Here is a 57671-nt window from a genome sequence, read left to right on the forward strand (position 1 = left end):
ACCCGCTGAGCAGCCGCTACGACGAGTCCGACGCGCTGGTCGTCTTCGCCGACGTGTTCGTGCCGTGGGAGCGGGTCTTCGTCTACCGGGACGTCGACGGCGTGCACCGCCAGTTCTTCGCCACGGGAGCCCACATCCTGGGCAACTCGCAGGCGCAGATCAGGTTCGCGGCGAAGCTGCGCTTCCTCGCCGGCATCGCGCGCAAGGTCGCGCAGACGACCCGTGCCGACCTCACCCCTGGGGCGCAGGAGAAGCTCGGGGAGCTCGCCGCGATCGTGTCCCTCGTGGAGTCGGCGGTGCTCGCCGCCGAGTACGGGGCGGAACCCGACGACGCCGGCATGTGGCGACCCCAGCCGCGCTCACTCTATGGCGCGATGGCCATGCAGGCCGAGCTGTACCCGCGGGTGCTCGGCATCCTGCGCGACCTCACCGGCGGCGGAGCACTGCAGCTGCCGTCGTCGGTCGCCGAGCTGCGCAACCCCGTTACACGCCCCGACATCGACCGGTACGTCCAGTCGCCGGGCGTCCCCGCCGAGGAGCGCGTGAAGCTGTTCAAGCTCGCCTGGGATGCGGTCGGCAGCGAGTTCGGCGGGCGCCATCACCAGTACGAGATGTTCTACGCGGGCGCGCCACAGGTCGTGAAGGGGTACGCCTACCGCAACTTCGGGTACGGCGAGCCGCTGGCCGAGGTGGAGGCGTTCCTGGCCTCCTACGGCGTCGACGACGCCTGGTGAGTGAAGAGGCCGCCGGCTAGGTCCGGATTTCCTTGCAGAGCAGGTTGCTGAACGCGGAGGCGATCAGCGTGCCGGTCGAGCTCCACAGCCGGCTCTGGCCGGATACGAGCCCATCCTTGGCGATGTCGGCCATGCCGTCAACGAGCAGCCATTCGGAGTCGGGCTGGGCCTGGTGGAACTGTACGGACAGGTCGATGGTCGGCGCGAAATAGGTGACCTCGTATGGACGCCCCTTGCTTCCAGCCGCCCACGTGTTGAGGTCGAGGAGGATGACCGCGCGGGCCGCGTCGACGAAGGCGTCCTCGAAGGTCGCTTGAGGGAGGAAGCGCCACCAGGCGGACCATCGCGCCTCGGCGGCCGCGGGGTCGGACGCGCCGGGGTGTTGCCATTCGAACGGCTTCCATTCGATGTTCCGGAAGATCGGCCACGGTGGTTCCGTTTCCGCGCCCACCAGATCGATGATCGAGAGCAGTTCCTCCGGACCAGGCAGGTCCGGCCGCCGCACGTGGTCGTGGACGACTCCGGTCAGGTCGGCGGCCACCATCCAGACCAGGCTTTCGCAGATGGGACGACCCTCCTGGGACATCGACACCCGGATGGACTCCGCCCTCTGGGTGGCCCGGAGCGTGGTGACGTTGATCTCCACAGGGCCGTGGCGGGCGGTGGACAGGAAGTGTGTGGACATCGACGCCAGGCGTGGCTGCGTACTGTGGGCCTGGACCGCACGTAGCCCGAGGGCTGCGACATAGCCGCCGTTAGGTCCCCAGAAATCCCATTCGCCAGAGAGATCGGCTTGGTATCGGCCATCGGTCCCTTTGACGACGGTGTCATCGGCGAGGTTTCCCAACTCTGCTGTCCTTTCCCGTAGCAGTTACCTGGAGTCGGTGGGGGCACGTGACCCTCGAACCCCGGCCGTGAGCCGTCAGGAGAAGAAGGTCTTGCGTTGCTCGTGTTTGTAGAAGATCCCGGACAGCACGAAGCAGGCGGCGGCCATGCCGAACAGGACGGCTATCGGGCCGAGCACATCGCCCACACTGCCGCCCTCGGCGATGGCGACGGTAAAGCCCTTGAAGGACCAGTAGACGGGGGAGATCCGTGCGATCGCCTGCACCCAACCGGGGAAGGTGTCGATCGGCGACAACGCGCCCGCGCCACCGACCAGGAGGAGCGCCCCGACGCTCACCAACATGTTGAGCTGGGCGATGGTGGTGCAGACCACCGCGAGCAGCAGGCCGATGCCGAGTTCGACGGCGACCAGGGCGAGCGCGACCAGGGCGACTCCCAGGACGCTCCCGCGGATCCGCAGCCCGTACGCCGCCCAGCTCAGGGGGAACAGCAGGACGTACTGCGCCAGGAACGCCACTGCCAGCGGCGTGAGCTTGCCCACGATGACGGCGAACGGCCGGGTTCCGCTTACCCTTAGGCGGTCCCAGGTCATCCAGCCGTGGTCGCGGAAGAACGCCAGGCCGATGGCCGAGAGGCCGAAGAAGCCGAACAGCGCTGCGATGCCAGGAACCGCCCGCGCCGGGCCGCCGACGATGCCTTTGGCGAAGAATGCCAGGAGCAGGCCGGGAATGATGATGAGAATGACCACCACCCATGGCTGGGTTCCCATCAGGCGCGCTTCATGGCGCGCGATCGTTAGCGCTCGCGATTTCATGATCTCCTCAACGGCTGTCTGTTAACTTCCCGAGGTGTCATGGATGCGCCGCCGTACGGCAAGGCTGCTCCACCATGGCGCAAACCCTGGTTGGAAGACAACGGCGGAACCGTGGCGCGCGAGTGAGGAATGCCCTCAGTCAGGCACGCCGCGCGAGTCGGGTTCCGCCTCGGCGAGGCTGGCGGCGATGTCGGTGATCCGGCTGGCTCGGTAGAGTGATCGCAACGGCAGCCGCAGGCCGAGATCTTTCCTGATACGCCCGATCAGCCTGCCGGCCAGCAGTGAGTGCCCACCGAGGGCGAAGAAATCGTCCGCGGGGCCCACCGGGTCGACTCCGAGCAGTTCGGCGACGACGGTGCACAGATACCACTCATGCTCTGACAGCGCCCGGGGGCCGGAGGCGGTGTGCCGTGGCGGCTCCGGGAGAGCGTTGCGATCGACCTTTCCGTTGGGCGTGAGGGGAACCGCCGATATCTCGACGATCGCGGCAGGCGCCAGGTAGTCGGGCACCTTGCGCGCCAGATACTCCCGCAGCTGCTCCGGATCGCAGCCATCGGTGACGACGTAGGCCACCAGATGCTTGCCCAGGTGCTCGTCGTCTCTGGCGATCACCACCGCCTGCCGTACCCCCGGATGCCGGCCGAGGACCGACTCGACCTCGCCCGGCTCGACCCGGAAGCCCCGGATCTTGACCTGGTCGTCCGCGCGCCCGTGGAACACGTACTGCCCGTCCTCGGCCACGGAGGCCAGGTCGCCCGTGCGGTACAGCCGTTCATCGGGCTCGAACGGGCTGGCGATGAACCGCTGAGCCGTGAGTTCGGGCCGTCTGAGGTAGCCTCGTGCGACTCCCGGGCCGCCGATGTAGATCTCGCCGATCTCCCCGGCGCCGACCGGTTGGAGAGCCTCGTTGAGCAGGTGGACGACAGTGTCGGTGAACGGCCGGCCGATCGGTACCCCGGCTCCGCTGTACGGCTCGCTGATGGTCGCGCCGACGGTGGTCTCGGTCGGGCCGTATCCGTTGAGCAGCCGACGGCCACGAGCCCACCTTTTCGCGATCGCCTCGGTGCAGGAGTCGCCGGTGGTGACGATCGTCGCGCCGCTCAGTACGTCGTCGTCGAGGGCCGCGAGCACCGCGGGCGGGAGGGTGGCGTGCGTTATCCGGCCATCGCGGAGCAGGTCGTGCAGCCGAGAGTCGGGAACGGACCGGTCGTCCTGCGCCGGTGCGAGCACCAGCGTCGCTCCGGAGAACAAGGCGGCAGAGAAGTCCCAGAACGCCGCGTCGAAGCTGATCGAGGCCCACTGGAGGACCCTGCTGCCCGGGCCGGCCTGCAGCGTGCGGCGCTGAGTGTCGGCCAGAGCCGCCACGCCTTGCCCGGTGACGACCACGCCCTTCGGGGTCCCGGTGGATCCGGAGGTGTAGATCACGTACATCGCGTGGGCCGGGTCCGCGGAAGTGGTTCGTTCGGCGTCGGTGACGTCGCCGGCGCCGAGCCCGGCGATGGCCGCCGCGGTCTCCGGCTGGTCGAGTTCGAGGCAGACGATCTCGCCGGCTGCGTCTTTGAGCAGCCGGCCGGCCGACGCGGTGGTGATGGCCAGCGCGGGCCTCGCATCACGGATCATGAAGGCGAGGCGTTCGCGCGGATAGGTCAGGTCGAGGGGCAGGTATGCGGCGCCGGACTTGAGCACCGCCAGCAAGGCGACGACCAGGTCCAGGGAGCGCGGCAGCGCGATGGCGACGAGGTCTTCAGCGCCGACGCCTGAGGCGACCAGTCGCCGGGTGAGCCTGTTCGCCCGCGCGTTGAGCTCGGCGTAGGTCAGAGAGATGCCGGCGTCTTCGACGGCGGCATGCGCCGCATGAAGATGGACGCACTGCTCGAACAGGGCCGCGGCGGTCGTCGGTGCGCACCTTCGCGGCGGGCGCGCTGTCACGGCTCGGCCTGGCTGCGGCTTCGCATCTCGCCGGCGATGCTGAGCCAGGCGGCGGCGAAGGAGCAGGCGAGGTCGGCGATGAGGCTCGAACAGTGATCCGGGGTGTTGCCGGCCAGGAACTCCCGCCCCCGTTCCGCCTGCTGGCACTGCGAACTCAGCCAGCGCAGCATGACACGCCCCTTGTCGGTCAGGCGGATCGCGGGATCCTTGCTCAGCTTCTGCAGGATCTCGCCGCGGCAGTCGAACGATTGCAGGCTCCTGATCCGCTCCTGGAGTTTGTGCTCGGGCGCGAGCCGCTCGTTGGGGTTGCCGGGGCGGCGGCGGGTGGGGACGGGGTCATCCCCCCGTCGAAGCCGATCGCGGACGTCCCGCACCGTGCTCGGTGAGATGCCGGCCTTTCGCGCGATCTCCCTCGACGAGGACTCCGGATACAGGGTGATCAGCTCGCTGGCGTACCGGCGGCCGTCGACCGTGTTGAGCGGGCGGACCCGCCCGTCCCTGCCGACTCGCTCGCGTACCTGGCCCGGTGCGCCGGGCGTGTCGCGGCGGATGGCTCCCACGGTTTTCGCCGAGAGCCCCGCCACCTCCGCGATGGCGCGATCGGACCAACGCGGGTAGAGCCGTACTATGCGCGCTGCCGCCGCCTTCCGATCCGCGAGCGAGAGCGGCAGGCCGTGCTGGACGTTCGCTTTGACCGCCATCACGAACGCGTCGGCGTCATCGCAGTCGTGGAGGATGGCCTCGATCGTGTCGTCACCGCGTAGGATCGCGGCCTTGAGGCGGTGCATACCGTCGATGACACGCATTGTCGTGCGATGAACGAGAATCGGCGGTAGGTCCTCCACCTCGGCAAGCGAGTAGATATGCTCCACGTCCTCGCCGTGAAGCCGTGGAGAGTCTGCCTGCAGCACACTCTCGATCGGAAGGCTTACGTATTGGCCGGATGGCGGCGTCGGCAGGTGGGCTGTAACGAGTACAGCGTTGGCGCAGTCTTGCCTGTTGGGATCGGCCACCCTCTCCCCCTATTCAAGACAGGTCGTGTTCGAAGGCCTGGTGTGCGATCCGGGTCAGCGCCACAGAGGTGCCACCCCCCGTGGCAACAATCACCCAATTCGGCGAGCATCCCACAAAAGTCGGATTCGTCAAGATATTGGCAACGAATGGCATATAGGCCAAGGGAGATAGACGCCCGAAGGTAGAAAAGTAAACGATTCCGTCCACCCGAAAGTAGCTGGACTGGTGTGACAACACGGCCGTGAGCAGGGAAAACGAGATTGCAGAGACGATCATCCGAGATTGGTTACGTCGATATCCGCCGCTTGTCAAGGGCGATTTACTACGCGATTCTGTTTGGAAGATGAGCCCGAATTGGTGAAGGAATCAATCTTTTACCAGGTGACATTGTCGGCGCTGGGCAAGATCCCTTTCCGGATGCCAGGAGCCGTCGCACGGGACCCCACCGCGGCCACCGATCGCCGGCGCGAGGCAGATCGGGGGTTCTGGAGGGGGAAAGTTCCGGCCCTCGACTGGCCGGGCACAATCGAACAGGCTGGGGCGGCATGGAGGTGCCCTACCGGACAGCGAAATCTCCGCGGTTGTGTCCTTTCGACCCGGATCATCCATCAGCTGTAGCGGACCCTTACCCGGGGTATCAGTTGTTGCGGGAACAGGCCCCCGTATGCCACCTCCCGGATCGTGATCTGTGGCTCGTGGCAAGACATGCCGAGGTCGTCGAGGTGCTGAGCGATCCGGACCGCTTCTCGTCGCTGCTGGGCATGGGCGCGGTGCCCCGCGCGCACCTTCCCCGATCGGTGGAGTATCGGATCGGGGCGCCGGGGGTTCGGGTGCTGATAGCGACGGACCCGCCCCAGCACACGAGGCTGCGGCGCGCGGTGCTCGCACCCTTTTCCCGCTCGGCGGTCGCCAAGTTGACCCCGAAGATCGAGGAGATCGCGAAGGGGTTGGTGGCCGGGCTTCTGGCGCATGCCGAGCACGGGTCGGCCGATATCTATCGCGACCTCGCCGCCCCATTGCCCGTGCTCGTCCTCGCGGAACTGCTCGGCGTGTCCACCGAGGTGCGCGAGGAGTTCATGGAGTGGGCGGCGGTCATCACGGATGATCTCGACACGATCGGCTCCACCGAGTTCCGCTTGGGCCGCGGCTACGACATGTTCCGCTATTTCTACCGGGAGATCCGCCGCCGCAAGCAGAAGCCGAGTGACGACCTGCTCAGCGTCGTGGCCGCGACCGACGCGGCCGGGCTGTCCGACCACGAAGTGCTGGCGTTCTGCGCCTTCCTGCTGGTCGCCGGGGTGGAAACGACGGCCAACCTGTTCACCAACATCATCGACAACCTGTTCCGCTGCCCCGAGGTGCTGGAGCGCCTCTGGGCCGCACCCGAATTCGCCGAGGCGGTGGTGGAGGAGTCATTGCGCTACGACACCTCCGTGCAGGGGCTGTGGCGCGCAACCGTGGCCGAGGACCGGCTGGGCGGGGTCGCCCTACCCGCCGGTGCGAGGCTCCTGGTGCTCTTCGGCTCCGCCAACCGGGACGAGGACGTCTTCTCCGAAGCGGCCACGTTCGATCCCGAGCGCACGCCGAACCCGCACCTCGCCTTCGGTTACGGCCACCACCGCTGCCTGGGCGCCGGGCTGGCCAAGGCGGAGCTGGTCGTCGCCCTCCAGACGCTGGTCAAGGCGACCGGAGGCATCTTGCCCAAGGGGCTGCCCGTGCGCAGGAACAGCCTGGTCCTGCGCGGCTTCACCGCCCAGCCGGTGACAGTATGGCCGAGGTGAGGCAGCTCCCCGCCTCGGTGGCACAGCGCCTGCTGTGGGTGCTGGAGCGGTTCCGGGGCGAGGAGGGGGCCGCGAACTGCCCGATCGTGCTCCGCCTGCGTGGGCGGCTCGACGAAGAGCGCCTCAGCGAGGGCTTGTCGGCGTTGACCGCGCGGCATGAGAGCCTGCGGACGACCTTCACCGGAAGGGGCGCCCGGCTGACCCAGCTCGTGCACGAGCCGCAACCGGTACGGTTGCATCACCGGGATGTCGTCTCCGGCGACCCCGACAGCGGCCTGCGTGAGGCGATCACCGACGAAGTTCGCCTTCCGGTGGACGCCGAACGATGGCCCACGCGCATCACGCTCTTCAGGCTCGCCGACGACGACCATTGCCTGTGCATCAACCTCCATCACGCGGTGACGGACGGCAGCTCGTGCGGGCTCATCGTCCGCGACCTGCAGTCACTCACCGGCGCCGGTCCACCGCTCCCCCGGGTGCGCTGGCAGTACGCCCAATTCTGCCGGTGGCAGGAGGAGTGGCTGGCTGGTCCCGGCATGCGCGAGGACCGGGCGTACTGGACGAGCCACCTCGCCGGTGCCCGGGTCCCGCGGGTTCCGGTACGGGAGGCGGCACCCGGGTCATGGGTCAGCGCCAGCGTCACCGACACGATCGACGCGGCCACGGTCTCCATCCTGGAACGTATCGCCCGCGGCCACCGGACAACCCTCGCGTCGGCCATGCTCGCCATCTACTACCTGGTCCTGCGCGAGCTCACGGCCGATGACGACCTGGTGGTCGCCTCGTTCCTGGCCAACCGGACCCGCGCCGAACTACGAGACACCGTCGGGCTGCTGGCGAACATGGCTGTGCTGCGCACGCGGATCGGCGGCCAGGACGACTTCGGCGAGGTGCTGCGCCGTACCCACGCCACGGCGATGGGCGCTTTCGTGCACCAACGACTCCCCTACCAGCTGCTGCGGGGCGACACATTCGCCGAGCCCGGCCGAAGACCCGACGACGTCATGTTCCAGATGGTCCCAGAGCTGCCCGGGAACCTGCGCGTGGCCGGGGCCGAGGCCGAGATCGTCGTCATCGACCAGCTCGCCAGCCGATTCGAGTGCGAGTTCCAGATATATCCGCAGAACGGCAGGCATCGGGTGGTGCTCTGCTACAACCGCGCCCGGCTCGACGACGACGTGGCGAAACGGCTCGTCGGCGACTACATCGCAACGGCCAAGACGGTCACGTCGAGGTGATGCCCAAATGGGGATAGTCCTCAGTTGACCGGGCGAGTAGAGGCCGGTTGTTGCCGTGACCTGCATCGGTGTGTGATCGCCTGTACGCGACGTTCATGCCTTCCCGCCCAAGGAAGGGACACGACCTCATGAGCACGACCAAGCCAGCCGCCGGCCGGGCCGATCAGAACCACGTTCTCGGGCCGGCCGACATGCGGGAGGCCGTGGCCGGACTGCTGGGGATGCACGCGGGAGATCTCGACGATCACCAGAACCTGCTCTCGCTCGGCATGGAGTCCATAGCCGTCATGCGGGTGGCGAACCTCTTCCGCCGAGCGGGAGTGCGGGTGACGTTCGAGGACCTGGTAGAGGAGCCGACCCTCGCGCGTTGGCTCACGCTGCTGGCCGACTCCGATCATCGGCTCGCGAGCTCAGGTCCGCCGGCCCGGCGGACACCCGTCGATGAGAACGACGAGCATGCCCTTGCCCCGATGCAGCAGGCGTACTGGATCGGTGGCCAGGACGGGCAGCCGTTGGGTGGCGTGAGCGCGCACTTCTACGCGGAGTTCGACGGCCGCGACGTCGAACCGGATCGGCTGGAGGCGGCCGTGCGCGCGCTGCTTGCCCGCCACGGCATGCTCCGCGCCCGATTCACTCCCAACGGTCGCCAGCAGGTGATGGCGACGAGCCCGTGGCCGGGACTGACGGTGCGCGACCTACGGGGCGTGGCCGGTGAGGACGAGTTGACCAGGCTGCGGACGGAGCTGTCCCATCGCCGGTTCGACATCGAGCACGGCGACGTCTTCGACGTCCAGCTGTCGCTGGTGGGCGGGAGCCGTACCCGGCTGCACGTCAGCATCTCGATGCTGGTGGCCGACGCGCAGAGCTACCAGCTCCTGCTGTCGGACCTCGCCGCGCTGTACCGGGACCCCGGTGCCGGGTTGAGACCACCGGGCTACTCGTTCGCGCAGTATCTCGCCGACCAGCGGGAGCTGGAGGACGCCGAAGCCGCCGAGGCGGCCAGGAACCATTGGCGAGGCAGGCTGGCGGAGTTGCCCGGCCCGCCGCAGCTCCCGCTCGCCGAGGGCGCCGGGCTGCAGGAACACCGAGGTGTCACGCGCTACTACCAGCGGCTGTCGGCGGCCGACGTCGCGCGCATCTCCGCCCTGGCCCAGGCCGAGGCCCTGACGTTGCCGGTGGTGTTCTGCACCGTCTACGCCGAGGTGCTGGCCCGATGGAGTGCCGAGCCCAGATTCCTGCTGAACCTGCCCACCTTCGGGCGGCGCGACGTGCACGACGACGTCTCTCTGATCGTCGGCGACTTCACCAATGTCACGCTGCTCAGCGTCGACGCCGGCCAACCGGCGACCTTCGCGGAACGTGCCCGCGACCTGCAGGTCCAGCTGCGCTCCGACCTCACCCATGCCGAGTATTCGGGCGTCGAGGTGCTGCGCGACCTGGCACGCGTATCCCGCAGCAGCTGGTTGCGCGCCCCGGTGGTGTTCACCAGCGTCATCGGCATGGGCGACCTGTTCGGCCCGGAGGTGTGCGAGTGCTTCGGCACGCCGGTGTGGACGTCGTCGGAGACGCCGCAGGTGTGGCTGGATCAGCAGTTGATCGAGAGCGGCGACGGCGGGTTGCTGATCAACTGGGACGTCACGAACGGCGTGTTCCCCGCCGGTCTGGTCGATGCGCTGACCAGCGCGTACGAGGGGGCGTTGACCTCGCTCACCGACGCGGCGTCCTGGCACGAGCCCCTCGCGGTCCCGCTGCCACCAAGCCAGGCGGCGGTGCGCACGCGCGTGAACGCAACAGGCGCCCCCCTTCGGCTGGGCCGATTGCACCAGCGCTTCTTCGACAGAGCCTCCCTGCACCCGGACAGAACCGCACTGGTGTGGGGCGAGTCAGACGAGCTCAGCTACGGCGAGCTGGCAGACCGGGCCCGGCGGATCGCCGGCGGCCTCCACGCGGTGGGAATCTCGCCCGGCGACACGGTCGCGGTGACGACCGCGAAAGGACCGTGGCAGATCGCCGCCGTCCTGGGAGTCCTCGCCGCCGGGGCGGCGTACGTCCCGATCGGGATCGACCAGCCGACCGCGAGGCGGGAACGGATGTACCGGACCGCCGGGGTCGGCGGTGTCGTCTGCACCGGCGACGAGATCGTACGGCTGGGCTGGCCAGGCGAGTTGCCGGTCTTCGACGTCCACCAGCTGGCGCGGTACCAACCGGTATCCGTCGACGGCGTCCTGCCCGCCGACAACGGGCCGGCCTACGTGATCTTCACGTCGGGGTCCACAGGCGAGCCGAAAGGCGTGGAGATCACCCACCGGGCGGCGATGAACACCGTCATGGCGGTCAACGACCATTTCGGCATCGGCGAGCGTGACAGGGTGCTCGCCCTGTCCGCCCTCGACTTCGACCTGTCGGTCTACGACATCTTCGGGCTGCTGTCGGCCGGCGGTGCCGTGGTCCTGGTGGACGAGCTGGACCGGAAGGAGGCACGCAGCTGGGGGCGGCTCGTGCGGCAGCACGGGGTCACGGTGTGGAATTCCGTCCCTGCCCTGCTGGACATGCTCCTGGTCGGCGGAGGGCTGTCGGACCCGGACGACGTGCCGCAGGTCATCCTCGTATCCGGGGACTGGGTGAGTGTCGATCTTCCCGGGCGGGTCCGGAGGCTGCGCCCGAATGCCCGCTTCGCGGCCCTCGGCGGCGCCACCGAGGCTGCGATCTGGTCGAACCTGCTCGAGGTGGAAGACGCCCGGCCGGAATGGAGCGCGGTGCCCTACGGCTATCCGTTGCCTGCACAGCGGTTCCGCGTCACCGACGGGCACGGCAGGGACCGGCCGGACTGGGTACCCGGCGAGCTGTGGATCGGTGGTTCCGGACTGGCCACGGGCTACCGCAACGCGCCCGAGGCGACCGCGTCGGCGTTCGTCCACGACGGCGGTGACCGGTGGTATCGCACGGGGGACCTCGCCCGCTACCTGCCCGACGGGATGGTGGAATTCCTCGGGCGCTCCGACGACCAGGTGAAGATCGGCGGGCATCGGATCGAGCTCGGGGAGATCGAAGCGGCTCTGGCTCGCCTGCCGTACGTCGAACGAGCGGTCGCCCTCGCGGTCGGCTCGCCGCACCGCAGAATCGCCGCGGCGCTGGTCGGCACGGATGCGCCCGACGCGAAGCGAGCACTCGCCGACGAACTTCCCGCGCACATGATTCCGGATGAGATCATCACGCTTCCCGAGATCCCGCTCACCGGCACCGGCAAGGTGGACCGGCGGCGGCTGGCCGAGTTGCTGGAACGGGCGCACACCACCGATGCGCAGCCGGAGCCGCCGGAAGGCCCGACCGAACGCGCACTCGCCGCGATCTGGGCCGATGTCCTGGAGGTGTCAGAGATCGGACGCCGCGACACCTTCTTCGGCCTCGGTGGCGACAGTCTGCAGGCGACCAGAATGCAGGAATCGGTCCGCACCCGGCTCGGAGTGGCGGTGACGCTCCGGCAGCTGCTCTCCGCCCCCACCGTCGCCGAGCTGGCCGTCGTGGTCGACGCCGAGCGGAAATTGGCCGGCGAGTTCGAAGAGGGCGGGATCTGACCGTGGGATCAGTCGCCATCGTGACCGGTGCCGGGAGCGGCCTCGGCCGCTGTCTCGCCGTCAGCCTCGCCGCCGACAAGATCTCGCTGGTTCTCGTCGGCCGGCGTGCGCACCAGCTCGACACCGCACGCGCGGAATGCGTCGAGGCCGGCGCCTCCCCCGATGACGTCCTCGCGGTCACCGCGGACCTGTCCCATCCCGACTCCGCGGCCCGCGTGGTCGCCGTGGCACGAGACCGCTTGGGCGGCGTCGACATGCTTGTCAACAATGCGGCGGTGGCCACCTTCGGCCGGCTGGAGTCGATCCCCGTCGAGACCTTCACACAGCTGTTCCAGCTGAACGTGCTGGGCCCCGCCGCGCTGATCCGGCAGGCGGCGCCGTTGTTGCGCCTGAGCCGTGGCAGCGTCGTCAACGTGGGTTCCATCGGCGGGCTGCTGGCCGTACCTGACCGATCGTTCTACGGCGCCACGAAGGCGGCCCTGCATCACCTCACCCGGTCTCTCGCACGGGAGCTGGCACCCGAGATCCGGGTCAACGCCGTGCTCCCCGGAGCCGTCGACACCGAGATGTACGACCACCTCGGCCTGGACGAGGACGCGACCAGGAGATTGAGAGAGGACATGATCCGCACCACCCCGCTCGGAAGGATGGGCCGGCCGGAGGACGTGGTTCCCTGGATCCGGATGATGCTCGGCCCGGCCGCATCGTGGATGACCGGCACGCTGCTGGTGGTGGACGGGGGCCGGTCGTGCTGATCAGCGAGCGTAGCCGGAGCATTCCGCTCTCCTGCCTCCACGAAATCCACCGGCTCGTCGGCGCGCATCCACGGCCGGTCATCGCCCTGCACGTGGGCGAGCCGTACATCCGCATGCCGCAGGAGGCGGTCGAGGGATACTGCAGGGCGATCCGCGACGGCCACACCGCCTACACGGGCGCGCGCGGGCTGGAAGCGCTGCACGAGGCACTCGCCGATCGGCTGGCCGACAACGGCCGGCCGCCGGCGGACCGCATCTTCGTCACCCCCGGCTCCTGCCAGGCGATCAGCGCGATCATGCAGTCGATCGCCGTGGACGGCGGGCAGGTGGTGTTGCCGGAGTTGCACTGGCCGATGCACTACCAGCAGGTGACGATGACCGGCATGGCGACGCGTTTCGCCCCCTTCGGCGATGGCCGTTCCGTCGCCGACGTGCTGGAGGCCTGTGCGAGCGAGCGCACCGTCGCGGTCCTGGTGAACTCGCCGGGCAACCCGAGCGGGCGGGTCTGGTCCGCCCAGGAGCTTCACGAACTCCATGACTGGGCGGTACGCCGGCGGGTGATGGTGATCAGCGACGAGGCCTACGAGGACTTCGTCTACGACGGCGAGCCCTGCCGAATCGCCGACCTCGACCTGGAGCTGCCGCCAGAAGACCGAGTGGTCTTCTCGGTGCACACCTTCTCCAAGGGCTACTCCATGACCGGCTGCCGCCTCGGCTACGCCAGCGCCCCGAACGACGATCGCGCCGCGCTCCTCACCCGGGTCCAGGAGGCGACCCTGGTGGCTCCGAGCACGCCGGTGCAGTACGCGGGGCTGGCGGCGCTCGGCGCGCCGGCCCACCTGGCCGCACATCGCGAGTACGTGCGGCAGACCAGGGACTCGGTCGTGAACCGGCTCGGCGACAAACTCCTCTACATGGCTCCGGCGGGTGGCTGGTACGTCCTGCTCGACCTGAGTGCCTATACCGACGACACGTATCAGTTCTGCAAGCAGGCGCTTTCCGACATCGACGTCGGCATCGCTCCCGGCCGGGGGTTCCTCCCTGCCGGGAATCCGGTGGCGGATCGCCTGGTGCGGATCACTCTGTGCGCGGAACGCGAGTCCACTCTCGAGGGCGTGCGCAGGCTCGCGGCGTACCTCGGGATGTGAAGCGGCGATCACGTTGGAGACGCCGGCTCCGAGACGGGGCCGCTATCGAAGGGAGCGGCGAAGGTGAGACCTGAGATGCCGTTACCGGGTGTGGTCGGATATCCCCCGGAGTTCGCCGAGCGCTACCGGGCCGAGGGCTATTGGCGGGGCGAGGTTCTGGGAGACCTGCTGCGCCCCTGGAACCAGAGCGACCGCATCGGCGTCGTCGACCCGCAGGGCACGCGTTGGTCCTATGCGGAGCTCGACCGTCAGGCCGACAGGTTCGCGGCCGGGCTGGCGGGGCTCGGCATCAGGCGCGGCGACCGGATCGTCGTCCAGCTGCCGAACATCGCCGCCTTCGTCACCGTCAGCGTCGGCTGCTACAGGCTGGGCGCCATTCCTGTGTACGGCCTGCCCGGCCACCGGCGCAGGGAGATCTGCTACCTGGCCGAGCACTCCGAGGCGGTCGGCTACGTCGTGGCCGACGAGTATCAGGGCTTCTCCTATACGGGGCTCGCGCGCGAGGTCCAGAAGGAGGTCTCATCGGTACGGCACGTCATCGTGGTCGGTGAGCCGGCCGAGTTCCTCGGCTTCGACGACGTGCTGGCGGAGCCGGTGTCCCTGCCGGGGCCCGAGCCCTCGGCCGTCGCGTTCTTCCTGTTGTCAGGTGGCACCACCGGGCTGCCCAAGCTGATTCCGCGTACCCACGACGATTACGCCTACCAGCTGCACGCCACCGCGGCGGCGACCGGGACGGATGAGCGGGGCTGCTATCTGGCCTCGCTGCCCGTCGCTCACAACGCGGCGCTCGGCTGCCCCGGCCTGCTCGGCACGCTGGCCGTCGGCGGCAAGGTCGTGCTGCCGCGCAACCCCAGCCCCGACGTGGTCTTCGACCTGCTGGAGACCGAGCGGGTGACGCTCACGACCTTGATGCCGCCGATGGTCCAGGTGTGGCGGGAGGCCAGGGAGTTCTTCGACGTCGACATGTCCGGGCTGCTCATCCAGGTCGGCAGCGCGCACCTGTCGCCGGATCTGGCGGGCAGCATCATGACCGAGATGGGGGCGAGGCTGACCCACTGGTTCGGGATGGCGGAGGGGCTGCTCACCTATACCCGCCTCGACGACCCGGACGACGTCGTCATCGAGACGCAGGGCCGCTCGCTGGCGGCGGCCGACGAGATCAAGGTGGTCGATGACACCGATGCCGAGGTCGCGCGGGGCGAGATAGGCGAGCTGCTCACGCGAGGGCCGTACACCATCCGGGGCTATTACCGGGCCGACGACGTCAACGCCAGGGCGTTCACCGCCGACGGCTTCCTGCGCACCGGTGACCTGGTACGGATCACCTCGGACGGAAACATGGTCGTCGAAGGACGGTTGAAGGACGTCATCAACAAGGGCGGCGAGAAGATCGTCTCGGCGGAGCTGGAGGACGTGCTCGGCCTTCACCCCGCCTTCCGTCAGGTGGCGGTGGTCGGGGTGCCGCACGAGCTGATGGGAGAGGTTCCGTGTGTCTTCGCCGTGGGAGAGGGGCGGCCGCCGACGCTGTCGGAGGTTCGCGCGTTCCTGACCTCTCACGGTGTCGCCACGTACAAACTGCCGGACAGGGTGGAGATGGTGGCCGCGCTGCCGCGTACGACCGTCGGGAAGATCGACAAGCAGCGGTTGCGTGCGGATTTCGTCGCTCGGGCAGGCGACTCGGGGTGAAGAGCGGCGGTCAGGTCGCCGGAACGGCCTCGACCAGCGGGAACATCGGCGTCGGGATCACCCTGGAGATGCGGAACCCGGCGCCGCCGAGCAACGCATGGAGCTCCTCCTCGGTGCGGGCGCAGCCACCGCCCATCGTCAGCAGAATCAGGTCGTAGGCCTTGCCGACCTCGTCGCTGTCGCCGGGGAATGACACCGGCTCGTGGATCAGCAGCCTGCTGTCCTCGCGCATGGCCTCGCGCACCCGGCTGAGCAGCAGGTGGGCACGATCGTCCGCCCAGGACCACAACACGCGCTTGAGCAGGTAGGCGTCGGCGCCTGACGGCACGTCGTCGTCGAAGAAGCTGCCGCCGACGACGGTGCAACGGTCGGTCAACCCGGCTTCACGCAGCAGGCCATGCGCGTTGGCCACGACATGCGGCTGGTCGAACAGGGTCCCGCGCATGTGGCGCAGCCGGCTCAGCAGGCCGATCAGGAACATCCCGTTGCCACCGCCGACGTCGACCACCGAGTTCAGCCCGGCCCACGAGTCGTAGGCGGACAACACGGTGCGCACCTCTACTCGGGTCCCGGCCGCCTGAGAGCCGTCGAACCGCTTGCTTTCCTCGGGGTGCTCGACCATGTATTCCCAGTAGCCCATCCCGTGGACGTACTCGAATGACGAGCGCCCGGTGCGCAGGGTGTAGTCGAACCGCGCCCAGGCCTGCAGGTCGCCGACGAGCAGCGGGTAGGCCTCGCGCAACGAGACGGGATGATCACTGCGCAGCGGCTGGGCCAGCGGGGTCAGGCCGAAGACACCCGGTTCGGTTTCGGTGAAGATGCCCTTGCCCGCCAACGCGCGAAGGACGCGCAGCAGCGCCTGAGGTTCGGCGTTGCTGCGCTTGGCCAGGTCGGGAATCGGCAGCGGCCCGTCGACGAGGTGATCGGCCACACCTAGCGTGCAGATGGCCCGAATCGCGAAGGGCACCACGTAGTCGGCCAGCTCGGCCAGCCGCTGTACCGATGCGATGTCTATGTGGGGCCGACCAGCCGTGCTGACGTCGTCAGGCATTTCGATCTCCTCCGCTGCCGGTGGAAAGGATCCTGATATGGAATCCCGGCGTATCGCAAGCCGTACACAGAAGCCGCCTCGCGCGCGTATTCCACCGCTGTTGTGGTCAGAGAAGGCGCCGCGATACCCATAAAGCGGCGAAAACCATGCGGAAGAGCTTCTTTCCCCGACGACTGAGGGTGAGCTCATGACCAGAATGTGGTGGGACTTCCGCCCATACCTTCGCGGCCTCGTGATCGACGCCCTGGGGATCAGCAGGCCGCCGAAGAACCCGGCGCCGCCGGACAAGGGCCCGTCCATCGTCGTCCTACCGTTCGAGAGCGCGGGCGCCGACGACGAATACCTCACTGACGGCGTCACCCAGGACCTGATGAACAACCTCGCGCGAAGCAGCAACGCCGTGTTCGTCATCTCCGCCGACACCGCCTTCTCCTTGAAGGGCACCAAGACCGACCCCACCCAGCTCGGCACCGAACTTGGCGTCCGGTACATCCTGCGCGGCTCGGTGGAGCGCACCGGGGATCAGCTTGGGATCAACGCGGAGCTCATCGAGGCCCGCCCCGGCGCCACCCTCTGGTCGGCATCGTTCGAGTGCGGGCTCATGGACATGCACGCGGTCCAGGTCGAGATCGTCGAGAGGATCCTCCAGGCCGTCGGCTTCGAGCTCGAGTCAGCCGAACTGGACCGGCTGACCAGGCCGCCGAAGAGCATCCGCTCCGTCGAGGCGGTGTGGCGGGGTTACTACCACATGCGTCAGCTGCACCACAAAGACCTCCTCGCCGCACGCGCTCTCTTTCAGGGCGCCATCGACGAGGATCCGGAACTCGCCAGCGCCTACGGCCTGCTCGCGGGGACCTACACCCAGGAGCACACCCAAGGCTGGAGCCTCGACCCGGCCCATCTCGACCACGCGTGGGCGCTCGCCTCCAGGTGCGTCGAGCTCGACCCCGACTCCGGGGTCGGCCACGGCATCCTCGGCGTCGTCGAGCTCGTGAGGGGCAACTGGCGAGAGGCGGTCAAGCACGAGGACCGCTCCATCACCGCGGACCCGTGCATCACCTGGCCGCACGCGATGCGCGGCGTCGCGCTCACCATGGGACACCAGCGTCTCGAGGCCAGCCGCTCCATCCGCCGGGCGCTGCGCCTCGACCCCTTCCCGCCACACGGGTTGCTGATGGCGCTCGCCTACATCAACTTGGGCGCCGGCCGGCAGGCCGAGGCGATGGAGCTGCTGGAGAAGGTCCGGAGGGAGAACGACGACAACATCCTCGTCCGGATCGGCCTGGCCGCCTACCACCAGCGCGAAGGGGACAAGGAGTACGCCCGCGAGCTGACCCAGCAGATTCTGCGGATCAACCCGGCCATCACGGCCGAGATCGCGAAAGAGCTCATCCCCTCGCTCGAACGGATCCATCCGGAAAGCGAGGTCGCCCGCTACGTCGACGACCTCGCGGCCGCGGGCCTGCCGCGCGACGCCGACAAGGCGGGTGACCTACGATGACCGTCGAATACAACCCGTTCGACCCCGCGTTCGCGGCCGACCCCTATCCGTTCTTCAAGGAGCTGCGGGAGTCGGACCCGTGCCATCAGATCATGGCCGCAGACGGCGTGTGGCTCCTCACGCGGTACGACGACATCGACGCCATCCTCCATGACAGGGACCGGTTCAGCGTCGACCACCGCAACCTCAAGAGGGGCCCGGAGCAGGACCTCGCGTACGAGGCCATCTCCGTCATCCTCTTCCGGGATCCCCCTGAGCACACGAAATGGCGCAGGCACCTGTCCCAAGGGCTGACCCCCGCGTCCATCGCGGCCTACCAGCCCCGCCTCATCCAGCTCATCGACGAGCACCTCGACATGCTCGAAGACAAGGGAGAGGCGGACTTCCTCGCCGACGTCGCGATCCCGATCCCGTTCCAGGCCATCTCCGAACTCCTCGGGATGCCGCCGGAGGACCGGGCCCAGGTCCACGCCTGGACCTCTGACATCGTCAACCTCACAGAACCGGTGGCGAGCCCGGAGGTCACCCGCGCGATCGTCCGCTCCAGAGACGAGATGCGCGATTACCTTCAAGACGTGTGCGCCCGCAAACGGGCCCACCCGGGTGACGACGTCCTGTCGAAGCTGCTCGCAGCCCCCGACGGCTTCACTGAAGACGAGCTCATCAGTCACGTGATCCTGCTCCACGTCTCCGCCCCGGAGCCGACCGCCAGCCACCTCACGTACGGAGTCCTGGCCCTGGCGCGCCACCCCGCCCAGGCCGCCGAGCTGCGCGACGACCCCTCCCTCGCCCGCAACGCCGTCGAGGAACTGCTGCGCTACGAGGCACCACTCCAGCTCACCGGACGCTACCCGCTGCAGGACATCGAACTGCACGGCCGGACCATCGAGGCAGGCACGGCCATCGTCATGTCCCTCGCGTCTGCGAACCACGACCCGGACAAGTGGGGACCGACCGCCGACGATCTCGATCTGCGCCGGGATCACGCCAACGAGCACCTGTCGTTCGCCCGTGGCATCCACGCGTGCGTCGGCGCCGCGCTCGCCCGCCTCCACGGCCAGCTGACCTTCAGCCGGATGCTCCTCCGCTTCCCACGCCTCGAGCTCGTCGAGGAGCCGACGTGGAACAGCCTGCTGAACCGCCGCGGCCCGACGCAGTTGAGGATCTCCGTCCGCTGATCCCGTCGGGAAGCGAGCGACCCCAGTACGTCCCGGAAGTCACCGAAAGGCAGGCCAGCCCATGAGCTCCGCTCCAGACTTCGACCCGCTCAGCCCGGCCATGCTGGAAGACCCCTACCCCGTGTACGCGGATCTCCAGGAGAGGCATCCGATCTTCTGGGACGAGAAGGTGGGCGCCTGGGTCGTCACCCGCTACGACGACTGCCGAGAGATCCTCATGGACTCCGAACTGTTCGTCCGCGACCCACGCCGGGTCAGCGAGGTCTCCTCCGAGTCCGGGGAGAGCATCCAGGTCATCGACGTCAAAGCGCAGGCCGAGCTGCGGCGGCTCGTCATCGGTTCCATTCACGCCCAGGACCTCGAGCAGATCGGGCGCAGGGTCCGCGCGAGCATCGACCACATCTTCGAGGGCGTCGTGTCACGGCCGTCGTTCGACTGGATGATGGAGGTGAGCGCGCGGCTCGCCGGCACGATCACGGCCGACTTCCTCGGCGTGACAGAACCCGACCCCCAGGTCTTCAAAACGATCGTCGAGGGCATGGCCCGCAAGTTCGACGCGGACCTCGCCGAGCATGACCCGGAGGCGGAACTCCGGGTCCGAGAGGCGTTCGGCACCCTCATCGACGGGTGGCTCGGCTCGCCGGAAACCCATGGCACGATGCTGACCCTCAAGAACCAAGCCGAGGCGCTGGGCGTCCCTCTGCCGGTCACCAAGAACCTCATCGGCCTCCTCTTCATCGGCAGCTTCGGGACGATCTTCGCCTCCTCCGGCAGCTTCGCCTTCCTGGTCATGCAACGACCCGACCTCTTCGAACAGCTCCGCGACCCCGCCCTGCTGGGCACCGGGATCGAAGAGTTCCTGCGGTTCGACGGACCGACGCAGGCCACGAGCCGGATCGTGCGGCGCACGACCGAGATCCGCGGCGTCACCATCAAGCAGGGTGACCCGATTCTCCTCGTTCTCGCCGCAGCCAACCGCGATCCGGCCCAGTTCCCACGGCCTCAGGAGCTCCTGCTCGACCGCACCCCGAACAAGCACCTCGGCTTCGGGTGGGGGCCCCACTCCTGCCTGGGGTCGCTGTTCGGACAGCTCGCCCTCAGGGAGTTGACCGGCGCCCTGCACGACGCACCGGGACCGCTGCGGCTGACCGGTACCCCGTTCCGGCTCCCGACGGGCACCGTGCGCAGCTTCGCCTCGCTCCCGGTCACGTTCCAGCCGTAACGCCCGTCGACGAACGCCCTCGAGACCTCTTCTCGACCCTCCACAACCCAGCGGGGTGCTGGTGCCGTAGACCTCATCGCCGGTCACCCCGCCATTGACCCCTGTCTTAGCGCTCGCTCAATCATCGAGCCCCGCCGTTCAGGCACTACGCGTTCGATCTTCGTTTGTCCTCACACGATGATCACGCGGTGGCCGTACTCATTCCGGCCCAGAGCAGGATCGCGGTCTACGAGCGTTCCGTGAGCAACTCCCCGCCGTCGCACCGGGACGATGACCCTGACGCCCCCGTGCGTGACCTCGCCGTCCGGCAGGCACTCCCATCGCCCAGCAGCTCATCCACGAACGCTGCGCCGGGCTCTCCTTCAGGCGCGACAGTGCTCCGCGCGAGCGCCTCTGGTATCCCGATCATTCGGGCACATTACGCACCAACCTGCCACGAGGCCCGAGCTCCAGCCGGCCACTACCGCCGCAAGGCAGACCGCTGGCCGCTTCGGCCGTCTACCTCTTCCTCTATCCATCCATGGAGTGACTCCTGGGGAGTGCGGTGTTGGCCTGGACGCTACACCCACGCTTGCAAGAGTTCAATGAAAGTTTTCGCTCGATCGAGCCAGTCTGTGCCGAAGGCAGGCCGCCTCGCACGCTTGCGCGCATGGGCGCGCGGAGGATAGCCGCCCTCGCCCAAGTAAACAAGAGTTGACATTGATCTTCGTGAAGCACTCAATAGGCCACACAGATCAACATCTTCCAACGTAGCGCTCCGGCTTCCTCGTCGAAGGGAATCGATTTCAGATGCGCCGTCTCACCCATGCGCTCCTAGCCTTACTGGCTTCGGCCCTTGCCGTATCCGCCCTCCCCGGATTACCTGCCGAAGCGGCAGGGCCGTACGTTGTCGAGGCCGAGAGCATGGCGCTGTCCAACTTCACGACAGCCAGCGTGGAGCACACCTTCAACGGCGCGCCGGTCGAGACCGTGAATTACATCCAGGGCGTTTCCGGCCAGTCGAGCACCGCTACCAAGGCATTCAGCGGCGCCGCCGGCACCTACGACCTCATCACGCGCTACAACGGCAAAATCGCGGGCGGAGTCACTTACACACTCGCGGTGAATTCCACCACTGTGGATTCGTGGGCCACGGCGCAGCGAAACGGTCGCGACTACACCGATCCCGCGGACATCGACACCCATACGTCGAGCAAGGTCACGCTCAACAACGGTGACACCATCAAACTGACGGCCGCGTCCGTCAACGAGACACCGCGTGTCGACAAGATCACGATCCAGGAGTACGTGGGTCCGCCGGCCAGCACACTGAGCATCGATTCACCGAACGCGGCACTGAACGCGGGCTTCACCTGGGGCAAGGACCGGGCTTTGGGCATGACGTTCTACCCTGGGAACCCGATAATGGGGCACGAACCGGAGTGGTGGCGGCTGAAGGATCCCACGCACACCACGGTGATGCCCGGTTACTGGGGCGCCTATCTGAACCGGGAGTCCTTCTACAACAGGGACATCGCCCATCAGTCGGACGGCGCGCACGCGCTCGGCCTGGACAACGAGACCTTCGCCATGCTGAAGACGTTCGCCGGCGATGCCGACGATCCGGGCCAGAACGGCTGGCCGCTTTGGGCGCACAGCTCCTACGGGAGCATGTACTACATCGACGGAACGGGATTCAGGGAACTGCCGTCACCGTTCAACGTGATGACCAAGGCCTACAAGCAGTACCAGTGGACGGGAAACCAGAACTGGATCAACGATCCGACCCTCTCGGCGTACTACGACTCGACCATGGGTTCGTTTCTGACCAACCACAAGGTGACGTGGAACGACGCGAATCCCGCCAGCGAGCAGCCGGTCGCGAAGATGCAGCCTGGCGAATACACGGCGACATTCTTCGAGTTCCCGAACGAGAATCTCGTCTCCGCCGCCGATGCGCTGGGCTACCAGTACCAGTCGATGATCGCGTATTCGGCGATCCTGAAGGAAAAGGGCGACAACGCCAACAGCGCGAAGTGGGCCGCCCGCGCCCAGCGGGTACGCGACCACTTCGAGACGAACTGGTGGGACTCGGCTACCAACCGCTACATCCGCGGCAAGGACGCCGACGGCAAGGGTTACAGCAGTTGGGGGCATGAGGCCAGCTTCCTGATGATGTTGACGGGGCTGGGCGACCAGGGCGCCAGGACAAGCGACTACCTGGACTTCATCGCCGCCAACGACGACGACCTGAATGTCGAGGCGACCTCCTATCTGCCGGAGATGTACTACCAGTACAACCGGCCTTCAGAGGGTTGGGCGTGGCTCAAGAAGCTCATGGCCGAGAAGAATGGATATCCGGAAATTTCGTTCACGGTCGTCAGCAGCACTATCGAAGGCATGATGGGGGTGCAACCGGACGCCCCGCACAACAAGGTGGCCACCATCCCGCGGTTGACCTCTGAGGTGCCGTGGGTGGAAATCAACCACCTCAAGGTCGGCGGCAACGACCTCAAGCTCAAGCACACCGGCACGACGTCCTCCACGCTGACCAACAACTCCGGCTCCACCATCACCTGGGAAGCCCAGTTCTACGGAACCCTCTCCACGATCAGCGTGAACGGCACCCCACAGACGCCGCAGACCAAGTCGCTGTACGGCCGGACGGTTTCGTACGTGGCGGTGCCGGTGACCGCCGGCGCGTCGGTCACCGCGACCGCCGGAAGCGCAGGGGGTGACACCACGGCCCCCACCGCGCCGACCCACCTCGCGGCGAGCAAGGTGACCTCGAACAGCGTGGATCTGAGCTGGACGGCGTCGACTGACAACGTCGGCGTGACCGGCTACACCATCTACCGCGGCACCACGCTGATCGGTTCGTCGACGGGCACGAGCTTCACGGCGACCGGCCTTTCCGCCTCGACGCCGTACACGTTCACGGTGAAGGCGAAGGACGCGGCCGACAACAACTCGGCGGCCAGCGACGCGGTCAACGTCACCACCGCCATCAGCGGAAACGGGCAGACAGCCGATCTGAGCGATCTCACCTGGGTCAATGCCGTGAGCGACTTCGGCACCGTTCAGAAGAACAGAAGCGTCGGGTCAAACCCCATCAAGCTGGCCGGGACCGCCTACACCAAGGGCATCGGCACGCATGCCAACAGCACCCTCACCTACACCTTGAACGGCGGGTATGCGAAGTTCCAGTCGGATGTCGGCGTGGACGACGAGATCTCCGCGGGCGCGACGGTCAGGTTCCAGGTCTGGGGCGACGGCGTCAAGCTGTACGAGAGCCCGTCGACGCTGACGGCGTCGAGCCCGACCCAGTCCATCGACGTGAGTATCGCCGGGGTGACCTCGCTGGTGCTGAAGGTGACGGATGCGGGAGACGGGATCAACAGCGACCACGCCGACTGGGCGAACGCCCGACTTGTCAGTGCGGACACCCAAGCGCCGACGGCGCCGACCCACCTGGCATCGAGCAACGTCACGTCGAGCAGTGCCCAGCTGAGCTGGACGGCGGCGACCGACAACGTCGGGGTGACGGGCTACGACATCTACCGCGGGACCGCGCTGGCCGGCTCGTCCACGAGCACGAGCTTCACAGCGACCGGGCTGTCGGCTGCGACGCCGTACACCTTCACGGTGAAGGCGAAGGACGCCGCCGGAAACGTGTCGGGTGCCAGCAATGCGGTCACGTTCACCACCTCCTCCAGCGGCGCTGCGGCGTTCCTCAGCGATCTGAACTGGACCGGTACTCCCACCATCGGGTGGGGCACCCTGCACAAGGACCGGAGCGTCGATGGGCACACCATCACCCTGAACGGGACCACGTACGCCAAGGGGCTGGGCACGCATGCGACCAGCAGCATCACCTACTCCCTGAACGGTGCCTATTCCCGGTTCCAATCGGATGTCGGGGTCGATGACGAGGTCGGCGCGAATGCGACGGTCACGTTCGAGGTCTGGGGCGACGGCGTCAAGCTGTATGAGAGTCCATCGGCGATGACTCCATCCAGTGCGGCCGCCTCCATCGACGTCAGTGTGGCCGGGGTGACCTCGCTCGTGCTGAAGGTGACGGATGCGGGAGATGGGATCAACAGCGACCACGCGGACTGGGCTGGAGCAAAGCTGACGTCATAATGCGCCGGACCGGCGGGGAGCCCTTCCAGAGCGCCCCGCCGGAGGCGAAAGGCGATGGCCTAGCTGCGCGGCCTCTTCATGCGGAGGGTGAGGATCTGGAACGGGCGCAGGGTCAAGGACACCTGCCCGCCGGCCGGCTGAAGGGCACCCGTGTTCTCGCGCGGGTCGAGTTCGCGTTCCAGCAGATCGGTCACGGCCACCGAGTCCAGCGGGAAGCCGGTGGTCAGAAGCGTTTCTGCCCTTCCTCCGTGGGCTTCGTAGAGGCGTACGACGATGTCGCCGGACCGGTCGTCGGCGAGCTTGACCGTGTCGATGACGACGGCGTCGTTGTCGGAGGCGACCAGCGGCGGGACCTCCGCCGAGCCAGGAACGGAGCGTTCGGGCAGGTTGAATCCGTAGCCCTCGCGCACGGCGTCGGCGATGTCGGCGCCGATGACGAATCCGTACCGCAGGCGGTGCTGCCCCTGGTCGGCGTCCGGGTCGGGGAAGCGGGGTGCTCGGAGCAGCGAGAGCCGGACGGTGGTGGTGGTGCCGCCGTCGGCACGGACGTCGCGGGTGACGTCGTGTCCGTAGGTCGAGTCGTTGACCACGGCTGCGCCCCAATCTCGTTCGCCGAGATGCAGGAAGCGGTGGGCGCAGATCTCGAACTTGGCGGCATCCCAGCTGGTGTTGGTGTGCGTGGGACGCTGAACGTGCCCGAAAGGGATCTCCGCGCTGGAGTGGTCGGCCCGTACGTCGAGCGGGAAGGCGGCCTTGAGGAGCTTCTCCGTCTCACGCCAGTCGATCTTGGTGTCGATGTCCAGGCGCCGGGACCCCTCGGTCAGAGTGATCAGCTGTTCGATGCGGGAGTCGCCGACGGTCCGCACGATCCGCAGGCCGCCTTCCTCCACGCTGAGCGAGTCGGCGTCGACGAGGTTGTGCACGGTGTTGCGGTAGAAGGCGTCGATGTCCCAGGCGTCGTACTCGTTGGGGAAGTCCTGATGCAGTTGGAGGAGGTTGGCGGCGGCACCGGGGGCCAGGGCTTCACGGCCGGCCGCGATGTCGTATGCCGAGGTCACCAGGCCCTGGCCGTCGATCAGGACGCGTACCAGTCCGTTGTCCAGCACGAAGCCGTCTCTGCACGGGGTCGGGTCGACCGGCCGGCCTGGTGGCCGTGTCCGGAGCGAGGCTCCGAGGGCGGGGATGCCGTCGCGGGTGAACGGGGAGGCGTTGAAGACCACGGTCTGGTCGCCTTCCCCGGCCAGGGCACGCTGGGCGGCCTCCACGATCCCGCGTAGCTCGGCGGTGACGGCGACGTAGGTCTGCTCTGCTTCCCGGTGCACCCAGGCGATGGAGGAGCCGGGCAGGATGTCGTGGAACTGGTGCAGCAGGACCGTCTTCCACAGCCGGTCGAGAGCCTGGTACGGGTAGTCGAACCCGGTGCGGACGGCGGCGGTCGCCGACCACAGTTCCGCTTCGCGGAGCAGGTGCTCGCTGCGCCGGTTGCCCTGCTTGGTCCGTAGCTGGCTGGTGAGCGTGCCGCGGTGGAACTCCAGGTAGAGCTCCCCCAACCACACCGGTGCATCGGGGTACTCCGCTTGCGCCCGGGTGAAGAAGTCCGCGGGGCTCTCGATGACGACCTTGGCTGAGCCCTCCAGGTCCGCGAGGCGCGCCGCGCGGGCCAGCATCTCGCGGGTGGGGCCGCCGCCGCCGTCTCCGTAGCCGAACGGGAGCAGCGAGCTGTTCGCCGTGCCCTTGTCCTGGAAGTTGGCGACGGCGTGGGCGACCTCGGCGCCGGACAGCTCGCTGTTGTAGGTGTCGACCGGCGGGAAGTGGCTGAAGATCCGGGTGCCGTCGATGCCCTCCCACCAGAAGGTGTGGTGCGGGAACTTGTTGGTGGTGTTCCAGGAGATCTTCTGGGTGAGGAACCAGCGGATGCCGGCGAGCTTCATCAGCTGCGGCATCGCCGCGTTGTAGCCGAAGGTGTCGGGCAGCCACATCTCCTCGGTCTCGACTCCGAACTCCTCCAGGTAGAACCGCTTGCCGTGGACCAGTTGCCGAGCGAGGGCCTCACCGCTGGGGATGTTGGTGTCGGGTTCCACCCACAGGCTGCCGACGGGGAGGAACTGCCCGCTCTTCGCCTTCTCCTGGACTCGGCCGTACACCTCGGGGCGGTGCTCCTTGAGCCAGGCCAGCTGCTGGGCCTGGGACATGGCGAAGCGGAAGCCGGGGTGGTCGTCCATGAGCTGGGTGACGTTGGACAGCGTCCTGGCGACCTTGCGCACGGTCTCGCGCATCGGCCACAGCCAGGCGGTGTCGATGTGGGCGTGTCCGACGGCGGACATGCGGTGGGCGCTGGCGACCGCGGGGGCGGCCAAAGCCGGGCGCAGTACCTCGCGGGCGGTGGCGGCGCTGCCGGTGATGTTCTGCAGGTCGACGGTGTCCAGGGCTTGTTCGATGGTGTGCATGAGCTGCCAGCGGCGCGGGTCGGCCTCGGGCAGTTCGTGCATGAGTTCCCCGAGGACGTCCAGGTCCTGGGCGAGCTCCCACACCTGGGCGTCGAAGACCGCCAGGTCCAGGCGGAGCAGCTGGTACAGAGGGTCGCTCTCGGAGCCGACTCCGGTCAGCCAGGAGGGCTGGTCCCCGGTCCGGGTCGGGATGTGGTCGTCGCACAAGACCGGGTTGGCGGCGGCCTCGACGTAGTAGGTGAAGTCCTCGCCGCCGACCGCGGGATCGGCGACCGGGATCCAGGCGTTGCGGGGGTTGAGGGCCTTCACCACGCTGCCGTCCGACCGGTACACCAGGCCCTCGGTGGAGAAGCCCGCGCCGGTGACGTTGAAGCCGAGGTCGATGACCGCCTCGACCCGCAGGCCGGCCCACTCGTCCGGCACAGTGCCGCTGATCCTGAACCAGCTGGTCGACCAAGGCGGCCCCCACCGGTGGCCGAGCGTCACCGGCTCGTACGGCGCGGCCAGGCCGTCAGCCACGGGGACCGGCTCACCCGGAACGTTCCAGATCGCGACCTCGATCGGGACGGAACGGGCATGAACCGCGGGCCGGATCCGCTGGTTCAGCACCCGGTCGAGCCGCTGCTCGGTGAGGCGGTATTTGCTGTGCATGGGTACCTCGGTATTCGGTGTCGCGGATGTCAGTCTTCCCTGGCTCCCAGATCGGGTGTGTCCCGCAGTTCCACCGTGCGGGTGGTCGAGGCGTGCAACTCGAGCACGGTGATCTCGTTCCGACCGGCCTTCAGGACCGGTGCGGGCACGTACAGCGTGGTCTGCGGGCCGCGGGACCAGTACCGGCCGAGCGCGAAGCCGTTGATCCAGACGTGGCCCTTGGTCCAGCCGTCCAAGGCGAGGAAGCCGTCGGCCGGCTGCTCGATGTCCACGTGTCCACGGTGGAAGGCCGGGCCCACCGGGGGCGACGCGGGGTCGAACGCGGTGAAGGACACCGCAGGCGGATTGTCCATCGGCAGCGCGCGGCTGGACCAGCCGGCGAGCGTCAGTCCGTTGACGGTGACCTCGCCGAGCAGTCCCTTGCGGTCGTGGATGCCCTGGCCGTAGTTGACCCTGCCCTGGTTCTCCACCAGCACGGCGAGGTGTGCCCCGCGCCGGGGGGCATGGAAGGCGAGGCTGTGCTCATGGTTCTCGCGTTCCAGGACGCCGACCGGCTGGCCGTCGACGAAGACCTGGGCGCGATCGCGCACCTTGGCGACATGGAGTACGGCCGGCCCGGCTTCCGGGAGCACCGTCTCGTACAGGACGAATCCGAAGGACTGGCCGAGCTGTTCCATGGCCAGCGGGCGATCGGCGGACACTGCCCGGCCAAGCAGCAGGGCCTGGTCCAGGAGGTTCGCACATGCGGTGAGTTCGACGACGGCCGGGGCGAGCTTCGGCGCGGGATCGGGTACCGGCTCGTCGGGGACGGGCGCGTAACGGGCGATGACCTCACGGAAGGCGGCGTACTTGGCGGTGGGGTCGCCGGCCTCGTCCAGCAGCGCATCGTAGTCGTACGACGTGGCGGTGGCGCGGTACGTCCCCTTGTCGTTGGCGCCGTTGGTGAAGCCGAAGTTGGTACCGCCGTGGAACATGTAGATGTTGACCGAGGCTCCGGCCGCGAGCAGCCGGTCGAGGTCGGCCGCGGAGTCGGCCGCGCTGCGGGTGACATGGATGCCGCCCCAGCGGTCGAACCAGCCGATCCAGAACTCGCTGCACATCAGCGGCCCCGATGGCTGGTGCTCGCGCAGTGCGGCGAGCCCGGCCTCCACCCCGCTGCCGAAATTCACGGTGCGCAGGACGCCGTCGAGGCCGCCGCGCGCCAGGTCGGCGGGTTGGTCGCAGGTGAACAGCGGCACGTCGACACCGTGCCGGAGCAACAGCTCGGCCAGGTCCGCGAGGTAGTCGGAGTCGTCGCCGTAGGCTCCGTACTCGTTCTCCAACTGGACGGCGAGGATCGGGCCCCCGCGACTGGCGAGGTAGGGCAGGACGGCCGTCAGCAGGGCGCCTAGGTACTCGTCCACCGCCTTCAGGTAGCGGGGGTCGCGGCTGCGCAGTTCGATGTCCTCGTCGGCGAGCAGCCAGGAGGGCAGGCCGCCGCCGTCCCACTCGGCGCAGATGTAGGGGCCGGGACGGAGCAGCACGTGAAGGCCCTCGGCGGCGGCCAGGTCGAGGAAGCGGGGCAGGTCGAGACCTGCGTCCAGGCGGAACTCACCCGGGCTGGGCGAGTGCAGATTCCATGGGACGTAGGTCTCGACCGTGTTCAGTCCCATCAGCCGCGCCTTGCGGAGCCGGTCGGCCCACTGCTCCGGATGGACCCGGAAGTAGTGCAGCCCGCCGGAGATGATCCGCAGCGGTCGATCGTCGAAGCGGAAGCCGCTTGCGGCAATCTCGAGTCGTGGCATGAACGTGGTGCTCCTAGATGATGGGACTGATGGGGATGGGTCAGCTCAGCGAACGGCAGAGCAGTGCGTCGGGGACGGCCTTCTTCCCGTCACTCCAGCCGCCCTGCCACAGGTTCCAGGTGTAGGCGACGCCTGCGAGGTACTCGTTGTCGGCGCACTGGCCCTTGTAGTCCTGGGGGGCCCAGTCGTTCTCGATCGCGCCACCGGTTGCCGGGCGGTTGTCACCGCGGTCGAACCAGGCAACCCGATTGGCGACCGGCAGGGGCTTGGCGGAGGGCGCGCACAGCAGACCGGCCATCGCGGTGCCGTTGACGCTGAACCCGACAGCGAAGTGGTTGTCAGGACACTCGAACTTGTCGTACCCCGAGGCCCAGTCGCCGTGAGTGACATAGCGGGCATCGCTGACGGTCACCCAGCCGCCGGTCCCCTTGGCGGGCTGGTTCGCGTCGGTGCACAGGCCGCGGTGCTTGAGCCGGCTGAGGCCGGCCAGGCGTTCGGTGTCGGGGCAGTTTCCCTTGCGGTTGCCGGGGCTCCAGTCCGAGTTGGCCAGCATGGTCCTGGAGACATTCTGGTCGCCGTAGTCGGTGTTGAGCATGTTCCAATGGTTGACCTGTGCGACCGGACCGGTGGCGCCCGCGGCGTTGATCAGCTTGTTCCAGTCGTTGGTGCGCCAGTCGCCGGGGTCGCTGAGACTCTGCCTCCTGCCCGTGGGGTCGTAGGAGATCAGGGCCCAGTTGTCGTTCGGCACGCCCGCGGTGTTGGACCAGCCGACCAGGGGCCAGATGGCGAAGTCGGTGTCGTGCTCGGCCAGGATGTCGGTGAAGTTGCCGAACCAGGTCTTCTCCTTGCTGTCGTCCGACCCACGGCCGGCGGCGCCGAACTCGCTGATCCAGACGGGGGCGGTGAAGTGCTGGCCGGACTGGGTGACATACAGGGCCTCGTCGCTCACCAGTTGCTTGAGCTGGTCGAGCGGGAAATCCTCATACGGCCAGTCGTTGGTGTGCCCCGCTCCGCTGTCGGCACCCGTGTAGTTCGGGCCTGTGTAGCCGTAGAAGTGCGCGGAGTACACCAGTTTGCCGGATTCGATCAGGGTGTGGGACAGAGTCCGGACCGGCGTCAGCATCGGCCTGCCGTAGTTCAGCCCGTTCAACGGGATGCCGTACCAGTTGATGCCTTCCATGATGATCAGCATGTCGGGGTCGGCTTGGAGGATCTTGTTGCCGGCGTCTTCGAAGGCCTTGTACGCGTCGTGCTCGTCGCCCCAGCCCCAGTTGGGGTCGTCCCAGGTGTCGCGGCGGATCTCGTTGCGCAGGTCGGCGCCGGCCACTCGCTTGTTCGCCTTGTAGCGGTTCACCAGGAACAGCCAGTCGTCCTGCCACTGCTGGGTGGACTGGCCGCTGTTCCAGCGCTCGTTGCCGTCCAGACCGCAGCAGAAGCGGTAGGTGGTGGTGTGGTTGTTGAGGATGACGGCGAACCCGTCGGCGGTCAGGGCCGCCACCACGGCGTCGAACACCTGCAGCGGCGTCTTGCCGCGCAACTGCGGGTTGGCGGCGACCGCCGACTCCGGTACCACCGTCGTGTCGTGGATCAAAGCGTTGGCGAACGGCAGGCGGATGCTGTTCAGCCCGAGGCCGTGGAAGTCGGCGAGGAGCTGCGCCATCGGCACGCGGTCCAGGCCCAGCGGGAGATTGTGCGACACCTGGCGTGCCTGGTTGTTCGCAGGGTCGTTGAGGTCGCCGCTGCCTTCCCAGGTGCCCTGGGCTCCGGCCCAGTTGCCGGCCTTCAGCTTGAAGCGGTTGCCGTTGGCGTCGACGATGTAGCGTCCGCGCGTACTCAGCGGCCCCGTCCAGGATGCGGCGAGCTGGTCCCCGGTGAGTACTTTGGTGCTTGTCGTGTCGGTGGCGGCCGCCGAGCCGGGAATCGTGCAGGTCAGCAGGGCTGCGGTGGCCAGCACGACGGGCAACGCCCGGGCGATGGATCCTCTGATGGCAGACATGGGCCTGGTTGATCTCATGGTGCTGCCCTCCAAGGTGTGGCGTGGTGGGGGGTGATCCGACGGGCCGCTCAGCCCTTGAGGCCGCTGGTGGCGATGCCTTCGACGATGTGGCGCTGGGCGACCAGGAACATGACCACCAGCGGTGTGATGGTCACGACGGCTCCGGCGAACAGGCCGGGCAGGTTGATGGTCTGCGAGGTGAGGAACGTGGACAGGGCGATCTGGGCCGTCCACGCGGACGGGTCCTGGCCGATGACCAGCGGCCACAGGAAGGAGTTCCAGCTGTCGATGAAGGCGAGCGCGCCGAGCGAGGCGAGCATCGCACTGGAAGACGGCAGCGCGATCCGGCGGTAGAGGCCGAGCCAGCCGAGCCCGTCCAGCCGTCCGGCTTCCTCGATCTCGCGCGGGAACTGCAGGTAGAAGTTGCGGAACAGCAGGACGGCGAAGGGGTTGAACAGCCCGGGTGCGATGATTCCCCACAGAGTGTTGACCCCGCCGAGCGAGCCCACGACGACGAAGGTGGGCACGAACGTCACCGAGCCGGGGATCATCAGCGTGGCCACCACCAGCGTCAGCATGATGCCGCGCCCGGGGACCGGGATCCGCGCGAGGGCGAATCCAGCGGCCGAGGCGAGGAGCGTAGAGGCCGGGGCGGTGATCGCCGCGATCAGCAGCGAGTTGGCCAGGGCCTGGCCCATGTGCAGGGTGGGGTCGCTGAAGAGGGAGGTGAAGTTCTCCCAGTGCATCGTCGACGGCCACCAGGTCCAGCGCGGCGCCGTCAGGCTCTGGGAGTCCATCAGAGCGTTGCGCAGCATCACGTAGAAGGGGGTCAGGAACACCAGCGTCAGCAGGCCGGCCAGCGCGCCCTGCCCGGAGCGGCGCAAAGTCTGCGGCAGATGTCGCATGGTCCTCATGGCGCTCACCCCTCGCCCTTGCCGAAGCCGGTGATCCGGCCCTGGAGAAGGGTCACGGCGACGATGAGGGCGGTGAGCACGAAGGCCCCGGCCGATCCGAGGCCGTAATTCTGGGCGCCCATCGCTGTGTCATAGAGATAGACCAGCGGGGTCTTCACGGGAGCGGTGCCCGACCCGGAGAGGCCGCTGCTGAACAGGTTGTAGAACTCATCGAATGCCTGGAAGGCGGCGATGAACTGCAGCAACAGCACGGCCACCGAGGTGTTGCGCAGCATCGGCAGGGTGATCCGGCGCAGCAGGCTCAGTCCGGTCGCGCCGTCCAGAGCGGCGGCCTCGTAGGTCGCCTTCGGGATAGCCTGCAGGCCGGCCAGGAAGAGCACCATGTAGAAGCCGACCTGGAGCCACAGCCGGAGGGTCACCACGACGACCCAGTACAGCGGTGGCGAGGTGGTCTGCAGCCAGGGGACGGCCTCCATCCCGAACCAGCCGCCGATCATGTTGGCGATGCCCCCCGGCAGCCCGTTGAACAGACACATCTTCCACAGCAGCGAGGCCGCGACGTACGAGACGGCGGCGGGGATCAGGAACGCGGTCCGCACTACGGCCCGGCCACGCCGGACCCGGTACACCAGCAGAGCGAGGCCGAGCGAGGCGGCGAAGGTGACCGGCACGATGAACACCGTGAACAGCAGGATCTGGACCAGCGAGCCGCGGAAGGCGGCGTCGGAGAGCAGTTCCCGGTAGTTGTCCAACCCGACCCAGTGGCCGAGCGCGATGGTGCCGTGGGCGTCACTGAGGCTGAGCAGAAAGCTCCAGCCGATGGCGACGTACTTGAAGACGCCGAGGCCGATCAGCATCGGGGCGACGAGCAGGGCGAACGCCCCCCACGCACGTCGGTCGGCCCTGCGGGTCGGGGCGGGGGGCCCCCGCGGGGGGGGGGGGGGGCCCCCCCCCCGGGGGGGGGGGGGGGGGGGGGGGGGGCGCGCCCCGCCCGGGGCCCCCCCCCCCCCCCCCCGACTCGCTCGGAGCGCACGGTGGTGTCCGAGGTGGTGTTCATCAGGACCGCTGCTTGTCCACCGCGGCCTGGGCCTGCTTGGCCGCATCCGCCAGGAGCTGGGCGGGGTCGCCCTTCCCTGCGGCGATCTTCGTGGCGGCGGCGGCGAACGGGGTGCTGACCGCGCTGTCCCAGGTGTTCGGGTTGTGCTTTCCGTACTTGGCAGCCAGCTCGACGGTCTCCTTGGCGGCGCCCTGGGTGAGCTTGTCGGCCGTCGCGGCGACGGACTTGCGCGGCGGGACGTGGAAGCCGTAGCTCTCGGACCAGTCCTTCTGCAGCTGGGTCTGTTCGACCCAGAGCCACTTGACGAACTTCTTGGCCGCCTCCAGGTTCTTGCCCTTGGCGTTGACGCAACTGGTCCAGCCACCGACACGCACGACCGGGGCGCCGCCGGACTTGAAGGCGGGCCAGGGCAGGACGCCGAAGTCGTCGCCGAGCGCGGTCGAGATCGCGGGCATCGCCCACAGGCCGCACCACTGCATCGGAACGACGCCCTGGGCGAAGGCGGCGGGGTCCCACCAGTCAGTGGTGAAGCCGAGCAGCAGGGAGCGGTCGTCATGCAGGCGCTTGAGGCCGGTCACCGCCTCGACGGCCTGCGGGGAGGCGAAGGCCACCTTGCCGTCGGTGACCAGGTCGCCGCCGTTGGAGAACACAGCCAGTGAGGGGCTGTCCCCGATGCCGTCGCTGCCGACGTACAGGCCCTTGTTGTCCTTGGTGGTCAGCGCCTTGGCGGCGGCGACGAGCGCATCGAAGCTGTCCGGCGGGGTGATCCCGGCCTTGGCGAGGACGCTCTTGCGGTAGTAGAGCATCATGACGTCGTCGATGGACTTGATGCCGTAGAGCTTGCCGTCGATGGTCACCAGGTCGAGATCGCCCTCGTTGAAGTCGGACTTGGCGCTGCCGTACAGATCGTCCAGCGCCGCGATCTGACCGCGCCTGGCGAGTCCCTCGTTGAAGTCGCCGATCTCGAAGACGTCCGGGGCGGCATCGGTGAGCAGCGTCGCGTTGAGCTTGCTGGCGTAGTCACCGGGAACCCAGGTGACCTTGACCGCGATGTCCGGGTTGGCCTTGGTGAACTCGGTGGCGTAACGGGTGAGGGCCTGCTGGGTGCCGGCCTCTCCGTAGGCGTGGGACCAGAGGTTCAGGGTGGTCTTCGCCCCGGACGAGGAACCGCCGCCGGTCGGGCTGGTCGTGCAGCCGATCGCTGCTCCGGCGACGAACAGGAGGGATCCGCCGAGGAATCCTCTGCGGCTAAGCTGGGCTCTCTGTGCGCTCATTTCGCGTCCTTGGGGGTGGGATGTGGGGGTACGGGGTGTTGTCCGGCATGGCCGGCGTCCGACGTTCACGGCTGGCAGGCGGTGACGGGCGCCGGTCACGCCGGAGGCGCGGGCCGGTGATCGGGATCCCGGCTGTGCGGGATCGGGGTGGTGACGATTCCTCAGGGGAAGAGCGCCTGGATGCCGGCGACGGCGGCGCTGCGGGCCCACTCCTCCCAGGCGAGGGGACGCAGGACCAGCGGGCATTTCGCGGCCGCTTTGAAGCAGTGCGCGGTGTAGGCCTCCATGATGTGCGCTCCGAAGAGGTCGTAGGTGTCGAGTCCTTCGCCGGTGACGACGGCACGCTCGGGACCCATGAGGCTCACCAGACTGGCGATGCCGACACCGATGGCGTGGCCGGCCCGGGCGAAGGCGCCCTGCGCGGCGGGGTCTCCAGCGCGGGCGAGCCGGACCGCGCCGTCGAAGTCGAGGTCCGAGCTGCCGGTGGCGCGGCGGACGGTACCGAGTATCGCGTCGCTGGAGGCGATCGCCTCGACGCAGCCGACCGTGCCGCAGTGGCAGCGGGGGCCGGACGGGTCGACGCTGATGTGGCCCATCTCGCCGGCGACGCCGTACGCGCCCATGACCAGTTCACCGTTGACGACGATTCCGGAGCCGATGCCCGCGCCGATGGTGACCAGCACGAAGTATTCGGTGCCGATGCCCTCGCCGAACCAGTGCTCGGTGACGGTCAGGGCCTTGACGTCGTTCTCGATCGTGACGGTCAGGCCGGTCGCCTCGGCCACGATCTCGGCCAGCGGCACGTCGCGCCAGCCGGGGAGCACCGAGTAGCGGACGCGTCCACGGGTCCGGTCGACGTCGCCGGAGACCGCGATGCCCAGGTGCCGGGTACGGGCCCGGTACTCGGGCTTGGTGTCCAGGAGTTCGGCGACCAGGTCGGCAAGCAGGTCGCACACCGCCGCCGGGCTGCGGTCGCCCAGTGGGCGGCTCGCGGTGGTGCGCATCTGGGCCCGCAGGTCGCAGACCGTGCCGTAGAGGGTGTCGGCACTGATCTTCACACCCACGAAGAACTCCCGATCCGAGGTGACGGAGAGCGGGTTCACCGGGCGGCCGGCCCCAGGAGCAGTGCGCTCCGGGGGGAGTTCGTGCAGGTAGCCGTCGTCGATGAGCGGCCGGGCGGCCTTGGTCACAGCCGTCGAGGACAGGCCTGTACGGCGGGCCAACTCGACCCGGCTGAGCGGGCTCTCGGCCAGCAGCAGGGCGAGGATGGCGGTTTCCGCCGGTGCGGAGACCAGCGGCCTCGAGCGGTTCGGTAGCACGGCGCCAACCTAAGCGGAAATTAATAACTTCGTCCAGTATTGATTTCCCAACCCGGCGGATCTACGCTCTGGCCACCCCTTCCTGTCCGGACACGTTCGCCACTCGACCAACCCCTTCACCCTCGGAAGCGACGGCATCTTTGTGCACAACCAAGCGACCGAGACAGTGACGATCGACATCGTCGTGGCGTTCGGCGAAACCTCGACCGGCAGGCCGCTGGCGTCCGTATCCGACGGCGGCGTCGTCCTGGCCGACGCTGAGGCCACCGCCGGGTCGTTCCAGCAGGCATTCGACGCCGTCCACGCAGGGTGGGAGAAGCGTTGGCAGGACGCCTTCACCCCCGGCAACACCCACTACTCGGGATCGCTGCCGGTCCTGACCACTGACGACGACGCCGTCAGCCGGCTGTACTACATGAGCGTCCTGTCGGTCCTGTGCAGCGAGCGCACCAATCTCGGCGCTGACTTCAACGACGTTCTGGGTCGGGCGCCGGGTGGCTACAACGGCTTCGACCGCGTCTACGTCACCGGTGCCCCCGAGTGGGCGAACACACTCACCTACTTCTGGGACACCTCCTACTGCTCGGTCGTCCTGGCTCTGCTCGATCCCACCGTGCTGAGAGCCCAGGCCATGTACTGGCTCACCCAGGGGATCCACGACGGATACGCCGTGGACTGCGTCCAGGGCGGACTGGTCGGCCCGTGGTACAGCGCCAACGACCTCACTGTCTTCACGACGATCCTCAACTACGTCAACTACAGCGGCGACCGCTCCGCGCTGGACGCCGCGATCATCGCCGACGGAGAGACCAGTACTGTCCTGCACCAGCTGAAGGCCATCGCCACATACTGGCGGAAGCTTGTACGGACGGGGCAGTCCCTGGCCGACTACGGAGCGGACCACAACCTTCTGGAAGTCCTGCCGAACTACATCAACCAGGTGCCGTCGTTCAACGCGGCCAACGTGTGGATGTTGCGGCAGGTCGCGGACCTGTGCGGCCGGGCCGGCGAACCCGAGGCCGCTGACGTCCTCACCGGCGAGGCGGACGCCCTCCTCGCCGACGTCTTCGAGCTCTACGACAGCCGGAACGGCGGGGTGTGGCGTTGCCGGCACGCAGACGGCACCCTCGTGCCAGTGCGGACCGTCGTGGACTTCGTGATCGCGGGGAATCTGCTCGCCCCGTCGCTGTCCGTCGAGCAGAAGACCGCCATGCAGAACTTCGTGGCCACCGAGCTCCTGGCCGGGGACTGGATGCGCGCGCTGTCCCGCGACGACGCCCTGGCGCCGGTCGACCGTGCGGACCACGGCACCGAGGGCGCGTACGATTCCTGGCCCGCGCTCACCGCCCAGACCTTCGCGCGCTTCGGCGACTATCCCGCGTTCCTCGCGCTGCTGCGGCGATTCTCCGGTGTGACCAGCCGGGGTCCCTTCGGTCAGGCTCACCAGCTCCAGGCCGGCGATGGAATGCCCGACGACAGCTCCTCCGCCGTCGTGGCGTCACCTGACAGCCTGCAGGTCTTCAACAACCTCTGCGGCGGCAAGTTCGCCGACGTCGTCATCAGTGATCTGTTCGGCTACACCCCGGACGGCACCGGCCCTCGGCTGAAGGACGCCGCGGTTCCTCGGGGAATCACCGCCACGCTGTCGGGAGTCCTCTTCAGGGGTGCAGAACACACGATCACCAGCGATGCCGCCGGCCTGTCCCTGTCCGTGTTCACCAAGGCGCGGTGAGGCGGAGACGGCAGGCCAGGTGCAGGGCGAAGCGGGTGTCCGGGTCGTCGAGGTCGGAGTCGAGGATGGTGACGATCTTCCTGATCCGGTAGGACACGGCGTTGAAGTGCAGATTGAGCCGGGTGGCGGCAAGCCGGGGCGAGCGCCCACAGTCCAGGAAGGCGGCCAGGGTGGCGACGGCCTGGCGTCCCTGCTCCTCACCGAGTGCGTCCAGCGGGCGGAGCAGGTCGTCGACCACCTTGCGGCTGATCGGTGAGGCGGCCACCTCGGCGAGGACGCGCTGGATGCCGGTGGCGTCGAAGTGCGCGACCGCGGTGTTCTTGGCGACCGCGGTGGCACAGGCCGCCCTGGCCTCGGCCACGGAGGTGCGCAACCCGGGCAGGCCGGGCTGCGCCGTACCGACACCGCAGTGCAGCGGCCGGCCGGGATGGCGTTCGCGCAGGACGCGGGCCAGGTCGTCGGCGGCGCGGGAGAGCCCGGCGTCGGCCAGGTTCGCCGTCGAGGTGCAGGTGACCAGCAGCGCGTCCTCGACCGGGGCGACGTTCCAGTAGCCGGCGGAGGTACGGGGGTTGCGCAGCACCCGCATGCTGATCGCGTCCAGCAGGCCGCGCCGCTCGACCAGGTCGTCCATGTGGGCGTCGATCCAGAGGGCGATGTGCCGGCCGTCCACCGGCAGGCCGAGGATGCGCGCGCGTTCGGCCAGCCGGCTCGCCTGGGCGCGGTCGGCGACGACGAGTTCGATGAGCAGGTCGGAACGCATCTGACCGGGGGCCAGCTCCCTGGCCAGGGACGCGGCCCGCATCCTGGTCACCGCGGCGTCCACCGCGGGGAGAACCAGGCGCACCGCGTCGTCGTCCGCCGAGGCGGTGACCCTCTCCCCGTCCAGGCGCAGGTCGGCGGTGAGGACGGCGCCCACGTCGCGGAGCAGGCGTTCCAGGTCGCCCGACTCCTCCGCCTCCGCGGCGACGGCCATCGCCTCCAGCGCCCTGGCCAGGGACTCCGCGGCGCCGCTGCGGATGATCCGGTCGATCTGCAGGAGTACGTCGGCGACGTCGCGTTCGCCTGGGATGCCGAGGACCGGCAGCCCCGCCCGGTCGGCCAGCATGCTGGTCGTGATCGGCAGGGCGGTCGCGCCGACCAGCACCAGGCCCGCGATCCCGCGCTGCGCCGCATGCCGTACCGCGACGTCGAGCTGGTACGGCAGGGCCCGGGCGGTGAGCCGGTTGGACACCACGACGCAGGAGCCCGCCTGGGCGTACCGGATCGCGGACAGCGCATCGATCGCGGTAACCGCGACGATCGAGGGGCCGCGCTCGGGACCGGCCAGCAACCGCAGGCCGAGGTGCTCGCTCTCGAGAAGAGCGGAGATGCGCTCCACGGACGGGAGCTTATCTGCTCATCACACTAAGTCCCGAAATGTTGTGCGCCGCAGACTATTTCCGGCCATCGAGGTCCGAGCATGCTGGTCGCCATGCACGACCGGAAGCGGGTGACCCCCGCCGACATCCCTCATCTCACGTTCGGGTGCGCGATACTCGGCACCGGTGGCGGCGGCGGGGTCGCCTCCGCAGCGCTCTCTGCCACCGCCGCGCTGCGCGAACACGGCGACGTCCCGCTGGTCACACTCGACGAGCTGCCGACGGACGGCCTGGTGCTGCCGCTCGGCGCGATCGGCGCGCCCACGGTGTCGGGCGAGATGCTGCCCAGCGGCCGGGAGGCCGCCCTCATCCGCGACACCGTGGAGCAGACGCTCGGCAAGCCGGTCGTCGCGGTGATGGCCTCGGAGATCGGCGGCGGCAACGGCGTGGAACCGGTGGCCCTGGCCGCCTCCCTCGGCCTGCCGCTCCTCGACGCCGACGGGATGGGCCGTGCCTTCCCCGAGGTTCAGATGGTGTCCATGTACGTCGCGGGCCGCGACCCCGGGTTGGTCGTCATGGCGGACGTGCAGGGCAACGTGGCCACGCTGCGCCCGGTGGACGGGCTGTGGTCCGAAGCGCTGGCCCGGGCCGTGTGCGTGGCCATGGGCAGCACGGCGATCATGGCCGACTACGTCCTCACTGCCGGGGAGATGCGCGGCGCGGTGATCGAGGGCACCCCCAGCCGGGCCATCGCGCTCGGCCGGGCCGTGGAGGGCGCGGCCGACCCGGTCGAGGCCCTTCGCGCGGAACTGGGCGCGGTCAGCCTGATCACCGGCAAGCTCGTGGACATCGAGCGGCGCACCGGCGGCGGGTTCGTCCGCGGCAGCGTGGTCATCGAGGGCATCGGCGAGTGCAGGGGCCGCCTGCTCCGCATCGAGATCCAGAACGAGAACCTGGTCGCGCTGGAGGACGGCAGGGTCAGGGCCAGCGTGCCGGACCTGATCTCGATCGTGGACAACCAGACCGCCGAGGCCATCTCCACCGAATCGCTCCGCTACGGGATGCGGGTGATGGTCCTGGCCTGGCCGTGCGCGCCGCTCTGGCGTACCTCGGCCGGCCTGCGTACGGCGGGCCCGTCGGCCTTCGGTTACGACATTGACTACGTCCCGGTGGAGGAGTGCCATGCGTGACCTGCGGATCGGGGTGGACGTGGGGGGCACCAACACCGACGCTGTCGTCCTCGACAGAGCCAACCGGATCATCGCCAGCACCAAGCAGCCGACCAGCGCGGACGTGACCACCGGGATGCGCGCGGCGATCAAGCAGGTGCTCGACAGCTTGGGCGCGGACCGCGACCGGGTGGGCTGGGTCATGCTCGGCACCACCCACGCCACCAACGCGATCCTGGAGCGCCACCGGCTCGGCCGGGTGGCCGCGGTACGGCTCGCCGCGCCCTCCTCCACCGCGGTGCCCCCGCTCGAATCCTGGCCCGCCGACCTGCGGGAGGCCACCGTGGTGCGCACGGCGGTGCTGGGCGGCGGCAACTACGTGGACGGCAGGAAGATCGCCCCGTTGGACGAGGAGGGGCTGCGCCGCTTCCTCGCCACGGTCGCCGGGCACGCCGACGCGGTCGCGTTCACCTCGGTGTTCAGCCCGGCCGCCCCCGACCAGGAACTGCGCGCCGCGGAGATCACCGCCGAGGAGCTCGGGCCGCAGGTCGCGGTCTCGCTGAGCCACGAGATCGGCGCGCTCGGCCTGCTCGAACGCGAGAACGCCACGGTGCTGAACGCCGCGCTCTACCAGGTGGCCGCGCACGTCCACGACGCGCTGCGGGACGTCCTGGACTCCTACGGCCTGGACGTCAACCGCTACTTCGCGCAGAACGACGGCACCCTGATGACCGTCGACTACGCGGCCCGCTACCCGGTGCTCACCATCGGATCAGGACCGGCCAACTCGATCAGGGGTGCGGCCTACCTGTCGGACCTGGGTGACGCGATCGTGGCCGACGTGGGCGGCACGTCGACCGACCTCGGCGTGCTGGTCAACGGGTTCCCGCGAGTGTCGTCCGCCGGGGTGGAGATCGGTGGCGTGCGGACGAACTTCCGGATGCCGGACATCCTCGCCCTCGCCCTCGGTGGCGGCACGATCCTCGGTTCCAGCGCTTCGGTCGGTTACCGGATCACTACCGAGGCGCTGGTCTTCGGCGGCGGCACCCCGACGCTGACGGACGCGGCCGTGGCGGCGGGCCGTACCTCCATGGGGTCGGTGAGACCCCCGGCCGAGCTGGCCGCGGCGCTGAAGCTGACCGACGAGCAGATCGCCGACGCGGTCGACCGGATGTCGCTCGGCAAGAGCGACCTGCCGCTGGTCGTGGTGGGCGGCGGCGCATTCCTCGTCCCCGATGAGGTGCCCGGCGTGAGTGAGGTCGTACGGCCGGCCCACGGCAACGTGGCCAACGCCGTTGGCGCCGCGATCGCCCTGGTCAGCGGCTCGATCGAGACGATTGTCCCGGCCGGACCCGGCCGCAGGGAGGCGATCGACGAGGCGTCGGAGACCGCGCGCAACCGTGCGGTGCAGGCAGGCGCCGCCCCCTCGGCAGTGGAGATCGTGGAAATCACCGAGATCCCGCTGAGTTACCTGCCGGAGCCCGCGCTGCGGGTCCAGATCAAGGCGGCCGGGCCGCTGGGAGAACTCTAGGAGGGCCAATGCGCACGACAACTCGGGCCGTGGCGGCGCTGCTGGCCGCCGGACTGGCGATCTCGGCCTGCGGCGGCGGGAAGGTGCGCGGCGCGCAGACGAATCAGCCGGCGTCGCAGGCCGGCGACAGCGCGTTCGTGTACGCGTCCAACCTGGACGTGATCACCGACTGGGACCCGGCCGCCTCCTCGTCCAACGAGATCATCGCCCTGCAGAACATCTACGAGACGCTGACCAAGTACAACCCGGCGACGAAGAAGGTCGAACCGCGGCTGGCGACGTCGTGGACCGCTGACGCGGACGGCAGGAAGTGGACCTTCAAGCTCCGTGAGGGCGTGAAGTTCCACACCGGCAAGACCATGGACGCCGATGCGGTCAAGGCGGCCATCGAGCGGACCAGGAAGAAGAAGGGGTACGCCGCCTACATCTGGGACGCGGTCAAGTCGATCAAGGTCGTGGACCCGACCACGGTGGAGTTCACCCTGTCCCAGGCGGCTCCGCTGGACCTGATCGCCTCCTCGGGCTACGGGGCGTACATCTACGACACCGCGGCCGACCTCGCAGGCGGCAAGCAGGACGGCGGCACCGGCCCCTACGTCATCGGCGACTGGCAGAAGGGGCGCGAGGTCGAGCTGACCCTGACGGCGTTCGACGGTTACTGGGGCGGCTGGGACGGCCCGCACTACAAGACGATGCGGTTCCGGGTGAGCCCTCAGGAGACCACCACCTGGCAGCTGCTCCAGCGCGGCGAGGTCACCTACGCGGAACGGCTCGGGCCGCAGCTGTTCGACCAGGCCAAGGCGGCCGGGCTGCAGACCTCCGAGACGCCCTCGTTCCAGAACCTGCTCGTCCTGTTCAACACCGGCACCATGGACGTCAAGGTGCGCAGGGCGCTGCAGCAGGCCATCGACTACGACGGTCTGGTCGCGGCCGCCAAGGGCGCGATCGCGCCGGCGAGCGGGCTGGTGCCCGAGGGCCTGCTCGGCCACGCGGCCGGCCTGACGCCCAAGCAGGACCTGGCCGGGGCGGAGGCGCTGTTGAAGGAGGCGGGGTACGGCCCTGGTGGCAAGCAGCTGACGCTGACCATGACCTACGCCCAGGGCGACAGCGACCAGCAGCTGCTCACCACGCTGCTGACCTCGGCGCTGGCCAAGCTCAACGTGAAGCTCAACGCGACCCCGCTGTCCTGGAACGCCCAGTGGGACCAGGGCAAGGGCAAGAAGCGGCAGGACCTGTTCGTCATGTACTGGTATCCGGACTACGCCGACGCCTACTCCTGGTTCCTCAACGTCTTCCGCAGCATGGACCCGCCGTCGTTCAACCTGTCCTACCTGAAGGACGACACGATCGACAAGGAGATCGACGCGCTGCCCGGGCTGGCCGCGACCGACAGGGCCAAGGCCGAGACGGCGTACGCGAACCTGCAGAAGCAGATCATCCAGGAGCAGGCCGCGGTGGCCGTGCCGTACGTTCAGCGCTACCGCAGGGCCTACGCCGCCGGGGTCAGCGGCTACGTGGACAACCCGGCCTACCCGAGCGTCGTGTTCGCCTACGACCTGAAGCCGGGCAAGTAGCGTGCTGCGCCATCTGATCCGCCGGCTCGGCCAGGCGCTCCTGGTCGTGGCCGGCGTGGTCGCGCTCACCTTCGTGATCACGCGGCTGCTGCCCGGCGACCCGGCCGTCGCCTTCGCCGGGCCCAAGGCCAGCGCCACCGAGCTGGCCGCCGCGCGCGAACGGTTCGGCCTCGACGACCCGCTCTGGATGCAGCTGCTGACCTACGCGCGGGACCTGCTGACCGGCGACCTGGGCACCAGCCTGCACACCCGGCAGCCGGTGGCCGACGACCTGGCGCTGGCCTTCCCCGCCTCGCTGGAGCTGGTGGGCGCCGCATTGCTCATCGCGATCGTGGTGGGCATCCCGCTGGGCATCGCCGCCACCCGGTACCGGGCGAAATTTCTGGATTTCACGGTACGGCTGAGCACGATGCTGGCCGTGTCCGTCCCGGTCTTCTGGTTGGCGCTCGCCATCCAGACCGTGTTCGCCAGCGGGCTGCGGTGGTTCCCGGTCGCCGGCGAGTACGACAGCACGCTCGACACCACCAGCCCGCTCACGGTCTACACGAACATCACCGCCGTGGACGCGCTGATCACCGGGAACTGGCCGATCCTGACCAGTACGCTGCACCACCTGATCCTGCCCGCGCTGGTCGTGGCCGCCTACCCGACGGGCGTGGTCGCCCAGCTCACCAGGGCGGCCCTGATCGAGGAATCCGGCCAGGACCACGCCAGGATGGCCAGGGCGCTGGGGTTCAACCGGACGGAGGTGCTCACCCGCTTCTCGCTCCGCCCGGTGCTGAACCCGCTGCTGTCGCTGGTGGCCCTGGTGTTCGCCTACTCGATCGTCAACGGCTTCCTGGTCGAGGCGATCTTCAACTGGCCCGGTCTCGGCCGGTACGCGGCCGACTCGATCCGCAGTCTGGACATCCCGGCCATCGCCGGCGTCACCCTGCTGGTCGCGTTGCTCTACGTGCTCGCCAACCTCGTCGTGGACCTGCTCCAGGGCGTGATCGACCCACGAGCGAGGCAACGATGACACGCAGTGTTCCTCTCCCCCGCACCCGGAACCCCCGCCTGACCCTTCTCCGCCGCACCCGGAACCCCCGCCTGGACCTCCTGGCGCGCGTCGGGATCGGGCTGCTGGTGGTCATCGTGCTCACGGCCGTGATCGGCCCGCTGCTCCTGGCACCCGCCGAACCGAACCCGGTGCGGAGCCTGCTGCCGCCGAGCGGCGAGCACTGGTTCGGCACCGACGCGGTCGGCCGGGACATCCTCACCCGAGTGGTGTACGGCGCGCGCACCTCCCTCTTCGTCGCCGTCGCCGTGCTCGTCCTGTCCGCGCTGGTGGGTGTCACCCTGGGCGTCGTCGCCGGCTACTCGACGGGCTGGCTCCGGGACGTGATCATGCGGGTGACCGACATCTTCCTGGCCTTTCCCGCGCTGCTGCTGGCCCTGGCCACCGCCGTGGTGCTGCAGCCGAGCGTGAACACGGTGGTGATCGCGATCGCCGCCACCTGGTGGCCGTGGTACGCCCGGCTGACCGCGTCCGTGGCCCAGTCCGTGGCCGCGCGCGGGTTCGTGGACGCGGCCCGTTGCCTGGGCGTGGGCACGCCGAGCATCGTCCTGCGTCACGTGCTGCCCAACTCGCTCACGCCCGTGCTGGTCCAGTTCTCGCTGGACGCGGGTGGGGTCATCCTGACCGCGGCGGCGCTGTCCTATCTGGGCCTGGGCGCGCAGGAGCCGACGGCCGAGTGGGGGCTGATGATCGAGCAGGGGCAGTCCCTGTTCACCACGAACTGGTGGGTGGTGACCTTCCCGGGTCTGGCCATCCTGGTCACCGCGTTCGCGTTCAACGTGCTCGGTGAGGGGATGCGGGACGCGCTCGACCCGCACAGGAAGAGGACGCGATGATCGAGATCAGGGACCTGGAGGTCAGGATCGGCGACCAGGTGATCGCGGCGGTGCCCGCGCTGGACGTCGCCGCCGGGACCTGCGCGGCGATCGTCGGGGAAAGCGGTTCCGGCAAGACCACCACGCTCATGGCCGTCCTCGGCCTGCTCGACCACGCCGAGGTCAGCGGTTCGATCAGGGCCTGCGGGGTCGACGTGACCAAGGACGGCGCCGACGGCCTGCGCGGTTCGAAGATCGCCCTGGTCATGCAGAGCCCGCAGGGGGCGTTCACCCCGACCATGCGCCTGGGCGCCGTGCTCCGCCGTACTCTCGCCAAGCACGGGATCAAGGGCGCGGCGGCGGCGGAACGCACCGCGGGCGCGCTGCGCGACGTGATGCTCGACGCGTCGGTGCTGCGGCGCTATCCCCATGAGGTGTCCGGCGGGCAGGCCCAGCGATTCGCTCTCGCGGTCGCGCTCGCCCTCGGCGCCGAGGTCATCCTGGCCGACGAGCCGACCAGTGCGCTCGACGTCACCGTCCAGGCCGAGGTGGTGAACGTGCTGCGCCGCCTGCACGACGAGCGCGGCCTGACCGTGCTGCTCGTCTCGCACGACCTCGCCCTCGTTTCCGCGATCGCCGACCACGTCACGGTCATGAAGCAGGGCCGGGTCGTCGAGTCGGGGCCGGCCACGGCGGTGTTCACCGCTCCGGCCTCGCCGTACACGCGTGAACTCATCGCCGCGATCCCCGCGCTGCCCGAGGAGGCCGACCATGCTCAAAGCTGAGAACCTCACCCTCGGGTACGGCGGCGCCGCGGTCGTCCACGGCGTCACCCTGGACGTCACGGCGGGCGGCGTCGGCCTGATCGGCGAGAGCGGCTCAGGCAAGACCACCGTGGCCAGGGCCCTGCTCGGCCTGCTCCCACCCATGTCCGGCGGGGTGACGTACGGCGGGCGGGACGTGGCCGCGATGGACCGGATCGGCTTCCGCGGCGCGGTGCAGCCGGTCTTCCAGGACGGCAGCGAGGCGCTGAACCCCAGGATGCGGGTGGCCGCGTCCCTCAGAGAGGCGTTGCGCGTCCATCGCAAGCCCGACCGGATCGCCGAACTGCTCGACGCGGTGGACCTCGACCCCGCGCTGGCGGAGCGGCGCCCGCACGAACTCTCCGGCGGGCAGCGGCAACGGGTGATCATCGCCAGGGCGCTGGCCGTGGAGCCGACCACGTTGGTCCTCGACGAGCCGACCAGCGCGCTGGACGTCACGGTCCAGGCCCGCGTCCTCGACCTGCTCGAATCGCTGGCCGCCGAACGCGACCTGAGATACCTGCTGATCACGCACAACCTGGCCGTGGTGCACCGGCTGTGCCGTACGTCGCACGTGATGTTCGCCGGGCGGATCGTGGAATCGGGCCCGACCAGAACGCTGCTCACCCGCCCGGCGCACCCTTACACGGCCGCGTTGCGCGCCGCCGTACCACGGCTGGGCGGGTCACCGCCGGCGCCCGCGGCCGGCACGGGACCCGCCGCCCCGGACGGCTGCGCGTTCCGGCTCCGCTGTCCGCTCGCCATGGACCGGTGTGCGGCCGAACGCCCGGAGCCACGCGAGGTCACCGGCCGCACGGTCGCCTGCCACCGGGCGGAGGAGGTCACACCCTGAGCCTCGGGGATCTCGCGTCATGGCTTCATCCGCCCGACGTCGGCTGGCCGAAGATGGCCGCCGCCTGGGCCGCGTCGATCAGCCCGAGATCGGCCACCGTCGTGACGAGGTGTTCGAGAAGCGTGCGCGGGGCGCTGTCGTACCCGGGAAGGGTGAGCCAGCCGGTCTCGGCGGACGCCGCGTACGCGTAGGCGATACGGTCCTCCGCGACGCCGGTGGCGAGGTCGCCGCAGCGCCCCGCGGCCGCGAGAGCATCCGGGCCGACCTCGACACCGATCAGGCAGCCGCGAGGGAAGGGCGGCCTCGCCTCGGGTTTAGAAGTCCTTGCACCACATCCACTTACCGTCGATGAGGCAGCGGTGCCAGCCGTCGTCGGCCGGGTTCCATGCGTAGGCGGGACTGCTCGTCGTCGTACCAACCGTGAACATCGCGGAGCCGGCCAGCAGAACGAGAGCCAGGGCGCGGCGCAGTCGTCGGGCCGCGAACATGTTGTTTCTCATGGGGTTCATAGAACACGCGCGGGCTTGGGACTCTCTTGGATCCCAGTTGAGTCGTACTCGCCATGGCACGGTCACGCGACCAGGCGCAGCCAGGCCGCCGCGAGTGCGGCGTGACCGGCCGGCGTCGGGTGCACGCCGTCCGCAGCCCAGTACTCCGGCCCGGTCGTCACGGCGAGCTCGGCGAACATGCCGTCGGCGGCGAGCAGGTGCGCGCCGTACTTGCGGGCGAGCTCGCGCACGACCTGGATCTTGGGGTCGAGGTCGGCGCGCCACTTCTTCAGGTCCTCTACGCCGAAGTGTGCGTCGCCGACCTCGATACGGCCGCGAATCGGCAGGAGGAACGGCTCGATGAGGATCAGGTCGGCGCCGGTCTCAGCGAGGGGCGCGAGCAGGCGGTCGTAGCCTGCCGCGTAGTCCTCCGCGGGGATCACGTAGCCGTCCGGGTCGTACGTGTGCCAGCCGACGTCATTGATGCCGACGAGGATCGACACCACGTCCGGGCGCGCGTCGAGCACGTCCGCCTGCCACCGGGGTTCGAGGTCCATCACCTTGTCGGCCGCGATCCCGGAGTTCAGCCAGGTCACGGCCCGGTCCGGGTGCCGGAGTCCCCACTCGCCCGCGATGCGCAGCGGGTAGCCGAACCCGAGGCCGTGTTCGCTCTCCAGCCGCTGGCAGTCGGTGATCGAATCGCCGGTGAACATCACGGTGCTTCCCGGTCGGAGGGTGATCGTCATGTGCGCTCCTGGAACACGGTTGAGGAGAGGAAGTTTCACGCCGGACTACCGAACCAATGGCCGGCGGCCCGCTCGAACGCTTCACGATCGGGGTCGCGGTCACCTGCCCAGGCGACTATGCCGTCAGGCCGGACAAGCACGGCACCTGATCCGAGGTCGTTTCTCGCCGGCCCGGCCGCATACCGTATCCGGCTCTCCCAGCCCATCGCCGAACCGTGCAGGCGTCGGTCCGTGCTGAAGTCAAGCGCGACGCCTCGTCCGTCCTGCATCAGGTCGCCGAGGCGAGTGCCGTCCTCAAGACGAAGGTCCGGGGCGTTGCGGCCGACCAGCGACTGCTCGCTGCCAAGGTCGTAACGGATCGACGATCCCGAGATCTTCTCGAACGCGTAGGTCGTTCCGTCACGGGTCCCGAGCAGGTCGCGGATCACTGCTTGGATCGCCTGGGCATGCGCGTCCGGCCGCATCACCGCCGCCTGGGCGCGCGTCCAATCGAGCACCCAGGCGCCGATCGGATGGCGCTCGCGGGTGTAGGTGTCGACAAGCCCGTCCGATGCCCACCCGTGCACGGTCGCCGCGAGCTTCCATCCCAGGTTCATGGCGTCGCCGATGCCGAGGTTGAGTCCCTGCGCTCCGAGGGGAGAGTGGATGTGTGCGGCGTCGCCCGCGAGCAGGACGCGCCCCTTCCGGTACGTCGTCGTCTGCATCGCCCGATCGGTGAAGCTCGAGGCGAGATGGACGTCGCTCAGCGTCACGCCGGTGCCGGACACACGGCGCAGAACCGCCTGGAGATGGTCGCGAGTCGGCCGCTGCGAGCGATCGAACGCGCCGCCGTCGAACTCCAGCATGCCGATGTACCCTTTCGCGGGCGTCCGGAGGTACATGCCGGTCGGCGTCAGATTGAACCCAGGGCTCAGCTTCTCTGGATCGGCGATGGTGGCGAGCACGACGTAGCCGGTGAGCTGCGGCTCGGTGCCGACGAAGTCGAAGCCCGCGAGCCCACGCACCGCGCTGCGGCCGCCATCGCAGCCGACGAGCCAGCGCGCCGCGTACTCGTGCTCGCCGGCTTGCGCGACCACGATCTCATCGTCCTGCGCGATGGCTGAGACCGTGACGCCGCGCCTGACCTCCACGCCGAGCTTGGACGCCCGCTCGGACAGCACCGTCTCGACCGCTTCGAGGTTCGTCATCACGCCCTCCATCGCCGGGCTGGGAAGCCGGAACGGCAGGGCGGCGACGTCGACCTTGGCCGGATCGAGCATCATGCCGGCGAAGTGGCCGACGCCACGAGGGGGTGCCGGCTCGTCCGCGCCGGGATAGTCGTTGACGCCCGACGCCTTCAGCAGCGGGTGCAGCATCCCGCGGCGGTAGAACGCCTCGACCGACGTGGCGGACAGGCCCCGCACGCCGAGCGGGTCCGCCTTCCACGGGGAGCGGGGCTCCTGCTCCCGCTCGAGCACCAGGACAGAGCAGCCGGCGAGGCCAAGCTCGCAGGCAAGGAAAAGACCGACCGGGCCGGCGCCCACGATCACTACGTCATGCACGAGAACTCCCCTTCCGAAGCCTCTTCTCTGAGGCACGCAAAGCCTGACGCGGGCCGCTCACACGGGGCACACACGGCGCTGACGGGGCCACACATGGCGCTGACACTCCCGTATGGTGGCGTGGCGAAGGCCCTGCCGTGATTTGGGGACTCGAGGTGCGCACGCGAAGATTGGGAGATGGACGGGGATGCGCGGCTTCGTGTCACGCTGCTCGACGCCTTTCAGGCGTCTCGCGGTGACGCCGTCCTGCCCGTTCCGGGTGCCCGGTTGCAGGGTCTGGTCGTACGGCTGGCGCTCGCCGGCGGGCGCGCGGTCGAGCAGGGCGTCCTCGTCGACGCGATCTGGGCCGAGGACCCGCCGGCCGGCCCCGCCCACGCCCTGCAGGCCCTCGTCTCGCGGCTGCGCCGGACCCTCGGCTCGGCCGGCGACGTCGCGCAGGCCGCGGGCGGCTACCGGCTGGACGTGGACGCGGCCGACGTGGACGCGCTGCGGTTCGAGCAGCTCGCCGCCGCCGGCCGTGACCGCCTGCGCGCCGGCGACCCGAATGCCGCGGCGGCCGTGCTCGGCGAGGCCGTGGCGCTGTGGGGCGACCGTCCCGGGGCCGAGCCCACGGTCGTCGCCGCGGTGGCGCCCGCCACCGCGACCCGGCTGGCCCACGCCTCGGTCGAGGCCGTCGCCGACCTCGCCGACGCCGAGCTGTCCCTGGACCGTGCCGACGCGGCCGCCGCCCGCCTGACCGCCCTGCTCGCCGAGCACCCCGTCCACGAGCGGGCGGCCGCGCTGCTCATGGACGCGCTCGCCGCCCAGGGTCGCCAGGCCGAGGCCCTGGCCCTGTACGAGCGGGTCCGCGAAACCCTGGCCGACGTCCTCGGCACCGACCCGGGCGACGCCCTGCGCGAGCGCCACCTGCGCCTGCTGCGCGCCGAGCGGCCCGCCCCGGACGCCCGTAAAGGGTCGGGTAACCTGCCCGCGCCGCTGACCAGCTTCATCGGCCGCGATGACGACCTCGCCCGGATCGACACGCTGCTCACCGCCGGGCGCCTGGTCACCGTGCTCGGCCCGGGCGGCGCCGGCAAGACGCGCCTCGCCGTCGAGGCCGCCCGCCGCCACCGCCACGAGTACCGCGACGGTGCCTGGATGATCGACCTCGCCTCGGTCACCGAGCCGGCCAAAATCGGCGCGGCCGTGCTCGCCGGGATCGGGCTGCGCGGCGGCGCGATGTTCGAGTCCCGGATGCGGGTCGAGGGCTCCGACCTGGACGTACTCGCCGACCATCTCGGCGGCCGGGAGAGCCTGCTGCTGGTCGACAACTGCGAGCACCTGATCGACGCCGTGGCCCACCTGGTCGCGGCACTGCTATCTCGATGCGCCGGGCTGCGGGTGCTGGCCACCAGCCGCGAACCCCTCGCGATCGACGGCGAGGCGCTGGTGCCGCTCGGCCCGCTCGCGCTGCCCGGGCCGGACGACGGCGTCGAACAGGCCCGGCGGGCGGCGTCGATACGCCTGTTCACCGAGCGGGCCGCGGCCGTGCGCCCGGGCTTCGACGTGAACGAGACGACGCTGCCCGAGGTCCGGCGGGTGGTCCGCGGCCTGGACGGTTTGCCGCTGGCGCTGGAGCTGGCCGCGGCCCGGCTGCGGACGCTGTCGCTGCCCGAGCTGGCCGACGGGCTCTCCGACCGCTTCCGGCTGCTCACCACCGGCAGCCGCACCGCGCTGCCCCGGCACCGCACGCTGCGCGCGGTCATCGCCTGGAGCTGGGAGTTGCTGAGCGAGCACGAGCGTACGGTCGCCGAACGCGTCTCGATCCTGCCCGGCGGCGTCACGCAGGCCTCGGCGACCGCGGTCTGCGCAGGCACCGCCGTACCTGCTGCCGAGATCCCCGAGCTGCTCGCCGGCCTGATCGATCGGTCGCTGCTGCAACTGGCGCCCGAGCCGGGCCGCTACCGCATGCTGGAGACGCTGCGCGAGTACGGCACCGGCCGCCTGGCCGAGACGGGCGACCTCGACACCGTCCGCGACCTGGCCGCGGGCTACTTCGCCGAGCTGATGGCCCGATACGACCCGCAGCTGCGCGGGCCCGGCCAGCTGGCGGCCAGGCGAGTCATCAGCGCCGAGTACGACAACGCGCTGGCCGCCCTGCGCCGGCGGTGCGACACCGGCGACGCCCCCGGCGCGGTCGCGCTCGCCCTGAACCTGACCTGGTACTGGCAGATGTTCGGCCAGCACGCCGACGCGGCCTACTGGCTGGGCGAGGCACTGGCGGTGCCCGGCGGCGAGCCGACGCCCGTCCGCGACTGTGCCCACGCGATCTACCTGTTCGACCAGGTCGGCACCCAGCCAGGAATGACCGCCGACGACCAGGCGCAGCTGCGCGAGCTGGCCGACCGGCTGCTCGCGTACCCGGAGCTGCCAGGTCCGTACGGCGTGCTCATCGCGCTCATCCAGGAGGAGAAGACCAAGCTCGCGATCATCGACCACCTGGCCGAGGGCGACGATGTGTGGTTGTCCGGGCTGGCCCGCATGTTCCGGGCCCAGTTCGCCGAGAACGCGGGCGAGCTCGACAGGATGCGCACCGACGTGGAGGCGGCCCTGGCCTGCTTTCGGCAGGTCGGCGACCGCTGGGGCCAGGCCACCGCGCTGCCGATGCGCGCCCAGCTGCGGCGGTACGACGACGACCTCGACGGCGCGCTGGCCGACCTGCGCGAGGCCCGGACGCTGGCGGGCGAGTTCGGCTCGCTCAGCCTCCGCGACGAGGTGTACAGGGACCTGCGCTGGATCGACCTGCACCTGCGGCGCGGCGACACCGACCTGGCGATCGCCATGATCGACTCGACCCGGGACCGGGCCCGGCGTGCGGCCTCGGAGGAGATGCTGATCCTGGTCGACGCGCGGGAGGCCGGCTTCTGGGTGCGGCACGGCGACCTGGACCGGGCGCGGCGACTGCTCGACAACGCCGAACGGGGTCTGCACGGCGACACCACGTTCCCCGGCGACCACGGGCGGACGCTGGTCGGCAGCGTACGGGCCTCGCTCTACCTGGAGCTGGGCGACCTGGCCGGCGCGGAGAAGGTGCTGGCGAAGGCGTACGCGGCGGCGCTGGAGACCCGGGACCTGCCGATCCTGTCGCTGGTGGCGGTGAACGCGGCCGCGCTCGCCGAGGCGCACGGGCGGCATCACGAGTCGGCCGTCCTGCTCGGCGCCGCCTCCCGGCTGCGCGGCGCTCACGACCGCACCGATCCGCAGGTCCGCGACCTCACCCGCCGAGGGCGGGCCGCGCTGGGCGAGGAAGCCTTCGCCGCGGCGTACGGCAAGGGCTGGGAGCTGGACGGAAAAACAGCCGTGACCGAAGTCGACCCGGCCAGGCTGCGCCGGGATCTCAGGACGGCTCACCCAGATCCCGAGTGATACACCCAGACGTGTCGAACAATGCGGCCGCGCGGACCTGACGGCAAGGTGGCGCTGGAGCTGCGGCTAGCTCCAGCGGGCGGCTTCCGCTTCGGCCTCGACGGCCTCGCGCGTCCTGCCCAGCTCGCGCAGGATCTCCGCCAGCACTCGCGCAGCACGGTCACGGCTTCCTGCGGCAGGTTGACGTCGAGCAGGTAGCCGCCGAGCTGGCGTAGCCCGATGGCCAGGAGGCCCGCGCCGTCGGGACCCTGCGCGCGCAGGGCCTCGACGGCCTCGCCGCTCAGCTCGATGGCCGTGGGCAGGTCGTCCTCGCGGGCGTGGATCTCGGCGCGCACGCCGAGCACCTGGGCCAGCAGGAAGTCCAGGTCGGGGAGCTGCTGCCGCAGCACGGCGGTCGCCGCGGCCGCGGCCAGGTCGGCCAGCGCGTACTGGGCCTGCGAGAGCGAGGCAAGGGTGGCGGCGTGCTCGGACCGCGGACCCGGTCGCCGAGGCGCTTGAGCAGGGCGATCACCGGGTCGGTCAGCCGGTCGGGGTAGTCGACCACCAGCAGCGTGGGCCAGGCCTGCTCGACGTGGACGCCGGAGGCGAGGTCGGCGGTCAGGCCCCGCTCGTCGGCGAACCCGGCCGCCACCGGCAGGTACGGCGGCTGCAGGTAGCTGCCGGAGTCGAGGTCGGTGACCCGGCCGCGGTCCTCCACCTCCTCCACGTCCACCGGGCCGATCAGCTGGGCGAACGCGGGGTCGCCCAGGAGCCTGCGCACGGGCAGGGCGTGCAGCCGGGCGCTGCCGTACCTGACGGGGTCGGCGATGACGACGCCGAGCAGCACCCGGCCGGGGCCGAACAGGGCGGCACCGGACATGCCGTGCCAGCCGCCGGTGACGACCTTCGGGACGCTGATGTCGACGTCGTAGCGCTGCGACAGGTAGGCGATCCGTATCCTCCCTCGGCGTACACCTCGACCACCCGGCGGTAACGCGTCATGTGCCCATAGTGGGTGAGAAACCAGGAGAGGGACATAGGGCATGCCCCGGGATCATCCGTCGAGGAAACGTAGCAACTCCGTAGTGACGAACTGAGGGTTCTCCTCGACGAGCCAGTGTCCTGCGTGCGGCACGTCCACCGCCCGCACGATGTTGGTCAGTCGCGGGGCGACTGTGGCTCTGATCGCGTCGAGCTGCCCCTGGGCGGTCATGAGCAGGGTCGGGACACGTACCGGTGCTGCTGCCACGGTGTCGCGGACGTCCTTGTCGAGGGCGCGGTAGAGCTCGAAGCCACCCGACAGGACCATGGGCCTGCTGTAGGTTCGCGCGTACTCGTTGATCTCGGCGTCGGTGAACGGGGATCGATCTGAGGTGCCGCCGAACGCCGTCCCGCCGAACGAGACCTGGGGATAGAACAGCGCCAGGTACTCGCGGACGTCGTCGCCTACGACCGCCTCGGGGACTCGTCGCTGGGAGTGAAAGGCGATGTGCCAGCTCAGTGAGCGGTATGTGGACGCATTGATCGCGGGCCCAGGTAGTGGCAGGTCGAAGTAGCCGAGGCGGGCGGTGTCGTCGGGGAACTGGCTGGCGTACTGAAACGCTACTGCGGCGCCGAAATCGTGCCCGACGACGGCGGCGTCCCGGACCTTGAGCCTTCCGGCGATCAGCGTATGCACGTACCGCGCGAGGGTGGCCTTGTCGTAGCCGGTCGGTGAGCCGGTGCTGTCGCCCAGTCCGGGAAGGTCGACCGCGTAGACGGTGTGGTGTTCGGCGAGTGCCGGCATGATCGGCCGCCAGCCGTACCAAGTCTGTGGCCAGCCGTGTATCAGCACCACCGGTGTGCCGCTGCCGCCGGTCACGTAGTGCATGCGGACACCGTCGATGTCGGCGAACTCGTGTCGAAAGGCCTTCTCGAACTCCGGGTCGCCCCGGGTGACGACGGCGTAGGAGGCAACGTCGCCGGCTGTCGGAGTCGAAGTGGAAGTGGAACAGGCCGCGCCGCCGATCGCGAGCAGGAGGGTGAGCGTGAGGGTCGCCACCGTGCGCGCGGATCGGTGGAAGCGGCGCGTCAACGGCCGGGTTGCGGTGATCATGTGTTCCTGTCCTGGAGGCAGTGGTGGAGTCAGCGCCCGGTCGCGCCGTCGATCAGTTCGCGGAGGATGTCCGCGTGGCCCGCGTGCCGGCCGGTCTCCTCGATCATGTGGGTGAGTGCCCAGCGGATGCTGGGAGCGGGACGTCCCGGCCGCGGTCGAGGAACCGGTGCATCGAGATCGGTGCACCCGTCGAGCACGTCGTTCGCGCGCTCGACCGTCTCTCGGTAGCGGGCCACGATGTCGGCAACGCTGTCCGCTGGTGCGGCCCGGAACGTCGCCTGCCAGTCGGTGACGTCGTCCCCGAGGAACATCGAGCGTTCGACGAAAGTCAGGTGGTTGAGCAGGCCGAGCAGGTTCGTGCCTGACGGCACTGCGGCTGTTCGCACCTGCGGTTCGGGCGCGCCGTCGACCTTTGCGGCGATCGAGGTCCGGAGGTAGTCGAGGAATCCGCGCAGGGTCTCGGTCTCGCTGCTTCCGGTCCGGGGCGGCGGGGTGTCGCCGCGGCGGTTGCGGCGCGTGGTGCTGGGCACAGTGGTCTCCTTCCTTCGTCGGGAGCGGCGCCGGCCGCCGTGTGTCAGGTGGTGCGGCGGATGAGCAGGACGTGGTCGGTGACCTCGGCGGTGCGCCCGTCCGGTCCGGTCGCGATCCTGTGGGGCGTGTCGGCCCGCTCGACCGTCCATGTCGCCGGGTCCATGTCGATATCCGCGGCGACCTCGTGCGGGCTCGGATACCGGACGCCGGGATCCTGGTTCCACGACCATGGCGCGGCCGAGCCGTGGTCGACGATCAGCAGCCGCCCATCCGGGCGCAGTGCGTGCGCGGCGGAGCGCAGGACGGTTGCTCTGTCCAGGTCGATTGGGGTGTGCAGGTAGTGGGCGCAGATCAGGTCGAACTCGCCGTGTGGGAAAGACGTGCGCAGGTCGTGCCGCACGGTGGTGACTCGGTCGTCCAGGCCGTGTGAGCGGGCGAGGACGGCGAGCCGCTCGACCGCCACGGCCGAGATGTCGGCGGCGGTGACGTGCCACCCCTGGCCGGCGAGCCACAGCGCGTCGCCGCCGTCGCCGCATCCGAGGTCCAACGCATCGCCAGGTGACAGACCCGTGACCGTCTCGGTGAGGCGAGCATTCGGCCGCGGGTCGATGGCTGCCGATCGGGCCGCGTAGACGCCGTCCCAGAACGTGACCGCATCGGTGGCGCTCATCAAGGCTCCTTCTGTCGGTGAGCGCTCAGTCTTGCCAGACGTGCCACGATTTGGCACGGAAACTTGCGGTTCTGGCAAGATGGTCTCGTGGAACACAAGTCGGACGACGACGTGCTTGACGCGGTGGGGCCGCGGCTTCGTGCGCTGCGTCGTGACCGCGGCATCACCCTCGCCGATCTCGCGGCGACGACCGGGGTGTCGGAGAGCACCCTGTCCCGGCTGGAGAGCGGGCAGCGCCGGGCGACCCTGGAGTTGCTGCTGCCGCTGGCTCGTACCTACGACGTTCCGCTGGACGACCTCGTCGGCGCCCCGCGCACCGGCGACCCCCGGATACACCTCAAGCCGATCCACCGGTTCGGGATGACCTTCGTGCCTCTGTCCCGGCGACCGGGCGGGGTGCACGCGTTCAAGATGATCATCCCCGCCCAGCCGGAACCACTCGAACCGACCCCGCAGACTCACGAAGGCTTCGAATGGCTCTACGTGCTCAACGGCCGGCTACGGCTCGTGCTCGGCGAGCGCGACCTGACGTTGCCGGCCGGTGAGGCAGCCGAGTTCGACACGTCCTTGCCGCACTGGCTGGGCAGCGCCGATGGCGGCGTGGTCGAGCTTCTCATCCTGTTCGGCCCGCAAGGGACGCGTGCGCACGTACGCGCCGCCCCTCATCGGTCGTCCCACAGCGAGAGCCAGCGGTGAAGGGCTCTACCACGGGATGATCTCGCCGTGGCGATCCATGAACTGCAGGCCGGGGGCGCCGGCCTGCGCTTCGAGGACGTCGACGACGGCCGGGATGCTCTCCTGAGGGCTGAGGGGCGCGTCGGGTCCGCCGAGCTGGGTCTGATTGTGGCCGGGGTCGATGAGCAGCTTGGTCTGTCCGTCGTCGGCATGGCGGGTGGCGTAACTGCGCATCAGCTGGTTGAGCGCGGCCTTGCTGGCCTTGTAGAGCTCAAAGCCGGGCTCGCTGTTTCGCGAGATGCTGCCCTGCTCAGATGACATGACCGCGACGGTGCCGCCGGGCGCGACGAGTCCGCGGAGGGCCTCAAGGGCGCGCAACGGGCTCAACGCGTTGGTGATCATCACCTCGGTGAACATGTCGGTCGAGACCTCGTCGATGGGCAAATCACCTCGGTCGATCGCAGCGTTGACGAAGAGCAGATCGAGTCGGCAGCCGGCCAGTCGCTCGCGCAGAGCGGCCAGCTGTTCGGAGCTTGTCATCTCCAACGATTCGACCTTCAGCTGTCCATTCCAGGCATGGGCATTCGCTTGCAGCTCGCCGCCGCTCCGGCGC

44 protein-coding genes (2 of these 44 running past the window's edge) are annotated in these 57671 nt (G+C 69.3%); 21 read left to right on the top strand and 23 right to left on the bottom strand.

Features of this window, described 5'->3' with window-relative positions:
• Nucleotides 1-734 carry the 3' portion of a 4-hydroxyphenylacetate 3-hydroxylase family protein gene (locus ACIBHX_RS24070; RefSeq protein ID WP_397069442.1) on the top strand. 721 nt of this gene lie to the left of the window's left edge, so only the last 734 of its 1455 coding nucleotides appear in the window; its start codon lies off the left edge, out of view; it ends in the stop codon at nucleotides 732-734.
• Between the two features lie 16 nt (nucleotides 735-750).
• Here ACIBHX_RS24070 and ACIBHX_RS24075 read toward each other — a convergent pair whose 3' ends face one another.
• The 5 genes from ACIBHX_RS24075 to ACIBHX_RS24095 all read right to left on the bottom strand — a co-directional run bounded on the left by ACIBHX_RS24075 (nucleotide 751) and on the right by ACIBHX_RS24095 (nucleotide 5613).
• Nucleotides 751-1581, bottom strand: a complete 831-nt coding sequence (locus tag ACIBHX_RS24075; RefSeq protein ID WP_397069443.1) for a thioesterase family protein — start codon at nucleotides 1579-1581, stop codon at nucleotides 751-753.
• 75 nt (nucleotides 1582-1656) lie between these two features.
• On the bottom strand, nucleotides 1657-2349 hold the full coding sequence (locus ACIBHX_RS24080; RefSeq protein ID WP_397069444.1) for an ABC transporter permease: 693 nt from the start codon (nucleotides 2347-2349) through the stop codon (nucleotides 1657-1659).
• A gap of 180 nt (nucleotides 2350-2529) precedes the next feature.
• The gene (locus ACIBHX_RS24085; RefSeq protein ID WP_397069445.1) at nucleotides 2530-4323 is read right to left on the bottom strand and encodes an amino acid adenylation domain-containing protein; all 1794 of its coding nucleotides are present in this window, start codon (nucleotides 4321-4323) and stop codon (nucleotides 2530-2532) included.
• Nucleotides 4320-5336, bottom strand: coding sequence for a ParB/RepB/Spo0J family partition protein (locus ACIBHX_RS24090; protein WP_397069446.1), 1017 nt, complete (start codon nucleotides 5334-5336; stop codon nucleotides 4320-4322). The genes ACIBHX_RS24085 and ACIBHX_RS24090 overlap by 4 nt, the downstream gene beginning before the upstream one ends.
• A 13-nt stretch (nucleotides 5337-5349) precedes the next feature.
• Nucleotides 5350-5613 carry a hypothetical protein gene (locus ACIBHX_RS24095; RefSeq protein ID WP_397069447.1) on the bottom strand — a complete coding sequence of 88 codons (264 nt, stop codon included), beginning with the start codon at nucleotides 5611-5613 and terminating at the stop codon, nucleotides 5350-5352.
• 419 nt (nucleotides 5614-6032) lie between these two features.
• Between ACIBHX_RS24095 and ACIBHX_RS24100 the strand changes: the two genes are divergently transcribed.
• The 6 genes from ACIBHX_RS24100 (at nucleotide 6033) to ACIBHX_RS24125 (ending at nucleotide 15520) form a co-directional block, all read left to right on the top strand.
• On the top strand, nucleotides 6033-7118 hold the full coding sequence (locus ACIBHX_RS24100) for a cytochrome P450 (protein WP_397069448.1): 1086 nt from the start codon (nucleotides 6033-6035) through the stop codon (nucleotides 7116-7118).
• Nucleotides 7115-8356: a condensation domain-containing protein gene (locus ACIBHX_RS24105; protein WP_397069449.1), complete on the top strand. Its 1242-nt coding sequence runs from the start codon at nucleotides 7115-7117 to the stop codon at nucleotides 8354-8356. Before ACIBHX_RS24100 ends, ACIBHX_RS24105 begins: the two co-directional genes overlap by 4 nt.
• 128 nt (nucleotides 8357-8484) lie before the next feature.
• Nucleotides 8485-11931 carry an amino acid adenylation domain-containing protein gene (locus ACIBHX_RS24110; protein ID WP_397069450.1) on the top strand — a complete coding sequence of 1149 codons (3447 nt, stop codon included), beginning with the start codon at nucleotides 8485-8487 and terminating at the stop codon, nucleotides 11929-11931.
• A 2-nt stretch (nucleotides 11932-11933) separates the two neighbouring features.
• The gene (locus ACIBHX_RS24115) at nucleotides 11934-12686 is read left to right on the top strand and encodes an SDR family NAD(P)-dependent oxidoreductase (protein WP_397069451.1); all 753 of its coding nucleotides are present in this window, start codon (nucleotides 11934-11936) and stop codon (nucleotides 12684-12686) included.
• On the top strand, nucleotides 12680-13834 hold the full coding sequence (locus ACIBHX_RS24120; RefSeq protein WP_397069452.1) for a pyridoxal phosphate-dependent aminotransferase: 1155 nt from the start codon (nucleotides 12680-12682) through the stop codon (nucleotides 13832-13834). The genes ACIBHX_RS24115 and ACIBHX_RS24120 overlap by 7 nt, the downstream gene beginning before the upstream one ends.
• A 75-nt stretch (nucleotides 13835-13909) precedes the next feature.
• Complete coding sequence (locus ACIBHX_RS24125; protein WP_397069453.1) at nucleotides 13910-15520, top strand: (2,3-dihydroxybenzoyl)adenylate synthase; 1611 nt, start codon at nucleotides 13910-13912, stop codon at nucleotides 15518-15520.
• A 10-nt stretch (nucleotides 15521-15530) separates the two neighbouring features.
• On the opposite strand, the gene ACIBHX_RS24130 is transcribed toward ACIBHX_RS24125, so the two are convergent.
• On the bottom strand, nucleotides 15531-16571 hold the full coding sequence (locus ACIBHX_RS24130) for a methyltransferase (RefSeq protein WP_397069454.1): 1041 nt from the start codon (nucleotides 16569-16571) through the stop codon (nucleotides 15531-15533).
• A 187-nt stretch (nucleotides 16572-16758) separates the two neighbouring features.
• Here ACIBHX_RS24130 and ACIBHX_RS24135 point away from each other — a divergent pair, with 187 nt between their 5' ends.
• From ACIBHX_RS24135 to ACIBHX_RS24150, 4 genes are all read left to right on the top strand, one after another.
• Nucleotides 16759-18072: a hypothetical protein gene (locus ACIBHX_RS24135; protein WP_397069455.1), complete on the top strand. Its 1314-nt coding sequence runs from the start codon at nucleotides 16759-16761 to the stop codon at nucleotides 18070-18072.
• Nucleotides 18069-19250 carry a cytochrome P450 gene (locus ACIBHX_RS24140; RefSeq protein WP_397069456.1) on the top strand — a complete coding sequence of 394 codons (1182 nt, stop codon included), beginning with the start codon at nucleotides 18069-18071 and terminating at the stop codon, nucleotides 19248-19250. The genes ACIBHX_RS24135 and ACIBHX_RS24140 overlap by 4 nt, the downstream gene beginning before the upstream one ends.
• A gap of 61 nt (nucleotides 19251-19311) precedes the next feature.
• Entirely contained in the window at nucleotides 19312-20472 is a 1161-nt protein-coding gene (locus ACIBHX_RS24145) for a cytochrome P450 (RefSeq protein WP_397069457.1), read from the top strand.
• A gap of 789 nt (nucleotides 20473-21261) precedes the next feature.
• Nucleotides 21262-24594, top strand: coding sequence for an NPCBM/NEW2 domain-containing protein (locus ACIBHX_RS24150; RefSeq protein WP_397069458.1), 3333 nt, complete (start codon nucleotides 21262-21264; stop codon nucleotides 24592-24594).
• Nucleotides 24595-24653: 59 nt separating this feature from the next.
• On the opposite strand, the gene ACIBHX_RS24155 is transcribed toward ACIBHX_RS24150, so the two are convergent.
• The 7 genes from ACIBHX_RS24155 to ACIBHX_RS24185 all read right to left on the bottom strand — a co-directional run bounded on the left by ACIBHX_RS24155 (nucleotide 24654) and on the right by ACIBHX_RS24185 (nucleotide 36036).
• Entirely contained in the window at nucleotides 24654-27692 is a 3039-nt protein-coding gene (locus ACIBHX_RS24155; RefSeq protein ID WP_397069459.1) for an alpha-mannosidase, read from the bottom strand.
• A 29-nt stretch (nucleotides 27693-27721) separates the two neighbouring features.
• Nucleotides 27722-29476 (bottom strand): beta-galactosidase, encoded by a 1755-nt coding sequence (locus ACIBHX_RS24160; RefSeq protein WP_397069460.1) that lies wholly within the window; start codon nucleotides 29474-29476, stop codon nucleotides 27722-27724.
• 40 nt (nucleotides 29477-29516) lie between these two features.
• Entirely contained in the window at nucleotides 29517-31472 is a 1956-nt protein-coding gene (locus ACIBHX_RS24165) for a glycoside hydrolase family 5 protein (RefSeq protein ID WP_397069461.1), read from the bottom strand.
• 68 nt (nucleotides 31473-31540) lie between these two features.
• Entirely contained in the window at nucleotides 31541-32386 is an 846-nt protein-coding gene (locus ACIBHX_RS24170; protein WP_397069462.1) for a carbohydrate ABC transporter permease, read from the bottom strand.
• Between the two features lie 5 nt (nucleotides 32387-32391).
• The gene (locus tag ACIBHX_RS24175) at nucleotides 32392-33243 is read right to left on the bottom strand and encodes a carbohydrate ABC transporter permease (protein WP_397069463.1); all 852 of its coding nucleotides are present in this window, start codon (nucleotides 33241-33243) and stop codon (nucleotides 32392-32394) included.
• Nucleotides 33244-33442: 199 nt separating this feature from the next.
• On the bottom strand, nucleotides 33443-34717 hold the full coding sequence (locus ACIBHX_RS24180) for an ABC transporter substrate-binding protein (protein ID WP_397069464.1): 1275 nt from the start codon (nucleotides 34715-34717) through the stop codon (nucleotides 33443-33445).
• 161 nt (nucleotides 34718-34878) lie between these two features.
• Nucleotides 34879-36036, bottom strand: a complete 1158-nt coding sequence (locus ACIBHX_RS24185; protein ID WP_397069465.1) for an ROK family protein — start codon at nucleotides 36034-36036, stop codon at nucleotides 34879-34881.
• Nucleotides 36037-36202: 166 nt separating this feature from the next.
• Here ACIBHX_RS24185 and ACIBHX_RS24190 point away from each other — a divergent pair, with 166 nt between their 5' ends.
• Nucleotides 36203-37768, top strand: coding sequence for a hypothetical protein (locus ACIBHX_RS24190; RefSeq protein ID WP_397069466.1), 1566 nt, complete (start codon nucleotides 36203-36205; stop codon nucleotides 37766-37768).
• Here ACIBHX_RS24190 and ACIBHX_RS24195 read toward each other — a convergent pair.
• Nucleotides 37752-39146 carry a PucR family transcriptional regulator gene (locus ACIBHX_RS24195; protein WP_397069467.1) on the bottom strand — a complete coding sequence of 465 codons (1395 nt, stop codon included), beginning with the start codon at nucleotides 39144-39146 and terminating at the stop codon, nucleotides 37752-37754. The two genes, ACIBHX_RS24190 and ACIBHX_RS24195, sit on opposite strands and share 17 nt — an antisense overlap.
• A gap of 93 nt (nucleotides 39147-39239) precedes the next feature.
• Here ACIBHX_RS24195 and ACIBHX_RS24200 point away from each other — a divergent pair, with 93 nt between their 5' ends.
• Genes ACIBHX_RS24200 through ACIBHX_RS24230 form a run of 7 tightly spaced genes read left to right on the top strand, consistent with a single transcriptional unit; the run spans nucleotide 39240 to nucleotide 46928 of the window.
• On the top strand, nucleotides 39240-40316 hold the full coding sequence (locus tag ACIBHX_RS24200; protein ID WP_397069468.1) for a DUF917 domain-containing protein: 1077 nt from the start codon (nucleotides 39240-39242) through the stop codon (nucleotides 40314-40316).
• Nucleotides 40309-41826 (top strand): hydantoinase/oxoprolinase N-terminal domain-containing protein, encoded by a 1518-nt coding sequence (locus tag ACIBHX_RS24205; RefSeq protein WP_397069469.1) that lies wholly within the window; start codon nucleotides 40309-40311, stop codon nucleotides 41824-41826. Before ACIBHX_RS24200 ends, ACIBHX_RS24205 begins: the two co-directional genes overlap by 8 nt.
• An 8-nt stretch (nucleotides 41827-41834) precedes the next feature.
• A complete protein-coding gene (locus ACIBHX_RS24210; protein ID WP_397069470.1) occupies nucleotides 41835-43400 on the top strand; it encodes an ABC transporter substrate-binding protein in 1566 nt (521 codons plus the stop codon).
• Between the two features lies 1 nt (nucleotide 43401).
• Nucleotides 43402-44418: an ABC transporter permease gene (locus ACIBHX_RS24215; protein ID WP_397069471.1), complete on the top strand. Its 1017-nt coding sequence runs from the start codon at nucleotides 43402-43404 to the stop codon at nucleotides 44416-44418.
• Nucleotides 44415-45293, top strand: a complete 879-nt coding sequence (locus ACIBHX_RS24220) for an ABC transporter permease (protein WP_397069472.1) — start codon at nucleotides 44415-44417, stop codon at nucleotides 45291-45293. Before ACIBHX_RS24215 ends, ACIBHX_RS24220 begins: the two co-directional genes overlap by 4 nt.
• The gene (locus ACIBHX_RS24225) at nucleotides 45290-46057 is read left to right on the top strand and encodes an ATP-binding cassette domain-containing protein (RefSeq protein ID WP_397069473.1); all 768 of its coding nucleotides are present in this window, start codon (nucleotides 45290-45292) and stop codon (nucleotides 46055-46057) included. Before ACIBHX_RS24220 ends, ACIBHX_RS24225 begins: the two co-directional genes overlap by 4 nt.
• Nucleotides 46044-46928, top strand: a complete 885-nt coding sequence (locus tag ACIBHX_RS24230; protein WP_397069474.1) for an ABC transporter ATP-binding protein — start codon at nucleotides 46044-46046, stop codon at nucleotides 46926-46928. Before ACIBHX_RS24225 ends, ACIBHX_RS24230 begins: the two co-directional genes overlap by 14 nt.
• 314 nt (nucleotides 46929-47242) lie before the next feature.
• On the opposite strand, the gene ACIBHX_RS24235 is transcribed toward ACIBHX_RS24230, so the two are convergent.
• The 3 genes from ACIBHX_RS24235 to ACIBHX_RS24245 all read right to left on the bottom strand — a co-directional run bounded on the left by ACIBHX_RS24235 (nucleotide 47243) and on the right by ACIBHX_RS24245 (nucleotide 49703).
• Nucleotides 47243-47428, bottom strand: a complete 186-nt coding sequence (locus ACIBHX_RS24235; protein ID WP_397069475.1) for a hypothetical protein — start codon at nucleotides 47426-47428, stop codon at nucleotides 47243-47245.
• Between the two features lie 71 nt (nucleotides 47429-47499).
• On the bottom strand, nucleotides 47500-48162 hold the full coding sequence (locus tag ACIBHX_RS24240) for an SGNH/GDSL hydrolase family protein (RefSeq protein ID WP_397069476.1): 663 nt from the start codon (nucleotides 48160-48162) through the stop codon (nucleotides 47500-47502).
• 35 nt (nucleotides 48163-48197) lie between these two features.
• Nucleotides 48198-49703, bottom strand: coding sequence for an FAD-dependent monooxygenase (locus ACIBHX_RS24245; protein ID WP_397069477.1), 1506 nt, complete (start codon nucleotides 49701-49703; stop codon nucleotides 48198-48200).
• Between the two features lie 177 nt (nucleotides 49704-49880).
• On the opposite strand from ACIBHX_RS24245, the gene ACIBHX_RS24250 reads away from it, so the two are divergent.
• A complete protein-coding gene (locus ACIBHX_RS24250; RefSeq protein ID WP_397069478.1) occupies nucleotides 49881-53108 on the top strand; it encodes a BTAD domain-containing putative transcriptional regulator in 3228 nt (1075 codons plus the stop codon).
• Here the strand turns inward: ACIBHX_RS24250 and ACIBHX_RS24255 are convergent.
• Genes ACIBHX_RS24255 through ACIBHX_RS24275 form a run of 5 tightly spaced genes read right to left on the bottom strand, consistent with a single transcriptional unit; the run spans nucleotide 53090 to nucleotide 56383 of the window.
• Nucleotides 53090-53443 (bottom strand): hypothetical protein, encoded by a 354-nt coding sequence (locus ACIBHX_RS24255; RefSeq protein WP_397069479.1) that lies wholly within the window; start codon nucleotides 53441-53443, stop codon nucleotides 53090-53092. The genes ACIBHX_RS24250 and ACIBHX_RS24255 overlap by 19 nt on opposite strands.
• Entirely contained in the window at nucleotides 53389-54132 is a 744-nt protein-coding gene (locus ACIBHX_RS24260) for a hypothetical protein (protein WP_397069480.1), read from the bottom strand. The genes ACIBHX_RS24255 and ACIBHX_RS24260 overlap by 55 nt, the downstream gene beginning before the upstream one ends.
• Nucleotides 54133-54141: 9 nt before the next feature.
• Nucleotides 54142-55182: an alpha/beta fold hydrolase gene (locus tag ACIBHX_RS24265; RefSeq protein WP_397069481.1), complete on the bottom strand. Its 1041-nt coding sequence runs from the start codon at nucleotides 55180-55182 to the stop codon at nucleotides 54142-54144.
• A 29-nt stretch (nucleotides 55183-55211) separates the two neighbouring features.
• The gene (locus ACIBHX_RS24270; protein WP_397069482.1) at nucleotides 55212-55712 is read right to left on the bottom strand and encodes a DinB family protein; all 501 of its coding nucleotides are present in this window, start codon (nucleotides 55710-55712) and stop codon (nucleotides 55212-55214) included.
• Between the two features lie 44 nt (nucleotides 55713-55756).
• Complete coding sequence (locus ACIBHX_RS24275; RefSeq protein WP_397069483.1) at nucleotides 55757-56383, bottom strand: class I SAM-dependent methyltransferase; 627 nt, start codon at nucleotides 56381-56383, stop codon at nucleotides 55757-55759.
• Nucleotides 56384-56470: 87 nt separating this feature from the next.
• On the opposite strand from ACIBHX_RS24275, the gene ACIBHX_RS24280 reads away from it, so the two are divergent.
• Complete coding sequence (locus ACIBHX_RS24280) at nucleotides 56471-57079, top strand: helix-turn-helix domain-containing protein (RefSeq protein ID WP_397069484.1); 609 nt, start codon at nucleotides 56471-56473, stop codon at nucleotides 57077-57079.
• Between the two features lie 6 nt (nucleotides 57080-57085).
• Here ACIBHX_RS24280 and ACIBHX_RS24285 read toward each other — a convergent pair whose 3' ends face one another.
• Nucleotides 57086-57671: the 3' portion of an SDR family NAD(P)-dependent oxidoreductase gene (locus ACIBHX_RS24285; protein ID WP_397069485.1), read on the bottom strand. The gene runs 110 nt beyond the window's last position; the window shows 586 of its 696 coding nt (coding positions 111-696); its start codon lies off the right edge, out of view; it ends in the stop codon at nucleotides 57086-57088.

This window comes from Nonomuraea sp. NPDC050536, from assembly GCF_044457685.1.
Lineage (GTDB): Bacteria > Actinomycetota > Actinomycetes > Streptosporangiales > Streptosporangiaceae > Nonomuraea.

Coding starts and splice junctions, on each gene's coding strand:
- ACIBHX_RS24230 (WP_397069474.1), top strand. CDS start 46,044: ATGCTCAAAGCTGAGAACCTCACCCTCGGGTACGGCGGCGCCGCGGTC.
- ACIBHX_RS24165 (WP_397069461.1), bottom strand. CDS start 31,472: ATGTCTGCCATCAGAGGATCCATCGCCCGGGCGTTGCCCGTCGTGCTG.
- ACIBHX_RS24175 (WP_397069463.1), bottom strand. CDS start 33,243: ATGCTGATCGGCCTCGGCGTCTTCAAGTACGTCGCCATCGGCTGGAGC.
- ACIBHX_RS24080 (WP_397069444.1), bottom strand. CDS start 2,349: ATGGGAACCCAGCCATGGGTGGTGGTCATTCTCATCATCATTCCCGGC.
- ACIBHX_RS24180 (WP_397069464.1), bottom strand. CDS start 34,717: ATGAGCGCACAGAGAGCCCAGCTTAGCCGCAGAGGATTCCTCGGCGGA.
- ACIBHX_RS24205 (WP_397069469.1), top strand. CDS start 40,309: ATGCGTGACCTGCGGATCGGGGTGGACGTGGGGGGCACCAACACCGAC.
- ACIBHX_RS24130 (WP_397069454.1), bottom strand. CDS start 16,571: ATGCCTGACGACGTCAGCACGGCTGGTCGGCCCCACATAGACATCGCA.
- ACIBHX_RS24110 (WP_397069450.1), top strand. CDS start 8,485: ATGAGCACGACCAAGCCAGCCGCCGGCCGGGCCGATCAGAACCACGTT.
- ACIBHX_RS24160 (WP_397069460.1), bottom strand. CDS start 29,476: ATGCCACGACTCGAGATTGCCGCAAGCGGCTTCCGCTTCGACGATCGA.
- ACIBHX_RS24240 (WP_397069476.1), bottom strand. CDS start 48,162: ATGACGATCACCCTCCGACCGGGAAGCACCGTGATGTTCACCGGCGAT.
- ACIBHX_RS24125 (WP_397069453.1), top strand. CDS start 13,910: ATGCCGTTACCGGGTGTGGTCGGATATCCCCCGGAGTTCGCCGAGCGC.
- ACIBHX_RS24140 (WP_397069456.1), top strand. CDS start 18,069: ATGACCGTCGAATACAACCCGTTCGACCCCGCGTTCGCGGCCGACCCC.
- ACIBHX_RS24250 (WP_397069478.1), top strand. CDS start 49,881: ATGGACGGGGATGCGCGGCTTCGTGTCACGCTGCTCGACGCCTTTCAG.
- ACIBHX_RS24150 (WP_397069458.1), top strand. CDS start 21,262: ATGCGCCGTCTCACCCATGCGCTCCTAGCCTTACTGGCTTCGGCCCTT.
- ACIBHX_RS24220 (WP_397069472.1), top strand. CDS start 44,415: ATGACACGCAGTGTTCCTCTCCCCCGCACCCGGAACCCCCGCCTGACC.
- ACIBHX_RS24145 (WP_397069457.1), top strand. CDS start 19,312: ATGAGCTCCGCTCCAGACTTCGACCCGCTCAGCCCGGCCATGCTGGAA.
- ACIBHX_RS24135 (WP_397069455.1), top strand. CDS start 16,759: ATGACCAGAATGTGGTGGGACTTCCGCCCATACCTTCGCGGCCTCGTG.
- ACIBHX_RS24170 (WP_397069462.1), bottom strand. CDS start 32,386: ATGAGGACCATGCGACATCTGCCGCAGACTTTGCGCCGCTCCGGGCAG.
- ACIBHX_RS24200 (WP_397069468.1), top strand. CDS start 39,240: ATGCACGACCGGAAGCGGGTGACCCCCGCCGACATCCCTCATCTCACG.
- ACIBHX_RS24265 (WP_397069481.1), bottom strand. CDS start 55,182: ATGATCACCGCAACCCGGCCGTTGACGCGCCGCTTCCACCGATCCGCG.
- ACIBHX_RS24210 (WP_397069470.1), top strand. CDS start 41,835: ATGCGCACGACAACTCGGGCCGTGGCGGCGCTGCTGGCCGCCGGACTG.
- ACIBHX_RS24275 (WP_397069483.1), bottom strand. CDS start 56,383: ATGAGCGCCACCGATGCGGTCACGTTCTGGGACGGCGTCTACGCGGCC.
- ACIBHX_RS24155 (WP_397069459.1), bottom strand. CDS start 27,692: ATGCACAGCAAATACCGCCTCACCGAGCAGCGGCTCGACCGGGTGCTG.
- ACIBHX_RS24260 (WP_397069480.1), bottom strand. CDS start 54,132: ATGCCCTATGTCCCTCTCCTGGTTTCTCACCCACTATGGGCACATGAC.
- ACIBHX_RS24095 (WP_397069447.1), bottom strand. CDS start 5,613: ATGATCGTCTCTGCAATCTCGTTTTCCCTGCTCACGGCCGTGTTGTCA.
- ACIBHX_RS24225 (WP_397069473.1), top strand. CDS start 45,290: ATGATCGAGATCAGGGACCTGGAGGTCAGGATCGGCGACCAGGTGATC.
- ACIBHX_RS24235 (WP_397069475.1), bottom strand. CDS start 47,428: ATGAGAAACAACATGTTCGCGGCCCGACGACTGCGCCGCGCCCTGGCT.